The organism is Algibacter pectinivorans (assembly GCF_900112595.1).
Taxonomy (GTDB): domain Bacteria; phylum Bacteroidota; class Bacteroidia; order Flavobacteriales; family Flavobacteriaceae; genus Algibacter_B; species Algibacter_B pectinivorans.
This window is the reverse complement of the sequence record NZ_FOMI01000003.1, coordinates 115,343-173,013: the sequence shown is the minus strand read 5'-3', so window position 1 is coordinate 173,013 and position 57,671 is coordinate 115,343. Positions and strand designations below refer to the sequence as shown.

Sequence of the window (57,671 nt, the reverse complement as noted above, 5' to 3'; positions counted from 1 at the left end):
GCCACGAGTTTAAAAAGGTTTACAATAACATTTTACTTTTGGTTAAAGAAGGTTTTACAGTTAAAGTAAATGCGGTATTAATGAAAGGATTTAACGATAATGAAATTATCGATTTTATTCATTTCACCAAAAATCTACCAATTTCTGTGCGTTTTATTGAATTTATGCCTTTTGATGGTAATAAATGGGATATGAGTAAAATGGTATCTTATGCCCAAGTAATGGCTTATGTTAATAACGCTTTCGCGGAAGGCAGCGTAGAACGCTTACAAGATGCTGCTAACGACACATCCAAAAACTACAAAATAAAAGACTATAAAGGTAGTTTTGCCATTATAAGCTCGGTAACCAACCCGTTTTGCGATTCGTGTAATAGATTGCGTTTAACAGCTAATGGACAACTAAAAAACTGCTTATTTTCGGCTGGCGAATCGGATTTATTAACCACGTTAAGATCTGGAGGTTCCATAGAACCTGTTATACAAAAAGCCGTTGCCTCTAAATTTAAAGTACGCGGTGGCATGGATACACTTAAAAAATTACAGGAACCTAAACTGCACAACAACAACCGAAGCATGATTACTATTGGCGGGTAAATACTGATGGATTATATTAACAAACCTTCATCGGAGTGATCCTGAAGCTTTAATAGATCGAAACTCAGGATTTTGTTTTTATAATTTACCAATATTTCCTTTTTTAATAATTTTCTAGGTAAAGGAATCCTCATTTTAAAATACGCCGAAGGGTAGCAATACGCATGTTTTTTTTTAGGTTCGTCTCCCGCATTGGTTTGTTTTAAATTACTTTTATCGGTTGTAACCACCAAATTATCTCGACTTATATAAAAATTAAAATCTTCTTTTACATAACCCGGAATTTCCAGTTCGTAATGAAAACTAGAATCGGTTTCTAGCACTTTTAAATTGGGATTTTCGTTTGTTTTAGAAAAATAACGTTTGTAGGTTTTTGATAATCTACGATTTGTTTTAGACAATGGAGACATAATACTTTAGGATTAAATTAAACAGAAATAATAAAGGGTACAGCTATTAGAATAGAGTTTAATAAAAACACCTACAAGACTCTATCTATTTGAAAATCAACTAAATTTAAAACAAAAACTTGAAACAAACAATTAAGGCCTTGTTAAATTTTATGGCGAATTCATTTTTTAACATTTAAATAAAAAATAGGTTGGCTAAACTTTAAAAATAACACCTTTACTGGCTAGTAACTGTTTTTTTTTAGCCCTGATAGTAGTGGCATCCTTTTTTATGTACCGCAATTAGCCTAAATAAGCAATCCTTTGGTATACCCTAAAATTACAGTTAATAAGCCCATAGCTTACCCATAAAAAAGATATAACGGATAGCAGGAAATAGCTCCAAATACACATTGTAATAAACCGAATAATAAGGTAAGGTGGTCATTTAAAGTCCATTATTAAACAATTAATAATTTTTGGTAGGAAAATCTTACGATTTACTTTAGTTTTACTAATAGCTATTAATTAATAATTTAAAATCTCTTTTTTATGAATGTATTTAAAAAATGCCTCATGTTATGTGCTGTTGTTTCACTAAGCTTAATGGGTTGCAGTAGCGACTCCGATGGCGATTCTGGAAATGCCAAAGGCTCAATTACATTATCGGGCGAAGAAACCTCTGTAGTGGGTACTAGCCTAACGGTTGGTAATATTTTAGAAGGCGCTTACCAGACGGGTACCACCAAATCTGTTACTTTAACGCATAAAAGTATTGATATTGAGGATGGGGAAATAAACCCAACCACAGCAAGCTTAGTAAATAGTTTTATAATTGTTACGGCCCAGTTTGATGACGAAGATAATGCGGCTGCTACTAAAGCGATCTCGATGATTATTATAAAAAACGGTGAAGAATACCGTTTTGTTTGTGCCTCTGATTATAACGGTGGGTCTGATGAACTGGATTGTGGCTCTGGCTTTAATGTAGACCAAGAAAACAACCAAGTTACTTTTGACGATACTACCGTTGAAAATACTGAAACCGGTAAAGTATTAACCTTGAATGGAGTTGTTACATGGTAAACAAAAAAACACTCAGGCTTAAACTAAGCCTGAGTGTTTTTAAATTACCTAAAGTGTTAGGTTGATAATTGCACCTTAGATTTATCTAAATACTCGGTTATTGAAAACACAGATTGAAACAGGGTTTGTTTGGGTGGATTGTCTTCTTTAAGTTGTTTACTATATTGAAGAATAAAATCTTGATTTGCCCTTATATGCTTAATTAAACTGCAAAGGCTGTATTGTTTTTTAATTAAAATATTACTGCTTACAAAACCAATATGATTTAAATTAAATTGACTAAACATATACCTTGAGCCGGAGCGAATTGCAGATTGATCGGACTTATACCTTTTAATATCTAAAATTGAAAAATCCTTCTTACTTATTTCTTTAATATCTTTTAATATTTGATATGTATTATCTTTACTGGCATTATTTACAAAGCAAAGCTCTATGTTTTTGGCCTTATTAAAATGCTTTACAAATACATCTACATTTATATGTTTTTCGATATTATGACAGACGATAATTATCCCTATGCGAACCATAAAACTTAAGGTTATATTAATTTTAATTCGTTTACAACTGCAGATTTTACTTTATACCTTTTAGCTCTATATACCCAAGCTATTTGTGCTAATTGTCCAACAATTTTTACGGAATCTTTCATGGAAAGTTTAGAACCATCGGCATGTATCCATCTCTTTAAAGGCTGCTCACATAACATAGATTTTGCCTTTTGTAACCCGAAATAAATGCTCATTCTTTTAAAAATTTCGACATCGAAAATCCATTGGGTTACAAACTTTTCGCCAAAGGCAATGTTAATAACGTCTTTATGGAAAATTTTAGCACCACATTGTGTGTCTTTAAAATCCATTTTTAAAATTTTTCGGATGATATAGTTAATGCTTAAACTAATTATTTTACGAGCAGATTCTTTAGTAATGTTTGCTCCCATTCTAGAAATACGTGAACCACTTACAATTTTAAAGTCTGATGTTTCAATGGTTTTAACTAAATCGTCAAAATCTGCTAAATCGGTAGATAAGTCGGCATCTAAAAACCCTATATAATCTAAATCTTCTTTTCTAGCCATGTGTAGCATCCCTAAACGTACAGCTTCGGCTTTACCGCCATTTTTTTCGCAATCGTAAACGGTAATAAAATCTTCTCGCCCTTTTTGCAAGTCTTTTAAAACCTCTAAGGTTCTATCTGTACTTCCATCGTTTACAAAGCATAAGTGATATCCAGAGTTTTTAACAATATAATTTATAAACTCGTTGCTTAATAAACGTTCTTCCTCGTTATAACAAGGAATCACAACACCAACGCAACGCTCCTGAATCATAACATTGCTATTACTAGCAATATTTTCGCCTTCGGGAGCTCCAATTAATCGCTTAACACGTGCACTAATTTCGTTTAAACTTAATGGTTTTTTCATGTAGTCATTAATACCTAACTCAAAACCAGTAGTGATAATATTATCCTCGGTATTACCAGATAGTACCATAACTGGCGTATCTGCGTTTTTAGAGTTTCTAATATATTTTACTATATCTAAACCAGAAACATTAGGCATATTAATATCTACTATAACTAAATCTGGGTTTTCATGGTTGTAAATGGAAATACCTGCGTAGGCATCTGTTTCTATTATAACTTCGTAACCTAATTCTTGTAACCTTTTTTGTAGTGGTAATAAAACTAATTGTTGATCGTCAATGGCTAATATTTTCATGATTTTGAGGATTTTATTTTTTTAATTAATAAGTTTGAAAAAAGATATTTAAGCGTTTGATTCGTAAACAAATATCATTTAAACAGATTGGTTTTTTAATGTAATCGTTAATTCCTAGTTTGAAGGCTTCTGCCATAACCTCGTCTTTTGTATTACCAGATAAAACGATAATAGGAACAGACGAGTTTTTTTTAATTCTAATATGATTTATAAATTCTATTCCAGTAATTTCTGGCATATTAATATCTACTATTACTAAATTTGGTTTAACACTATCGAACAATAAAATACCATCAATGGCATCTGGCGTGGTGCAAACTTGAAAGCCTAATGCTTCTAACTTTTTTTTAATAGGCATAAGCACTGTTTGTTCATCGTCTATTACTAACACTTTCATTTCGAGGGATTTTTTAATTAACTATGGGTCAAAATTACATGAGAAACCGTCTTTTTATTTTATAATTAGATTAATCCATTTATAAGTGTAGACGAATGGTAAAAAGCTATAGATAAATTAAATTTGTAGCCTAATTAAATTATTTATCTTTACCATGTAGCACAGCCTCCAAGATTATTAATGAAAGAAACCTCTAACAAATATTTAATTTCCGCCCTACTTTTAGGGTTAGCCTTTCATGGTAGTGCTATATTTTTCACTTTAGAAACCACTTATGACGCTTTAATACATTTGTTCTTTGCAGATCATTATGCAAATAGTTGGTTTGAGCCATGGAATTACGAATGGTACACAGGATTTACAGTGCAGAGTTATCCGCCTTTAGTGCATCAATCTATAGGCTTACTATCTTTAATAGGAGGTTTAAAATTTGGTATGTTTAGCGTAGCCCTAATTGCCATTGTGCTATTTATAACAGGAACGTATCGCTTTTCGTTATTAATGACCTCCAATAAAACTGTAGCAGGTTATGCCACAGTTTTAGCGGTGTTTTCGTCATCATTTGTGGAAACGCTTCATATTTTTGGTCAGTTGCCTAGTATTGTTGGAGTTTCTGTTTTAATGCATGCCTTACCAGAAATATATTTATGGCTAAAAACAGGTAAAAAATGGTATTTAGCCACTTCCTTATCGTTAATAGCCGTAACCGTAACTTCGCATCATGTTACTCCTATTTTTGGGATGGTATTCTTTATTTTCCCACTAATTGGAATGGTGTTAATGGATGTTTCTAGAGAACAAGTAAACACCATGAAAGAGGTAACATTTAAAGTGTTTTTAAATAGCTTTTTTAAGTTGTTTAAGCGCATTGTGAGTTTTGGCATGTTATCCTTAGTGCTTATTATAGGCTGTATTTTTCCGTATTGGTTAAACTCTAAAGCCAACCCAATTACACAAGTACCCATACCTCATGGCTCTAGAGATAACTTTTTAGAAATTACCTCGTCTGGTTTGGTTTTCTTTTTAATTCCTTGGGGTGTTTTACTGGTAGTTTTACCATACATTTTTTATAGATATTACAGTAAACGTTATTTGTTTTTTGGGTTATCCATAACCATTTGTACCATTTTAGGAACCGGTGGTACAACACCAGTTCCCTTAAAAATGCTAGGCGAAACGGCCTTTAACATTTTAACCTTAGACCGTTTTACACTTTGGGCTTCTATTATGTCTATTCCATTATTAGGGGAGTTTGCGTATCGTTTGGTTGAAGGCGATTTAAAAACCTTAATACAAACTAAATTTGGCGCTATTTACCATCGCATTATTGGTGGTATACTTGCTGGTTTATTTGTATCTATGGTTATTTTTACAATGAGTTTGGGCTATTTTAGACCATCGCAACCACAAAAAATTAAAATGCTTCCTATTGTGAATTTCCTAAACCAGGACGATCATGATAAGTGGCGCTTTTTAACTTTAGGTTTTGGCGACCAAATGGCATGGTTAAGTGCGCAAACTAATGCAATGACTGTTGATGGTAATTATCATTCGGCAAGACGGTTACCTGAATTAACCACACGCCCCATAGAACGTTTAGAAAACTCGAAATTTAAAGGCGTTGCAGGTATTGGATCGCTTCAACAGTTTTTAACAACACCAGAAAAATATAACCTAAAGTACATTTTTTCTAACGATAAGTTTTACGACCCCATACTCTACTTCTGTGGTTGGCAACGTTTGCGCCAGTTAGAAAATGGTATTATGGTTTGGGAGCGTCTTAACATTCCTCCGGTATCCTCTATACTACCTAAAGAAGATGTTGCCAAATGGCTAAAAATACATTGGGGTATTATGCCGTTTTTAACGGTTTTAGTTGCCTTTATTTTAAACATACAAATGCTTTGGGTTAATATGCTAAAAACCCGTGTTAAACCAATACCCGACTTTTTAAAATACCCGGTAGCTTACACTAAATTCAATAGAAATGTACTGCGCATTACCCATATTTGGTCATTTATTTTGGCTATTATAATGTGCTACGGTATATACTTGTTCTACTTAAAGAACGATACACAGCGCAGTCCTGAAAACGCCATAATGGCTTATTATGATGCTTTAGATTTTAAAGAATTTGAGAAAGCACATAGCTTAATAGATCCAGAAAGTAATTTACCCATTGCACAATACATGTTAGAAATATCTGTAACAGATGGTTTACTTAGTAGTTATGCTAAAATGGACGCCATTGAAACCGAAATTACAACACATAACGATAGTACGGTATCTGCAAAAGTAATTAGCCAATGGATTACGCCTTTGGAGAAAATTGAAAAGGTTGATTACAAATCATTATCGAAACACAACGGTAAATGGTATTTACAACCAGACGATTTAAATAATGATTTACCTCCAGACCAATTATATTCTGATAATACAACTAAATATTTTAATCAAGGTAGACGCCGCATAACAACAGAGCAAACCCACCACGAAGATATTTTAAAACAACCAGTACTAGAAGTGGTTTCGGCTAAATTGGTTAAATATAGTGGTAGTTATGCCATAATTGGCGAGGTACAAAATATAGACAATGTTCCAGCCGATGTGATTCTAAAAGGCACACTTTATAATGATAACAATAAGCAGCTCGCAACTTATAACGCTAAATACCATGTAAAACATAAATTAATGCCTAAAGAGTCGAGTAGCTTCCGTATTAATTTTGAAGGTATAGCCTGGTCTAAAACGCAAGATTCCATTCCGGACACATTTAATCCAGATGAGTTTACCCCTGTAGAATTTGAAGAACAACCTACCAAATTTAATCTTCAAGTTGCAGGTAACGTATCGGGCTCCGATTTATATAAAAATGTTGTACTAAGCGCTGTAAATTTTAACAAAGGAACCATACATGGTAATTTATTTAATAGCGGTTTGCAAGAAATAACCATTCCGCAACTGCTAATTTCGTATTACGATGCTAATAAAGAAATGCTTTGGGTAGATCATTTATTTGTAAAAGCCGGAGTAAGACAACAACGTAAGCAAGATTTTGAATATCAAATTTTAAAAAATGGTACGGTAAAAATTATAAATAGCAATATGGAAAACATTTTTGTAAACGGTTTACCAAATGATGCGATTTCTAGTAAAATTGTGCCTAATAGAATTAAAAAGCATAGTGACGCACAATTACAAAAAATCGAGCATCCTAACTTTAGTTATATAAAAATTGAAATTAACACTTATATAGGTAGTCCTAATTAATGCAGATAAAGAAAACACATATCATTCCATTAATTTTGATTTTATTATCGGGGTTTGCTGTGGCACAACAACACGAACAAGCCTCGACTAATGCATCGGTTACAACGCAAACTAAATATGAAGTTGGTAGCTCTATTGTTTTAAAATTCCCTGCAACTAAAGCCGTTGCTCCACTACTCTACTGCTCCAATAGTTATGGTTCTACTTTAATTTCTGGAGACAGAAAAAACCAAGAATTACACTATAAAATACCAAATAATATTTCTAAAAAAACTGGTGTTATTAATTGGCAATTACTAGATACTAAAACACCCATTTCTGGCAACATATACATTACACCTAAGGCAGAAGTTGCTACCATGGAAACTTATATTGGCCCGCCAAGTATTGAAGCTGGCGGAACAGATTATACTATGCTAGTAGTTATACCCACCGATAGTTTAGATAATCCAGTACCAAACAACACCACTGTAAATGCTAATTTTCAGTTTTTAGATTCGGAAGAAAAAGAAACCATACTTACTAATAATTTAATAGCATTTAAAAATATTAATTCTAAAAAAGAAAGTGGCCGTATGTTAGTGTCTTCTGAAAGTTTAGGTATAAACTCCAAGGAATTTACCATAAATGTATCGGCCGCAATTCCAACAGATTTTAGCATTTCGGCAACACGACCGCATGATTATGCCGATGGCAATCAAATTACCACATTTTCTACGTCAATAATTAAAGACCGTCTTAATAATATAGTTAGCGATGGCACTTTTGTAACTTTTATTATAACTAATGCCGAAAACAATATTTTAAAAACCACAGGCACTACAATTAATGGTGTTGCTACATCTAAAATAATTCATCCAGATTTTAAAGACCAATGGCGCATTTCTGCATTTGTAGATGGAATGGCCGAAAGCAATACCATAACATTGCATTACAAACAGGTTATTGAAGATTTTGAAGTCTCTTTTTTAAACAATAACAGAACTATTCGTGTTGGGCCTTTACAAAGCTTCATGAAGCAAATGATTCCTGATGGCTTGCAAGTTAAACTCAAAGTTTTTAAAGGAGATACACTATTTAAAACGCTAACAAAAACGTCCTTTAATGGTTATGCTAATTTTTCTTTAAAACCTGCTATTTTCGAGAATGAAACTTATAATTTCCAATTGGAAACAGCCGGAAAAACCAAAGTATTTAAATCTAAAAAATTATGGTAGGTTTTAATAAAAATATCATGCGTACCATATTATTGGCTTCCTATATTATTCTTATAGGACTTATTATTACTGGTATTAGCGCACTCTTTAGCTATTTAAATACCGGAGCAGACAGAAGCTCTATGCTGCATACCGAAATACAAAAAGTAGAACAATATCTACCTAAATTAAATTGGGAACCTTTACAAAACGAAGGCAGACCAATGGATAGCGAAAACCTTAATGCTTTACAAAACGATTACTTAGACGCTTGGTATGTAAAGCAAATAGCCTACAAAACCAATAAAATTGCTGGTATTAAAGATTACTATACCGATAGTGCTAGACTAAACTTATATGATTTTATTGCATTAAATAAAGCTAAAAACATAACTATTGAAGCCACCACCTTACAGCACAACCCTACTTTAGAGTTTTTTAGTGAAGATGGCCAATTAGCCGTTATTACCGATAGAAATGTAATAGAGTACAAACGTGTTTATAAAGACGAAACATTAGTACTAGAAACTAATGAATTATCCACCTATAAAATTGTGTTTTTATTAGAAGATGGCTTTTGGAGAATAAGACATTTAGTAAAAGAACATACCGAAATTTATAAACCAGAAAACAAAATGGTAAATACCGATAGCCTGAATATTAAAGGTATTAACTATTACCCACAAGCAACACCTTGGAATATGTATGGTGATGATTTTTCTAAAGACACTATTTCGAAAGATTTTAAAATTATAAAGGATGCAGGTTTAAATGCTGTTAGACTATTTGTACAATATGAAGACTTCGGAAAAGCGAGCGTAGAATATAAAAAATTAGAAAAATTAAAACACACCTTAGATGCTGCAGAAGAACAGCAATTAAAAGTCGTTTTAACCTTGTTCGATTTTTATGGCGATTACTCCGTGTTAAATTGGACTTTAAATCAAAAACATGCCACAACCATAGTAAATAGTGTAAAAAACCATAATGCGTTATTGGCTTGGGATATTAAAAACGAACCTAATTTAGACTTTAAATCTAGAGGAAAAGATTTGGTTATAGCTTGGGTGGATCATATGATAGATTTAGTAAAATCTTTAGATGATAAGCATCCGGTTACCGTTGGTTGGTCTAATACAGAAAGCGCTTCAATATTAAAAGATAAAGTAGATTTTATATCGTTTCATTATTATGAAGATTTAAGTGATTTTGACGAAGCCATAAATAAAATGAAAACAGAAATACCTAATAAACCATTGGTGCTTCAGGAGTTTGGGTTGTCTTCTTATCGTGGCATTTGGAATCCATTTGGTAATTCAGAAAACGACCAAATGGCATATTATAAACTAGCTCAAGAGAAATTTAAAACTCACAATTTACAATTTATGTCTTGGACTTTATACGACTTTACAGAAATACCAAAGGAAGTCGTTGGTCGACTTCCTTGGCGTAAACGAGCTCAAGAGCATTTTGGCTTTATTAACCAAAACGGAGAGACTAAGCCCGCGTTTACTTATATATCAACACTTTAACTTTACGCCATTACTGTTCCTTTATTACTTTTTTTAGCAATAATATTTTTAAAAGTATCTAAATATAGTGTAGCTATTTCAGACATTGGATGTGCTGTCGCTGCTTGGTAATTTACTTTACCTAATTCTATTCTGTAAGCTACGTTAGTTACAATTTTTTCTATTGCCTGTGCTAAACTTTCAACCGAGGTTGCTTCAAAAAACTCACCTCTATAGCCTTCATCTTGCACTAATAAGGCTAAATCTCCAAGATCTGGCATTACTACCGCCTTACCGTAACTTCCTGCCTGGTGTAATACGCCAGAGCTTCCGGTTGTTGATGTATATGGAAATACAACTACGGCACTTTCGTTAAATAATGTTGGCACCTCATATTCTTCAACATACCCTGTAAAACGCACTTGCGGTATATGTTTGTAATCGGCCTGTACTTTAGCTAAGTACCCAGGTACATTTGGGTTATCTGTTCCAGCAATAACAACTTCCAAATCTAAGCCTGTAGATTGTCTTACTTTCTCCACAGCTTCAATCATACCTTCTACTTTTTTATAAGTTCCAAACTTTCCAAAAGTCATAATTTGCATAGGTGATGTTGGCACTTTATAATCTGGTTCTAATGGTATTTCAAAAGTACCATGAGGTATTAATTTTACGTTTTTAGCCTTATATTTTGCTTCTAAAATATCAACATACTTTTGCATAGTAACGGCAACCGTATCGGCTTGAAGTATTAGTCTTGTAAGCGTACTACCAATAAAACCATAAATTTTTTGCATTAATTTATTACTTGTAAAGCCTGCACTTCCTAAATCAACTTCTTCTAGAATATTATGAAGTAAAACAATATTTGGTATTTTTTTAAGCTTACAAACTAAGGGTAACATTAAGCCTAATGCCGCAGCTGCTTTTTTATCGCCAAATTTCATAAATTGTAAATTAAACAATACAGCATCTGGTTTTGTTTGATTAATAGCCTTAGTAACCGAGAGTATGTTACTAAAACTATTAAAAGACCAACACTCCTTAATGGTAATTTTACAACCAGCCTCGGTAAAAGCAACATCCTTTTCTCCTTTAGTAGTATCGGTTAATAATATTAATTCTGTAATATCATCTTTTTGTCTAAAATGCTTAACTAAATGATAAGCGTATTCATTTAAAGTGACTTTACTAGGCGGATAAGCTGTTACGATGGCTAATTTCATGATTTTGGGTTTTTGTGTAATTTTAATTACAGTACAAATTTGAGGTTTTATTAAACTAAATACAGTAATTTTAGATAGACTTTACTTTAGTGTAGACGAGTGGTCTTTTACCTTAGATAAGTGGATTTCGATTTTATTTGTTCATATTTAAAAAAGGCTAATTGAATAGTTAGTAATAATAACATAGCTATAATTTGCATGTGCACCACCTGCTCTAAACTATCATGGTAAAACATAACCAATCCCATTTGCAACATGCCAAATACACCCGAAATAACTACAGGAATATATTTATCTAAAGACAGGTAGTAATAAGCGAAAATATTAGAAATGGCAAACATAGATGTTGCTATGGCATATTTCCATAAAAGCGGAGCCATGGCTATGTAACTATTTCCAAAAAGAAGCGTAATAATAGTTTCTGGAAAACTTAAGCACACCAATATTATTGTTATTGAAATAGCCGCTATATAACCCACATACTTAAAAAGTATAGAGGCCGTTTCTTTGCCATCTTTTTTAAGTTGAACCACAGTTGGTAACAGCAGCATAACAAACATCCAAGCTATAAAATAAACAATACGTCCTATTAAAGCTAAGGAGGCATACAAACCTGCTTCGTAAGATTCGAAGTAATGCTTAACTAAAAGAATATCACTATTATTTATTATAATTTGGGTAAGCTCATAAAAAGCCGTAATGATAAAAAAACTTCTTATATCCTTAGCGTGTGTTTTATTTAAATGTAAGGCTTGCTTTGGAATAAGCGTTGGAAATTTAAAGGGTATTAATCCAAAAATAAAGGATGCAAAAATACCCACGGCAATAACTACCGAAGATCGGATATCGAATATTAAAATAAGCCCTAAAGTAATTATTAATCGGCTTAACATTTCACCTTGATAAGTAATAGACAAAGATTTAAACGCTTTTTTACCTTGAAAAACACCTCTATTAACACTCATTAAAAAGTAAAGTGGTACACCACAACCAAATACCACAAACATATTAGAAGACGAGGTATTAAATAGGCTTTGTAATTGGCTTGCAAAAACAACAATAAGGCCCCCCATAAGTAGACCTACCAAAAGAGCATTTTTATATATTTTAGAAATGAAGCTTTTAAACACCTCATTTTCAAAAAGCACCGAAAATTTAGCGGTAACCAATTGAAAAGTCATGGCTGCAAAACTTAATACTAATAAAAAGGTAATTAATACCGCCGCATCAGCAAATTGAGCAGGTCCTAAAATACGACCTAAAATTAAATTATATAAATAATTACCACCGTTTACAGCAAGAACGCTTAGCATAAATAATTGCTCTGGAGTAATTTTTTTGGATTTTAAAATAGTAAGAATTTGCATGATTTGGGTATAAAAATTAAAAACTACTATTTAAGCTCTAAAAGGAATTTCAACGGTTTGATATATAGTTTTACAACCATAACCAATAACCGAAAACGATTTGTTTTTAGTCTTAGCTATTTGAAAAAGCTCTTGAATAACATGTAAACCATGATTATCGATAGCCGAAACCTTTTCAATATTAATGGTTACTGATTTTGTGTAGGTTAGCAGAAACTCTAAACGGTCTTTAAACTTTTTTGAAGTTGCTGTATTTACAATACCTTCTAACAAAAACACGCCATTATTTTCTTTAATATTTAAGGACATAAGTATATATTTTAAATTAATATGGTTTTAATTTCCGATACAAATATCAATCAAGAATCACTGGAGGGCGCCTAAATTTCGTTCAGTGGCATTTTGCTTTAGACGAATGAATCTGTTCTATTGATGAGATAATAATCCAATTATACTCGTAAAATTGTAATATCGTTAATAGGTTAAATCGTTATTAAAAAACACACCTAAACCTACAAATGATGCACAAAATCGTACAAATATAACTTTTAATCGGTAAAAACAATATGAAAAAGCATACTTTTCTTTCAAAATATATTATATTTACGCCGTGATAATGTTCACAATACGATAAATAACCCCAAATTATCTACCATTATGATTAAAATTCTAGCCATAGACGATCAACAATTAATATTGTTATCTCTAGAAAAACACTTATCCGATTTAGGTTTCGATATTAAATGTGCCAGTTCTGGCGAAGAAGGATTAAAGATTTTTGACACCTTTAAACCAGACATCGTAATTGTAGATATTAATATGGATGGCATGACAGGGCTAGATGTTGTTAAAACCATTAGACTTGAGAAAAAATCGGACACTAAAATTTTAGTGCTTTCTGGAAATACCAACGAAGACACCATTATTGATGGCTTTGATTTAGGTATTGATGATTACATGAAAAAACCGGTTTCTCTAAACGAAGTAACGGTAAGAATAAATAGAATTTTTGGTATAAAAACCAATAAATCACAAAACGAAACTACTAAGGACCAAATGTTACAACAACGCTGTGTAGGTGTTGTAATTCCTTGTTATAATGAAGAAGAAAGACTCTCAAGCAAAGAGTTTCATGATTTTGTAGATAGTAATTTAGGCTATCACCTCTGCTTTGTAAACGATGGTAGTACTGATAAAACCTTAGAAGTTTTAAACACACTAAAAAAAGGTAGAGAAAATAATATTAGTGTATATGATTGTGCCCAAAATGGTGGCAAAGGCGAGGCTGTAAGGCAAGGTGTTTTGCATTTAGCCAAAGACCCTCAGTTAGATTATATTGGGTATTTAGATGCCGATTTATCAACAGATTTTAGAGATTTTGACGATTTAGTAAAAACTATTGAAACTTCAGATTTTAAAATTGTGAGCGGTTCTAGAATGACTAGAATGGGTGCTAATATCGCTAAAGAATCTGCACGTGCTATAATAAGTAAAACCATAAATCTAATTATCCGTACCATATTAGGTATGCCGTTTAACGATACGCAATGTGGTGCAAAAATTATGGACAAAGACATAGCTAATCTGGTATTTAAAGATAAATTTATAACGCGTTGGATTTTCGATGTTGAAATTTTTATACGCATGAGAAAACATTACGGCAAGAAAAAAGCAATCTCTTTCATTTGCGAACAACCGCTTAAGCGCTGGATTCATGCTGATGGCTCTAAACTATCCATGAAAGACTCGGTAAAAATTGTTGGTCAACTAGGTCAAATAGCATTGCATTACAGATAACATTAAATAAAAATAGGTTACAACATTCTATTTAAAACAACCAAAGGTCATTGTGTGTCGTTGAATAACCATTTACTGTAGGTTAATAATGCCATACTATTAATTAACTTGCATTTATATAAACAATACCTAATATGTCCTTGAAAAAGCTATTATTTTTATCCCTTATTTTGGCCTCTTTCTGTGGCTTTTCGCAAAACATGCAAGAAGGTTTTACCTATTTGGAAACAGGAAAATATGCCGACGCAGAAACCTATTTTAAAGGTATATTAAAAGAGTATCCAGATAATAAAACCGCAAGATTATGTTTAGGAAGAGCTATAGGCCTTAACGGAAATCCAGAACAGGCCAACAGCCTTTTTACCAAGTTATTAGCAGATTACCCCACAGATTTTGAGGTAAAACTTAATTACGGAGAATCTCTATTATGGACCAGTAATTTCCCTAAAGCAAAAACGTACTTTAAAGGTTTAATTGAAGAAGATCCTAAAAGCTTTCCTGCTCTATTAAGCTACGCAAATACCCTATCTAACTTAAAAGAATATGAAGATGCTTTAATATATGTAAACAAAGCACTTGATGTTTTACCGGGAAATCCTAACGCCTTAACCTCAAAAAAATATATGTATTTAGGCTATGCCTATCAAAACCAGCAAGCCCAAAATTATACTGAAGCCGAACGCCTTTTAAAAGCAAACTTAACACTTTTTAATAATGATAAAGACACACTATTAAATTTAGTAAACCTCTATTTAATTGCAGGCGAATTTGACAAAGCTGAAACCACATATAACACCATTGGGGAAACCCCAGAAAACAAAACCATAGCTTTAAATGGTTTAGCCTTGGTAAAACATTTAAAAAGTAAAGATAAAGAGGCACTAGAACTTAGTGAACAAGCCTTTTTAGGCTTAGGCGCACAAACCGATGCCGCATTGGTACAACCTACCACCGAACGTTATATACAAGCTCTAATTTGGAATAAGAAATATAAAACAGCCAACACGTTAATTAGTAATTTAATTGAAACCAAACCTAACGAAAACTGGCTATTAGCCCTACGCGCTACTTTAAATATTTATAAAAGTGATTTTAAAAAAAGTGTTGCAGATTATAACCGTATACTAGTAAACGACAGTAGCTCGTTTGATGGTAACCTAGGAAAAGCAAATGCCTTAAAAGCTATTGGAAATTACGATGATGCCTACCAATCGGCAGAAAACACATTAACGTTTTACGACAAACAAAAAGACGCCACCAATTTTATAAAAACATTAAATACTAGTTTTACTCCGTTCTGGGAAACTAAAGCCTCCTACTCTTTTGATAATGGCGATAATAAAGCCTTTGGCGTTACCACAAAAATAGAATTTCCAACATCGACCAAATTTAAATGGTTAGCAAATTACGGGTACAGAACAACTAGCAATAAGATTACCGATTATAATGCCACATCAAACGATTTTTCATTAGGATTAGCATACCAATTATTACCTAATTTAACCTTTAAAGGTACTGCAGGTGTAACCTCGGCTAATGCTAGTACTAACGATTACACACAATTTGTAACCGATTTAGCATTAAATATTAAGCCTTTTAAATTACAAGTTCTAGATGTAGGTTATAAAAGCGAAATACAAAGTTTTAATGCCGAATTATTAAACAGAGAAATTGTAATGCATAATATATATGCCAATTACAGCTTAAGCACCAACTTTAATTTAGGTTGGTTTACCCAGTATTTTCACACCTGGCAAAACGATGGTAATGCTAGAAACTTATTATTTACCTCGTTATATTACAATATTTTAGCAAAGCCCTCGCTTAAAGCAGGTTTAAACTACCAATACATTACCTTTAAAAACCAAGTGCCTACTATTTATTTTAGCCCAGAGCAGTTTAATGCTGGCGAAGTATTTGTTAATATTATTAAGGACGAAGCCATAACCAAACCTAAAGCATGGTTTTATGAGTTAACGGCTGCAACAGGTTTACAATACATTGAGGACGATGCAAGCCAGAGCACGTACCGCATACAAGGTAAATTAGGCTATAAATTTTCTGAAAGAGCGCTACTAAACCTTTACGGAACTCGCAGTAATATTGCCTCTGCTACAGCTGCTGGTTTTACTTTTAATGAAATTGGCCTACGTTTTAAATGGTATTTGTTTGATACTCCAATTTTTAGAAAGTAATTAAAAGCCTCTTATAAAGGTATATATATAAACTTTAGGCCTTATAAAAACAATAAACCATTCGACTACTTAAAGTTTTCTTTAGTTACTGAATTACAAAAAAATAAGGAATTTTATAAAGTCCAGTATTAAAATATACAACAGCTTTGTCTCCAACCTCCTTACTGTTATAAATGTTTTTTGAAACAGAAACTTCATCAATTTCATTTTGTGGTCCCCATTTTTCGAGTTCTAAGTAATACGATGTGGTTTTACCTTTACTAATTCGTTTACTCAAAATACCAACATCGTAAACCAAAGGATCTGCTTCTTCAAATGCTCCGTTTGTTGTGATTATAAGTCCATAGGCATAAGAACTTCCTAGCATAAAAACACCTAGCAGTGTTAAATATGTACTTCCTTTTTTAAAATTATAATGCACATACGCATCATTCATAATTATATATCCAATTACTAGAACTAGTGTTGAAACGGGAACCCAAAGTCCGGAATAATCTAATATTTGAAAATCAGTTAACGCTCGTATTAATAAGGTTAATGAAGGAATAATAAGCGTTGAATGTATATTGGGATAAGGCGAGTTAGGTTTTTCGTCTAAACGAATCAACCCTTTGGAGGATTTAAAAATTATTAGTCCAATTATTGGCAACATACCACAAAGGATAATCTGAATTTGATAATACTTTGGGAAAAACCAAGTGGATAGAGCAACCATCCACGAAATAACATTAATAATTTTTGTCGTTTTTTTTGCTTTAAGTAAATTATCCGCTCTTTCTTTCGGCGTCATACCATATGCTCTGTTCTCCAATATCTTTTGTTCATCGTTTTTAAATTCCTCTACATCTAGATCATCAAAAAACTGTTGAGACCAGGAAAGTAATTCGCCAAAACCGCCAACATACCTACTCACTTTAATCTTTTTCTCATTTTCATTCTTAGAAAAATAAAAAAGATAATTTTTATCTACCTTAAACCCTTTAATGTTTTTTATAAGTAGCGATTTAGTTTTAAAAACTCCTACACTTATAATCCGTTCTTTTTCAATAATTAACTTGTTCTTTTTAGTGTCTATTAATCCAAGAATCAGAAGAAACTCCAAACCCAACGCAAAAGGAGTTAAGATAATGGCTAATGTTACATTCACTTTTTCTTCCAGGTATGGCATAATTCCTAAATAGAGAAATAATATCATCAATAGAGGTAAACATATCCATATAAAAATTTCCCAACCTTTTGCAATCCTGTATTCTTTACGCATATATAAATTATCGAAGCATGCCTTTTTTTTTAATTGCTCCATCAAAAAGAAAACCAATCACTATAAAAACAGTACTATTTAAGAACGAAATATACCAAAAAAAAAGGCAAAAAACTTTCGTCTTTTGCCTTACTACAAAGAATAAAACTGCTATTAATTAATCCATGAGTAGTTTTGTTGTATTATAATTACCTTGGGTACTTTTAATAGTGCAGAAATACATTCCTGAACTTAAGTTTCCGCGTTGCAGAGTCACTTGGTTAGCACCTTGTTTAGCATCTACTTTTAACGTTTTTACTAAACGTCCAACTTGATTATAAACCTGTATTTGTAAGGTTTCGGCGTATTCTGCAGTAAAGTGTATTGTTGTTTGATTTTGCATTGGGTTAGGTATAGCCGTTGTTGCTATGCCAGTCGTTCCCTCTTGCGAAGCGACAGATAATGCGCTACTTGTTGCAAAACGTAATTGATTTAAACTCATTTTTTTGGTGACTTGCTCGCCGTTATCGGCTAACATGGTAAACACTATAGAGGTTATGTCGTTTGCCTCAAAAGGCGTTCCGTTGCTAGATTCAAAATCTGAAAACATTAACGTATAATCTTCTAAATCGTTAGTTAAAGCTATACTTGTTTTATATTGCGTTTGCCAGTTGTTTACGCTCTCTTTTACCAATCGTATTATTAAGGTTCCAGTACCGTTAGCCTGTAACTTAAAGCTGTTATACGCTGTTAAATCTATAGGGTTAAATTTTGGCGTTAATGCTCTGTATGCCGCTATATAATCGCTTGTTGTTGCTTCTAGTTTTATGCTACGTTCTATGGCATACTCATCGTTACTAAACGTGTCTTCAGTTTCGTTAACCGCATAATTTGTAACCGTTGTTGAAGGCGCTGCATCATCGTATCCCCATGGTCCATCGGACATGAATAAATCGTCTGGAGTTGCTACGCCATCGCCAATTCTAAATCCAATATCGAAAAGATTTCCTGCATCAACTTCGATGTTTGAAATATAATCGCCTGTTAAATTAATTGTTGTCGATACATTTTCTACAGTTTCGGTTTCTGTAGCTCGCAATCCGCCATCAAAAGCAACAGCTTCACTCCTATTTGTATTTACAACTTGTAAATTAAGTTTACCATTTTTATACGTTCCGGTTCTAACAAATACTGTTGGTGGTGTGGAGTTGTTGTAGCTTGTTACAGATTGTTGCACATCTAATAAACGAACTACTTCTTCTCCTAGTTTTACTAAATCGTCTAAATTATTAGACCAAATTTGAAAATTATAAAACCCAACGTTACTTTCGTATTTATCAAGATTCCAGTGGCTCTCAATTGCAAAATTAGCGTTGTTGTTAATTGATTTTGCCGAAAGACTTAATACAAACTCTAAGCTACCATCAATATTTCTTATTAAAGATTTTATAAATTGTTGTTCGTTAATTTCTAAAGTCGAAACAGATATTAATTGTGCACCTAACAACCTATCGCAAATGTATTTTGTATGCTCGTAAACGCCTTTATCTGTTTTTAGTAATAAGATAGATGCAATGGCATCGTCATTTTTTATGTAATCTACTGAATACACTTCGGTAGCATTAGTAATTCCTATTAAATCTGATGGCGAAGATTCGATAACACTATCCTCATTAATAACCTCTAAAGGCATAAAATCTGAAAGGTTAAAACCGTTACTTTTAGCGGCACTTGCTTTACCGTAATTTTTAGACTTTTTAAAACGTTTTGCTGTAGCTTTATCAAACTTATAACTCGTTTTTGCCCTGTTAAAATTACGTTTGCTAATTTGTTGAGACAATCTGTTATTACTTTCTAACCCACCTTCGTTTGCACTAGATGCTGTAGACATTTCTAGTACTGGACAACCCGAATAACCTGAACACGATGGATCTTCGCAATCAATTAACCCATCGCCATCATCATCAATACCATTATCGCAAATTTCTTGAGGAACTGGTGCTGTAGGACAACGTGCACCATCGTTTTGAGAGCTTGATGGTCCAAAGGCAAATAGGTTAGATTCTATAACATTTAAGCCATTTAAATCTTGCACACTTTGAATAACGTAAATAGTCCCTGTTTGATTAGCCGACACATAAAAACGTCCCGAAGCATCAAAATAAACCGCGCCATAGGTATAATTTAAACCCGAAAGGATTGGTACAATACCTAAACTTTCAACACTTCCTGTTTCGGCGTCAATTCTATATAAAATATTAGTGTTTTTTTCTAAGGCATATAATTTACCATCTACGGCATTAAAAGCCCAGTCATGAATACTAATGTTTTTAGCTAGCGTTTTTGTTGCTATATATTTTGTGTAATTCTCAGATTCTGGATTTACATCAATAGCGTAATACGTTGTTCCGCCTCCTTTTAGGTAATACACACCGTTACTACTAACATCGCCTACATAGCGGCCATTAGTTGGTAACTCATCAATATAAAAAGTGGTTGTTTTAAAATCTTTACCTATACGTACTATAGATTTTTGAGGCGTACTTAATGATCCCCAAATGTAACCATCGGCAGGATTGTAAGCTGCTGCGTTTATATTACCTTCTGTAACATTGCTTGCTACCTCGTAAGAGTTGCCAGATGCTAAATCGATAGCATAAACATCATTATACTGAAATAGGTAAGCACTATAGTCGCAATTAAAAGGTGCACTTTGGGCGTTGTATACGCTAGTGATAAGTAGTAGTGAAAGAAGTAATAATTTTTTCATGATTTGGGTTATTTATAGTACAAACTTATTCTATTAAAGGGCTTATTTTTAAATTATTCGCTAGATGAAAATTAAGTGTAGGTAAATGGTAGATTTGTGCCGTTAAATGAATTAGCGTTTTACAAAAATGTTTGTAAAATAGCGCCTTCCATTACCATCTTCTGTAGATGAAATTCCTAGATCTGTAAATTCTGGGGTTTCAATATTTTTTCTATGATTTTCACTTTTTAACCAAGCATTAACTACAGATTGTGCTGAAGAATAGCCATAGCCAACATTTTCTGAAACACTTTTAGCATTTACATTTTTCTTTAGGTTTTCTAATCTTTCAAAAAAGTAATCATGACTAGCTTCGCCTTTTTCAACCATATATAAATTATGTAAATAAGCTTCTTTTGAGGCTTCAACAAGAATATTAAGTTTAGACAAACTTCTTGAAGCTCTGTAATTGTTAATAATTTCGGCTATCTCATAATCCATTTGAGAATATTCCAATTGAATATGGGTAGAATTATATGGTTCTAATATTTCGGCATCGTCTTTAACAGAGCAGGATTGAAATGAAATATTTAATACTATGATGACAAATACAAAGGATAATTTTTTCATGAGGACTTGTTTAAATTCATGACAAAATTAACTTGAAAGGTCTTTGTATTTTTTAATTTTCGATTAGCCCATTTTCATGTGTAGACGAATGGTTGTTTTTATTGGTTAAAACACGTTTTAACGTAAAAAAGGCAAAAGATTCCTCTTTTGCCTTTTTACATAATTTTTAAATAATTTATTTACAGCGCTATTTTACAGCAAATTAAGACGCTTCATTAACTCCGGTCGGTTGGAGCGACTTACAGGAATAACGTCCTTTTTAATAAGCACACTATTGTCCTCGATATCTATAATTTTCTGCACATTTATTATATAAGAGCGGTGTACTTTTAAAAATAAATCGTTTGGTAATTTGTCTGCAATCTTTTTTAATGTGGAGTGTACGGTGTAATTTTTATCTTCAGTTTTAACTTGTATATAATCACCTTTAGCCTCCACCAAATAAATACTTGGTATATCTATTTTAATTAGGCGTCTATCTATATTAACATATAAATCGTTTCCTGAGCTCGATTCTTTTTTTTCTACAGTTACTTTTTTAGCCGGTTTTCGCTTTATCCCAAATGCTTCGGCTTTTTGTATAGCTTTCTCAAAACGTGGCAATAACAAAGGTTTTACCAGATAATCTACAATACATTCGTACTCGAAAGCTTCGATTGCAAATTTGGGATCTGAGGTTGTTAATATTATTTTAGGCGGATTTTTTAGGGTTTGAATAAAATCAAAACCAGTAAAATCTGGCATATGAATATCTAAAAATATAAGATCGACCTCATTTTGATTTAAATATTTTATGGCTTGCATTGCATTAGGAAACTCTTCAAGTAGATTTAAACTAGGAATATGAGTACATAGCTGAGTAATAATTGTTCTAGCCATGGCCTCATCGTCAATAATAATACAATTCATAAAATAATATTAAATAGTAGTTAAGTAGTCTGTAATAGCCTGCAAAATGGCGTCGAACTCTGCTTTTCCCGACGTATTTTGCTCTAATAGATTATTTTCATAATCATCGGCTACAGCATAACTTTTTTCAAGTCCTAAAATACTAATTTTATGTTTAAGTTTGTGTACATTTTCGGCAGCTTCTTTATAATTGTTTGCCGATATATTTTTTACATAGATTGCTTTCTCCTCTGGAAACTCGCGTTTAACAACACCTATAAGCTTATCTTTAAAGGCTTTATCATTACCCGATAGTTGATTTATGTATGATAAATTAGGTTGTTCCATAGTTATTTTTTTATGGTAAAAAAGAATGTTGAACCTTCGGTAATTTTAGATTCAACCCAAATTTTACCGTTATAAAGTTCTACAATCTTTTTTACAATTGATAATCCAATACCCGACGATCCAGGTGTATTCTCTAATTTTTCGAAGGTTTTAAATATTTTATCAAAATACGTTTCCTCAATACCTTTTCCGTTATCTTTTATATAAAACTGCCAGTATGTATTACAATCCTCAACACCAATTTCTATAACTCCTTTTGCTTTATCGTTATATTTTATAGCGTTACCTATTAGGTTTTGAAACAGTTGCTGCAACCTGTATTTATCCCCTTTTACAGTTGGTAAGTTGCTTTTTTTAATAGTAATGTGCTCTGGTACTTCAACACTATTTAAAATATCATCAATTATAATATTTAAATCGACGTCGTAAACCTCTAACTGATTTTTACCGATTGTTGAATACTCTAAAATACCACTGATTAAGGTATCCATTTTCTCAACATTGGTTCGTATTAAATTTAATGTTTTTTTTCCGCTATCGTCAAAGGTTTCCTGATAATCTTGAGCTAACCAAGCTGTTAAGGTATCTATACTACGTAATGGCGATTTTAAATCGTGCGAGACCATATGGGCATAATCGCTAAGTTCCTGATTTTGATGTGCAAGCTCGTTAAGGATAGATTGCCTTTGCTTATTCATCGTGATAATAGCTTTAGTTTTATTATCAATAAAATCGACCAAATTGGCCCCCGTTAATTCTATATCTTCAGCCTGTTCCTCTTCTTTTAAATTATAAAATTTTAGCGTATCTATGACACCTTTTAATTTTTCGATAACCTCCTTTTGCTCATCGGCTTCCTTTTGTAATTTTCGGTTTGCAGTAAATAATTCTTCGGAGCTAATGGCCATGGCGCGCTGAATCATTTTAGACTGTTCGTCAAAATTATTGTACGAGGAATCTACAGCACTAAGAAATGTTGTTAATTCACTATTGTTTCTTAATTCTTCAGTTAAATATTTACGAATTTGTCTTTTTAGGAGTGAATTCATTATTCGCTTATTAGCGTTATAGTCATGGTTTGGTTATGCAATTGGCACGCTACTTCACCATGAAAAGGTGCAATTTCTCCGTAGGAATAAAAACCACTAATTACGGCGTCGTTACCTATAACTTCAATAACTTCTTCTATTTCCTCTTCAACACGTTGGTCTAACACTAATTTTCTGCCAATACAACTTACTAATAACGCTAATTCTGGTTTATTTTTTCTGTATTCTAGTGCCTGTGTTGCTGCACGTTCTGATGCGTTTGCAATATTATCTACATTAGTCATCATGAGCTGAACCTTAGAATTTTCTATAATATCGCCAGCTAAAATTACCGCATTTTGCGCTTCATCTATATTTAAAATAGACCTTACAATAGATTGGTTTTCGTCTGTAGATGTTACATTTAATGGGTATAGTAATGCTGCTCCAGGTAAATCTTTAGCCTTTTCGCCTAAGTAACTCTTATATAAATCTAATGCCGGTTGGCCGTCTAACTCATATAAGGTGTTTCCTTCAGACTTTGTTACTACACGTTCTGGTCCAAAAGGGGTCCATCCGCCATGAATAGAAAACGAAATCTCTAGGGTATCGCCATAAAAACCAATAGCGACTAATTCTCCTTCTTTTGGGTTTTCGTTATAGGATGCTAAGGTTTTTTCGAAACGATCATCATCGCCACATAAGCCACCTGTTATTAAAACATTGTCTTTGGTAGAGGCACTTAATCCTTTAGTAAGCTGACTTCCATTAATAAAACTACCTTCTGATATTACTAAAACATACTTTAAATCGTCTTGAGGGAGTTGGTTTACTAGATCGTTTCCTGTTTTATAACTGTCTAAATCTGCATTTAAAACATTACTTGTTTTAATAATAAATTTACTTTTTTCGAACTCGATTGCCGTTATAGTAATACTTTCTTGATTTACTGTATTAGAGGAGATTTCTGCACAAGAAGATGCAAAAACAATATGTCCGTCTGGAAAAAGCTGCTTAATATCATTATAAACATTAGCATCTTCTAGCATATATCTATTACCAAAAACTAAAACTAAAGGTTCGTTTAATTCTTGTTTTGGTTTAACGTATTCCCAATCTTTATTTTTATGTTTTATTAATTGTACTGTTTTCATTACCTATTTTTTTAATGTGAAATAAAAAGTGGTTCCTACGTTTGGCTCGCTATCTAACCAGATTTTACCTTCATGTAAATTGATTATTTTTTTAACTATAGATAGCCCTATTCCCGAGGACTCTTTACTTTTCTTTAAGGAATGGAATATTTTAAATATTTTATCGTGGTATTTTTTTTCAATACCCATGCCGTTATCCTTAATAGAAAATTTATAATGACTTTTTAAATCTTCGACATCTATATCAATAGTTCCAAAATCTTTATCAATAAACTTTATGGAATTACTAATTATATTTTGAAACACCTGTTGCAGCTTGGTTTTATCGCCTTTTACCACAGGTAATATATTTAAAAAACTTATTTTTATATGGTCTGGTTTATACATGATTTTAACCAGATCTGTAATAAGCACATCTAAATCTACATCTACTTTTTCGTTTTCGTTTGTACCAACGCTAGAATAATTTAAAACATCTGTTATTAGTTGTTCCATTTTTTCTAAAGTAACATCAATAAGATGTAAATTCTGCATAGTTACAGCATCTAGTTTACCCTCGTTATCTTGTTTAATCCAAGTTACCAAAGCATTTATACTACGTAATGGCGACTTTAAATCGTGGGAAACAATGTGTGCATACTCTTGTAAATCGTCATTACTTTTAGCTAATTTATCGAGTAAATTTTCCTTTTGAAGTTGTAAATTTTTTAACTCTGTAATATCAAAATTAATACCTATTGAACCAGTAATATTGCCATCTAAATCATAGTTAGGCGCACCACTAACAAGCCAATACCGTACTTCTCCATCCTTCTTTTTAATTCTTAATTCGTAGGATTCGGTTTTACCATGCCTTCTTTCATTTATTTTTTCTTCTAATAAATCTCTATCATCATCTACAGGCAAAAGGTTAACACCATGTTTTCCAACAAGTTCTTCTTCGGTATAACCTGTCATATTCAACAAACTTTGGTTTACCATAATGATGCGGTCATTAAGATCGACCTCCACCAAACCTAAGTTCATGTTAGAAATTATATTGTAGTATTTAAGCTTTTCTGTTTCTAAACTTTTTCGATATTTTCGTTGTAATGTTATGTCTCGAACAATACCTTGGGCGGCAACGGGTATACCATCGTCATAAATAATACTAGCATTAATATGTACTAGTTTTTCCACCTTTTTATCGGTAAGTATGGTAACACTAAAATCTGTAATAGACCCTGTATTTAGTAGCATTTTAAAAGATTGTGCTACACGCTCCATTTCGGTTGGCTTAACCATATTAAGAAGATTAAAATCTTCGTTAGAGTCGTTTAGTCCTAACAAACTTACTGCGGCATCATTAACTTTAAGTATGTTACCGTGTAAATCTATAATAACATAGGCGTCTACAATGTTTTCGAAAACACCTTGTAATTGGGAGTCTGTTTTATTAAGTAAGGTTTCTAACTCGGCATACGATTTTTCAAGCTTTTGCTTAGCCTCATATAATTCGGCAGCCTTATTTTCTAGAATTTTTTCTGCTTGTTTTCTAGCTAGTTTTTCGCGAGCAAGTGCCCGCTGGAGCATGTCAATTTTGTCTTGACTCATTAATTTTTATTAATTAAAAACTTAACCTCTGTTCCGTCTTCTTTTAATTTTTCTAGAACAATGTTAGCCGTTGAATTAAAATGTTCGAATGTTTTGTTCATTAATCCTAAACCAAAATGATGCATTGCTCTGCTAGATCTATAAATTACTATTAACGAGTTTTCCGATTTTTCTACAACTTCAAAAGTTGGAAGTTCGGCATCTGGATAAATTTTTCTTACCTCTACATGTATATGATTTTCAATGGACGAAATCATTTCAATAGGATCTTTGTAAGTTTCTAAAAGCCCAGGATAGCTATCCTTTAGTACACTAAAGAAATGCTCTGCATAAACGAGTAAAAGATCATCAATAGAAATCCCTGTATTAGTACTTAATTGTTGCAGTAATTGTAACATTTCTGAAAAATTATATGTACCAACTGCAGTATATACACCACCAGACTCTAGATTAGATGAACTAATGATATTATCCACCATTTCTAATCCAAATTTATCCTCTACTAATTCTAAAAACTCAGTAAAAACTATACCCTTCATTAAATTTGCTTTAATTCGTTAATACTCCAATATGATAATAACTTTTCCATTTTAGAAACGTAATCTTCATATTTTAAAGGTTTTAATACATAGCCAGCAATACCTATCTTATAACATTCTAGCAAATCTTTTTGATTACTTGAAGTGGTTAAAATAATAGTAGGTATATATTTTAATACATCATCATTTTTAAGGATACCTAAAAATTCAATACCATTGATTTTAGGCATATTCAAATCTAGCAAAATAATGTCAGGTAATTCATCTTTTTTATGTAAAATTTTTAAAGCATCCTCACCATTATTAGCCTCAATAACTTTATGATTAAGTTGAAGTTGCGAAATTGTTCTGTTGAACTTCATAATTTCAATCATGTCGTCCTCGATTAGTAGAATGTTTAATGTCTTGTCCATTTTTGATGCTATATATTTACCGTAAAAGTAATATAAATGTAAAGTAACAAGAATAGAGTTCGTTTATTCCAAATTAAGTGTCGATGAATACCTTTTAAGTGTCGACGAATGGATTTCATATACTTTTACTTAACTAAAACAATTTTCCTAAAATTACTTTTAGGTGCTTCGCAAAGCGAACATTGGTAGGCATTTGGTAAACTATCAAAAGGTGTTTTGGCAGGTATGTTTTGGGTAAGATCGCCATAGGCCTCGTCGTAAATTGTAAAACAATCTGAGCATTGATGTACTTCCTCTTCTGTAGTTTCTTGGATTTCTAAAGTTTGATCCTCTTCCTCTCGCTCTGATCCTAATTGCTCGAAATATAACTGACTTAACTCCATTAGCAAACCCGGTAACTCAACCTTATCTACATCTTGAACATGTGTGATGTATTCGCGTGTGTTCGTGTCGAAATTTTTAGCATACAGCAAATTATAGGTGTCTCTAACTTTAAAATCTTTGATAGTTTGAGGTTGCCTGTTTTTTTCTATAACTATAGATGTAAAGTTGTACGTATCACTATCAAAACTTGTTATTCCAAAGGTTAAACCGTAGGTACTAATGTCGTTTTGATCGAAGTTATTTACCAAATACTTTTTTAAATTTAGAGCACTTTCGTCGTTTACTGGCAAATGCCAATTCATCTCTAACATAGAATGGCGTACATTAATACCAAACTTACCTAGCAATTTTTCCCATTTTAGTTTAGACTGTAGTGGTATTCCTTTAACAATAAAAGATTTCCAGGGGGTAATGGATATTTTACCAATTTTATTTTCGGAACACAAATCGCACATAGCTTTTAAAAACTTAAGGTCGTAACGATTGTTTCTCCAATATAAGCCTAACCAATACCTATCGGACCCAATTCTATTCATGCCCTCGTAATACGGGAATGGGTAAAATGGTACTTCTAGTGGCTTATCCACTGTTCTATTATTGGTATCAACGGCATCACTTACTAAATCGAACACTGTTTCGATAGTTTCGGGTTCTTCAATAAGTATATTTTCAATGGCATATTCAATTTTATCCATATCCCAACTATAAATAAGCGCAGGGTACATTTTGGTTTCTTTCCAACCCGGTAACCTTACAAATAAATACCAATAATCTTCATGACCTGAAGCTATAAAATTCACATTACCTGTAAACAGTGGTACAAGTTTTTGTTTTGGATCTATAACATTAATACGCAGCTTTGGAGGATGTTTAAATTGCTCTAAAACATATAAATACCTATCACTTGTTAACCATGAAGTACTTGGTAAAATTTCGGCAGAAACGTATGATGATGCTATATTCTCTATTCCATCTTGTTTTGGTTTTACAAACTGAATTTTTTTAAATTGGCTAAACTTACTTTCGTCTATTTCTTCTGGAAAAATAATATCTTGTCTAGACCCAAAGGATATAGCATCTAAACCTAAACCTTCTGCAGCCTCACAAATGTATTTTAACTCGCCTGGAGATAAAACTCCTCCGTTTATCATTAATCTATATGGTTCTGTCATTATGCTAAAACTTTAGAATTTTGAAGTATTTCTCTAACTTGGGTTTTACAACTACCGCAGCCTAATCCTGCTCCCGTTTTATTACACAGCTCTGTAAAATCTGTGCATCCAGAAGCTATCGCATCTTGAATGTTACCTGAACCAACCTGACTACACGAACACACTAACTCCCCTATTACCGGTACATCATTTGATGCCCCTCTAAGTAACGTATCGCGTTTATCGGCCATTTCAATTTTACTTTCAATCATGGTTTTAAATTCGGCGAATTCATTTTTATCACCCATTAAAACCGCACCAATTAATAAATCGTCTTTTACAATACACTTTTTGTAATAACGCTTTTTAATATCTGTGAAAATAATTTCTTCGTAGCTATTATCGTTATCTGGCACATTAATATCGCCAATACTGCAAAGGTTTAAGTCGTTAAATTTTAAGATGTTCATTAACACCGACCCGTGATAAGAACAACTAATATCTCCTGCAATAAAGTTAGCCAATATATTGGCTTGTTCTTCTGCCGCCGAAGTTATACCAAATAACTGATTATTATATTCGGCTATTTCACCTATGGCAAAAATATCGGGGTCGGATGACTGTAAATGCTGATTTACAATAACCCCTCTACGGCATGCAATACCATTAGTTCTTGCAATTTCTACATTTGGAATGGTTCCTATGGCATACACAATGGCGTTTGCAGTAATAAACTTTCCACTTTTTAAAGTGATGTTTAATTCCCCTGTATCCTCATCGTCAAAAACCGTACTAACTTCATTATCAAAATAAATTTGAATACCTCGTTCTTGCACATCCAACGCAAGTAATTTACTAGACACCTTATCTAATTGACGCTCCATTAAACGCGAACCACGCTGAATTATGGTAATTTTAGCGTTTTTATGTTTCATGGCAGCAGCGAGCTCTAAGCCTAATAAACCACCACCAACAATAACTACATGCTGTTCCTCTGGCGGTAAACCTGTAGCCTCTAAATGGGCTTTAAAACTATCGGCATCTGTTTTATTTCGCATGGTAAAACGCCCCGGCAAATCAATTTGCACATCTTTAGGTACAAAAGCGCGACTACCTGTAGCTAAGATTAATTTATTATAATCATGCTCGACATTATTACAATCCGTAACCCGCTTTGCTTTTTTATCTATTTGTGTTATAAAAATCTCGGGATGTAGCACAATGTTAAGCTTTTTAAGCTCTTTTTGTTTAATTTTTAATAATTGCTCCCATGATAATTCTTCGGTAACATACTCCGGTAGCAAGACTCTATTGTAGAATAAATTCGGCTCTTTTGAAAACACATGAATTTCATCAATTTCGTTGTACTCTCTATAATTTTGTACAAACCTAAAGGCAGCAGCACCGGCACCAACAACAATAATTTTTTCTGCTGCTTTTTTATATTTAGCAACCGATACACGAGTAAATTTAAAATCTGGTTCTTTTGAAACAGGATCTACATGGGTGTTGGTTAAATTATTGGCTCGGTTTAAATTACTTTGCAACTGCTTACCCCAGTGCATTGGTAAAAACACCACACCTTTTTTTATAGTATCGGTTACCTTTGCGCGTACCCGTACAACACCATTTTCGCTTTTAATTTCGGTAATATCCCTGTTTTTAATTTTATTTAAAAAAGCATCTACCGGATTTATTTCTAAAACAGGCGTTGGATAATGTGTTTTTAAACGCGATACCTTACCTGTTTTGGTCATGGTGTGCCATTGGTCTCGAACACGCCCTGTGGTTAATATTAACGGGAAATCGCTGTTTGGTAATACCGATGTATTTTCGGTTACACTTGGTAAATTAAACTGTGCTTTTTTACTTGGTGTATAGAATATTTTATCTTCAAAAAGTCTTGGAGTGCCTTGATGCCTATGTTCTGGAACTGGCCACTGAAATGTACCTTCACTCTTTAAACGATCGTAATTTAAAAAAGACACATCAATATTTGTGCCTTTGGTCATCGACGCATATTCATCGTAAATTTCGCTAGCATTATTAAAATTGAAACCTCTAAAGCCCATGCGTTGTGCAAAATCACAAAATATTTCGACGTCTGGTCGTGCTTCACCTGGTGCTTCTATTTCTTTTGGTAGATAGGAAATACGACGCTCAGAATTAGTCATAGTACCTTCCTTTTCCAACCAAGCCGCAGCGGGTAAAACTAAATCGGCAAAACCTACGGTATCCGATTTATGAGATATTTCTTGAACCACAACAAACTTAGCGTTTTTCATGGCTTTTTCTACTCTATTTAAGTTAGGAAGACTCACTAAAGGATTCGTACATGCAATCCACACGGCTTTTAATTTTCCGCTTTCCAAGGCATCGAACATTTCGGTAGCCGTTAATCCAGGTTTAGGATTAATTTTATCGACGCCCCAAAACTCGGCAACTTCACGACGGTGTTCTGGATTTAGTAAATCTTTATGAACCGCCAATAAATTAGCCATACCTCCTACCTCGCGTCCGCCCATAGCATTAGGCTGTCCGGTTAACGAAAAAGGTCCGGACCCAGGTTTTCCAATTTGCCCGGTAATTAACGACAAGTTAAGTAATGACACATTTTTATCGGTACCCACCACACTTTGATTAAGTCCCATGGCCCACATACTTATAAAACCTTTGGATAGCCCTATAATATCTGCTGCCTTTCTTATATCTTTTTCTTCAACCCCACATAATTTTGAGGCTTGTTTTAAAGAGGTTTTAAAAATTAATTCCTTGTAAGATTCAAATCCTTGTGTATAATTTTTTATAAAATCTTCATCAATTAAACCACGCTTATACAAACATCTTCCAATGGCATTGTATAAAATAATATCTGTTCCAGGAAGTAATTGTAAATGTAAATCGGCAAAACTAGCCGTATCCGTTTTTCGGGGATCTATTACAATAATTTTAACCTCCGGATTATCCTCTTTACGCTTTTCTATCCTTCTAAATAAAATAGGATGACACCAAGCAGGATTTGCTCCGGTAATTAAAAATGTATCCGCTAATTCTATATCTTCATAAGAAATTGGAACACTATCTTCTCCAAATGTTTTTTTGTAACCAACCACTGCCGAACTCATACATAAACGTGAGTTTGTATCTATGTTATTGGTACCTATAAATCCCTTTGTAAGTTTATTTGCTATATAATATTCTTCTGTTAAACTCTGACCCGAGACATAAAAACCTACGCTATCTGGACCATGCTTTTTTATAATCGATTTAAAAACGTTGGCAGCTCTATCTAACGCATCATCCCAACTTACACGCTCTCTTGGGTGCGAACGACTCCATCGCATTTCGGGATACAAAATTCTATCGGACGTATCATTAGCAACATAATGTAAATTCATCCCTTTAGAACATAACATGCCTTTGTTTACCGGGTGATCTTTATCGCCCTCAACAAACACCTTGTTATTGCTGTCTTTCTTAACAATAATCCCGCAACCAACACCACAATAAGAACACGTTGTTTTTACTTCGCTTTTAATCATAGAGACTTACAATTTTAACTAATTAATGCATTTTAATTTTTGAAAACAAATACACAACTCATTATTCTTAATACCTTAAAAAAGGTAGTTATTATTTAAACTATATCAAATATTATAGTATTAAAATAATTTTTAACGAACAGGAATTAGATCTTTTTCAGCAACCATGGTATCTTTTTGTGCTACTTTTTCATCTTCGGTAGAAAAACGTATGGCTAGCGCAGACATACCTGCTATAACCACCACAATACCAATTATAAAATAACCACTAGATACTGCTGCCGAAGACGCTGCCGATTGGGCCGCTTGTATTGCTGCTTCTCCCAGGCCTTCATTTGCTGCAATAGCTGCTTTTTCGGCCACTGCCGATTGCGATTTTAATAACATAGCCGCTAAAAATGCGCCCACATTTCCTCCAGCTCCTACAATACCAGAAACAGAACCAATAGCCTTTTTGTTTATAAATGGAACTACGGAAAACGTTGCCCCTTCGGCCATTTGAACCGACAAACTAAACAATATTAAAAAACAAATACCTATACCAATACTAGTTGCTGCCGAAAAGGTAATAAGCATAAAACCTTGAAGAGCAAGAATAGCTGATAAAAATATAACACGGCCACGTAATCCTTTTAACTTTCCAAACCTGTCGCCAAAGAAACCACCTAGTGTTCTGGCAAAAATATTCATTAATGCAAAAGATAATACAAGGTTTCCTGCAGTAACTCTTTCTAGTTGAAAGGTGTTTTGCAAATAATCGTCCATAGTACCATAAACAGTAAGTTCAATACCAAAAGATGCGGCATAGATAAAAAACAAAATCCATGTTCTGTAATCCTTCAATACAGTTGCAAACCCTACTTGGTCTTTTTTCTTTTCTATTTTAATACCTGATTCTTTTAAATCTTTAAAATTACCTTGTGGTGTATCTTGTGTGAAAAAGTAATACACAATACCCATTAGGAAACAAACCGCACCTGCAATAACCATAGAATATCTCCATGCCTCGCCTTCTGCAATACCAAAACTAACTACACCAGCAGCAATAATTGGCATACCTAAGCGGTTGGCGCCACCACCAAGATTTCCCCAACCTGCCGACGTTGCATTTGCAGTACCAACTATATTTGGAGCAAACATTAATGAGGTATGCACTTGAGTAATTACAAATGATGCTCCAATAAAACCTATAAATAAACGGCAAATTAAAAACTGCGTAGGTGTTTGGACTAATCCGCATAATATAACGGGAATAGCACCCAACATAAGTAACCATGTATAACATAACCTAGGGCCATATTTATCGCATAATTTACCAATAAGTAAACGAGCAAATACGGTTCCTGAAACCGCAAGGATTATAGAGTTCCATTTTTGATCTGGTGTTAAACCAAGTTCTTTTACCACATCTGGCATAAAAGGCACAATACCAAACCATGCAAAAAAGCATAAGAAAAACGATATAGCCGTTATCCAAAACGTACGGATAGAAACATGTTTTAAGTTAAATAAATTTAATGTGGTTGATTTACTTTGTGATGTAGTATCCATAATTAAGTAATTTATACGTACAAAACTAAGTATATTTACTTAATTTATATTAAACATAAATAAGTATTTAAAAAGAAATACGATATTACTAATTAAAGAATGTCAATTTTGATGAATCCCTAAAATGAAGAAATTAATTTATAAAATATTAAGAATATGAAAATCTAGATTACCCAAAAAGCGTAATTAAAGCGAAGATGTAAAATATAATTATTAATACCCAAAGACCAATATGAGCATTCCAAGAAGCTATATTACTATTTTTAAAACTGATGGAATCCTTCTCCTTTAGCTTATAACGTAATAGTAAACTAGCCAAAGCGAAACTGATAATACCGGAATACAAAGGATAATTTTCTATAAACTGAATACTATAATTTTTAATTGAATCCATCCTTAACAATTACGTAGTTGTAAATAAAGCTGAAAGTACTTAGCGCCCTATATTATTTTTTATTCTCGTCGACAAAGGCATCTTTAAACTCGATTTCATCGTCAATTTTACCCTTAAAAGCTTTAATCCAAGCGTTACTAAAAATATTAATAACAGTAGGCCAAACGCTGCCTTCCACGTTGTTTAAATCGCCCTCTAGAGGAATTTTAGTGGCAATAGTATTCGTGCTTTGATTTTTAAGAATAAATTTAAAAAAGCCCACTAAACCTTCCCATAGCACTTCTAAAAATTTATCATTTTTACCTATAAGTTTACTATTTTCAAGTAGCGGTTTCATATACCCCTTTAAATGACCGTCTGCAATAGCAATCTCGCTAAACAACTCGAAGTTCCCAGATTCAAAGTCTATACCAGCGTAATGATTTGTAAAATCATTAAGCGCTTTTACATTTGCTTTTTCTAAGGCAAACGATACGTCCATATCTGGTATTTGTTTTACTAAATTTATACGACCATCTAATGTCATTTTTCCGCCACCAATAGAAACTCCAGTAGCATGAATTGGAGATGGTAAGGTTCTATTTTTTTCTACAACATTTCGCAAATTGGTTGCTGTAAGCTCTACATCATTAAAATGTAAATCGATATTTGGGTCTGTCCCTAGCTCAACATAAGCAATTTTCCCTTTATGAATGATAAATTTATTAACATCCATAGGTACAATTTCGGTTAAAGCTTTGGTCCAATCATCTACACTAACATCTGCATCAGTAGCGTTTTGATCTTCAACTACATAAATAATTTCTGGATTATGCATGACGATTTCGCTAACTATCTTTCCTTTAAATAGTGAACCCCATTCAATAGAGATATCACTTTTAGGAAAATTTAAAAAAGGCACTTCTGTTTTAGCTTTTAACTTATTTAAATACATACCATCAATAACGTATGCTCCTCGATACAGTGCAATATCCACATCCTTAACTTCGCCGTAATACCCTGGAATATCGGCCAAGGTGTTGTTAATTTGATTTTTAACAAACGTAGGCAGGTAAAACCTAAGTACAACCAAAAGCCCTAACACTACTAGAGGTATAGTGAAACGCTTCTTTTTATAAATTTTTCGGTTTTTTGGGGTTTCCATTCGCAACTAATTTTTAAACAAAGAAACATTTTAAAGCGCTAATTTCGTTGTCCTATCCGTATAAGTATTAACGCAATTGCGAGATATATACCTTAAGCTAAACCAAACTCTTTAGCTTTATTATTAAGTTCCATTAAATTTTTAACCTCTAATTTTTTCATGAGATTAAAACGATGCACCTCGGCAGTTCGCTTACTAATTTTAAGCTCTTCGGCAATATCTTTATTGTTTTTAAGCTGAAGTACTAAATTTAAGATTTGCTTTTCGCGTTTAGTAAGCTTAAAAGGATCTTCCTTTACCTCTTTCTTAGTAGCAACCGCTGCATTTGTGTTACCGTTTACGAAGTTATTCATAATAATAGAAGACACATCGCCAGTAAAATATTTACCGCCAGAGGCTACGCTATTTACCGCTTTTAAAAACTCTTCCTTACTAGCTCCTTTTAACAAATACCCATCGGCCCCAGCTTGAATTGCTTTTACCACGTATTCTTCCGAATCGTGCATAGAAAGCACCAAAGTGCGCACATCGGTATACAATTTATTAATCTCGCCTACAGCCTCTATACCATTCATTTCGGGCATACGAATATCTATAATCAATACTTGCGGTTTATTTTTGGCAACTACTTCTAAAGCTTCTTTTCCATTTGATGCCTCATCAATTACCACAATTCCCGTTTGATCTTCTAAAAGTGCTTTAATACCATCTCTTACTAAAACATGGTCGTCTGCTAAAACTACATTAATTACATCCATAAATTTATATATGATAGTTCAAAAATACGTATATAAACGAAAACTACGTATTTATTTTATAAAACATTAGTTAATTTAACCTAACGTTTAGATTTCCTCCAAAGGAATATTAAGAGTCACTCGAGTGCCTTGTCCTGCGCCCGAGGTTACAAAAATGCGTCCGTTAATATATTTAATGCGCTCCTTCATAAACGTCATTCCCATACCGCCATCCCCCATTTTTACATGCCTAACATTGTCTGGATCGAAACCTTTACCGTTATCGTCAATAACAATACTTAACATGCTATCGCTATGCGATAAAGACACCAAAATATGTGTAGATTCGGCATATTTTATAGCGTTATTAATAGCTTCTTGCGTAATTCTATAAATATTTATTTCGGTAAGCGAATCTAATCGCTTATTAAAATCTGTTTTATTAAAAAGAATAATATCCTTACCCGTTAATCTTGTTAACTCTTGCGTTAACTTAGTAATTGCTGGCACAATACCATGGTCTGATAATTCTGGAGGCGTTAAATTAAAAGTTGCTGTTCTAACCCCTTTTATAATGTTAGTTGTTAATTCTTTTAAATATTCAATTTTAACGGTTGCTTTTTCAACATCATTAGTATCAATACTTTCTAGGTTATATTTTAAACCGGTAAGCATTTGGCCTATACCATCGTGTACATCTTTTGCAATGCGGCTTTGCTCCTTTTCTTGGTTTTCAATAATCTTACTAGAAATTATTTTTTGCTGACTCATACGTTCTTCAAAACGTTGCGTATTAAGTCTACTTATTTCTAATTGAGCTAATTTACGCTCTGTAATTTCTGAAGCTATAATTAATATTTCAGATTTTTCATTTGTAGGATTGTATGGAATAATAGCCATTTCTAACCAAATAACATCTTTAGTTTTTGTGGTAGCTTTTACTTCGCCTTGCCAACCCGTTTTTTTGTACTTATTAATTAGATCTTCTATTATAACTTGTTCATTTTCTTCGGTAGACAATACCTTCCAGAACATGGTAGAATTATTAAATTTTGAAAATTTAAATAATCTAGAAAACTTATTTCCTAAATGAACAATACTTCCATTGGGTAAAATACGAGCAAACAAAAGGGTGTCTTCCATAACACGACTTAAGGCTCGCAATTCTTTAATAGATTTTTCTTTGGCAAGACTGAGCTCATCGGCATCGAACGCCATTTTTTTAGCACGTTTTTCGGCAAGTAATAAATCGGCTAAAACAGATTTTACAGATTTTGCTGCCGGCCAAAATATAAATAAAAACTCAGCTAAAAGTATTAATAAGGTTAATGCTGTTAACCAAAATTCTAGTTGCCTTAACCGGTCTACTTTAGCGTTAGCCTCAAGATCATATTGATTTACAATATCATCCATAATACTTAAAAAAGTAGCTTCGTACGCTTTAACTTTTTCTACATCCTGTTTATAATTCTCATTGGAAAAGTCTGGAAATAGTTCAATTATATTAATAATAGATTGCGAAGCCGTACTTATAGAGTCGAAAATAGGATTTAACCGCTTAAACTTCTCATTAATGTTTTCGCTATTGTTATTTGGTAACCCTAAACTATCATTACCTTTTTGAAGGGCATGATGAGATAAAGACCAAAGATGAAGTGTCTCTTTGATTTTTTCCTTTAGAAGAATACGATTATTTGCATTAGTTTCTACTGATATTGAAAGGACATCTTTAGTGAGTTTCTGACTTAACATACGCTGACGACCAGCAACATTTATTACGGTAGAATCGCTTTCCTGATCGCTTAAATGTGTACGTATTAAAACCTGACTTAAAACCACCGATATAGCGATTGTAAATAAGGCAATAATGTATAAACGGCGTAATTTATCAAACGTGCTTTGGTCTAATGAATTACTTGATTTAATCATACGTATGGTTTAAGAAATAGCCTGTTTTACTAAGGCTAAACTTTTTTCAGAAAAAGGTAAACCTAAAGCAGCTTCATGACCTTTATCGGACATTTTTACCCAGGTTTTTTTAAGAATATCAATTATTTTTTCGTCGCTATGCTTAGCAGCAAATTCCTCAAAATAATAATCTAGAAACACCAAACAAATAGTATCCTCTAAGGTTTGAGATTCTTCGTTTTTCTTAATTAATTTTTTAAGAATTATAGCCTTAACTCTATCGGAAAATTGATCATCAAAACCCACTTGTTTTAAAATATTTACCGTTAAATCGGCATGCATTTTCTTTAAGGTTTCACGCCATTTTAAATAGCCTACACGATCCATTGGATATTCGTCTCTACCAATTTTCCAACGGCAAATATGTTGCGCCCGTGCCGCGATTTGTAATGCTTTTGATGCATTAGGTTCAAACTGCAATAACTTCCTTGTCATACGTTGCGAATACAACAGTTCCTTTGGGTAACTCATACCTGCAACTTCGTAGGTATTAACATCTTCGGAGTTTGCTTTATCTATTAAAGCAATGGCAGTTTCAAATCTGGTAGGCTTCATATTTTGTGTGTTTTGGTCTATCAACTATTCTGAAAAGCCAATATACACATTTTCTTCTTCAATTTTAACAGGATAAATTGCAATAGGCTCTAATTCGCCATTTAAATTTTCTCCTGTTTCCAAAGAAAATGTTTTTTTATGCAATGGGCAGGCCACCATTGGAATACCTTTATGATCGCCTATCATTCCTCTACTTAATACCATTTCTTCTTTCTCTGGCGATAGGTTTTGGCAAGCAAACCAGCTATTTAGCCTTTTAAAGTTAAACACGGCAATTTGTAAATCTTTGTATTTAACACATGCCCCTCCATCTTCGGGAAAATCGTTAACATGGGCCGCTTTAAACCAAACTTTTACATCGTCGATTTTAACGGTTTTATATTTTTCAGCAATTGCATTCATTTTATATCAAATTTTATAAGATTATTAGTTCCAAGGTTCTGGCATTTTTTGCTCTCTCATAGGCACAAACACTAAATTATCATCTTCCTCCTCACTATTAACAAAATGATTAAAACGTTTCATCATTTCTGGATTATTAACGGCTTGAGTCCATTCGCACTCAAACTTATTAACTAGGGTTTGCATTTCGTTTTCTAAATCTTCAACAATACCCAATTTATCGTCAATAATTACCTCTTTTAAGTAATCTAAACCACCTTCTAGTCGCTCTTGCCATGCGGCAGTACGTTGCAATGGTTTTGCCGTACGCATATAAAACATTAAATAACGGTCTAAGTATTTAATTACGGTTTCATTATCAATTTGTTCGGCAAATAATTCGGCATGTCGTGGTGTAGCGCCACCGTTTCCACCTAGATATAGGTTCCAACCACCTTCAACGGCAATTAAACCAAAGTCTTTTCCTCTAGCCTCGGCACACTCTCGAATACAACCAGAAACGCCGCCTTTAATTTTATGTGGCGCACGAATACCGCGGTATCGATTTTCTAGCTCGATACCAAAGCTTACACTTTCTGCCATACCGTAACGACACCATGTTGAACCCACACAAGTTTTTACGGTACGTAACGATTTTCCGTAGGCATGTCCACTTTCAAAGCCATGACTAATTAAATCTTTCCAGATAAGTGGTAATTGTTTTAAGGTTGCACCAAACAAATCGATACGCACACCACCAGTAACTTTGGTGTATAAATCGTATTTTTTAGCAATTTCTCCAAGTGCAATTAATTTATCGGGGGTAATTTCGCCACCTGGAACACGAGGCACAACAGAATACGTTCCATTACGCTGTATATTTGCTAAAAACCTATCGTTAGAATCTTGAATAGCATATTCCTTATTGGCAGTATCTGCATTAATAGAGGCCATTAACGACGCTATAAGCGGTTTACATAATTCGCAACCATGTCCACCTGTTCCGTGGTTATCTAAAACCTCGTTAAACTTGGTATAGCCTTTTACTTGTATAATTTTATATAAATCTTGTCTGCTTAGTTCGAAATGTTCGCAAACACCTTCTTTAACTTCAATACCAAGCGCTTTAAGTGTAGCGTTAGTTAAATCGGCAACCATAGGCTTACAGCCACCACAACCCGTTCCTGCTTTAGTACAACTTACCACACCTGCCACATCTGTAGCCTCACCATTTTCGATAGCCGAACAAATTTGTCCTTTAGTGACGCTCTCGCAAGAACATACTTGAGCCTCGTCTGGCAAATCGGTTACATCGCCAAAAGAAGACGCACCATCGCTTGCCGGTAATATCAATTGAGATGGATCTTCGGGAATTGCCATACCATTTAAGTATATTTGATGCAACATGTTGTAAGTAGAAGCATCGCCTACAAGAATACCACCCAATAACTTTTTACCATCATGACTTACATTAATACGCTTATACAGATGTTGGGTTTTATTTTCGAAAATTATAGAATGACCTTTAGATGCCGGCATAAACGGCTCTCCAAAACTAGCCACATCTACCCCAATTAATTTTAGTTTAGTAGACATATCGATATCCGCTGGCATCACAACTTCTGTGCTACCAATAATTTGTTCTACTGCTACTCCTGCCATATCATATCCTGGAGCCACCAAACCATAAATCATTTGATTATATAGCGCAATTTCACCAATGGCATAAATGTGTTCATCAGAAGTCTGCATTTTATCATTAACCACAATACCACCACGAACACCAACTTCGAGACCGCTATTCTTTCCTAATTCATCTCTAGGACGAATACCTGCCGAAATTATTAGCATATCTACATCCAACACATCATCTTCGCCAAACTCCAAACCAACAACAGAACCATTACCTAAAATTTGATTGGTTGCTTTACTTAAATGAATATTTAATCCAATAGATTCTAGTTTTAGTTGCAAAACTTGGCTACTTCTTAAATCTAGTTGTCGTGGCATTAATTTAGATGCAAACTCTACAATATGAGGCTCCAAACCCATATCCATAACTGCCTTACCAGCCTCTAAACCTAACAAACCACCGCCAAGAACAGCCGCTTTTGCGTTTGGCTTTTCGGCCTTTAGCTTTGCTGCATAGGCTAACATGCCCTCTAAATCTTCAATGGTTCTGTATACAAAAACACCTTCCTTTTCAACACCTTTAATTGGTGGTACAAAAGGCGAAGACCCTGTAGCTAACACTAAATAATCATAAGAAAACTCACGATCTTTAGCTGTTTTTATAGTTTTATCCTGTCTTGAAATATCTGAAACACGCTCGCCTGTAATTAGGTCAATATTATTATCGGCGTACCATTCTGCTGGGGCCATTTCTAGAGCTTTAGCATCTTGGTTTTCAAAAAATTCACTTAAATGAACTCTATCGTAGGCAGGTCTTGGCTCCTCACCAAAAACTGTTATTTTAAAATTTTTAAACTCCGATTTTTGAACAAATTTTTCGCAAAACTTGTAACCAACCATTCCGTTTCCAACAACAATAATATGTTTCATAATTACGTATTTTAAACAAAACTAAGTATTTTTACTTAATTTATGTAGTTAAAACATAACAAATACTTAAAAAACACGTAATATTATCAATTTCTCAAATTGAAATGCTAATTTTTACTTTTTAGAAATATTATGATTGTTGTATTGCTGAAATCTTAAACTTTTGAGATTCTAACCCTTACACTCTTAGATGCCGGTGTTTTAGCGGTATGCGCGAAACTATCTAAGGGTACTAACACATTTGTTTCTGGAAAATACGTAGCACAACAGTTTTTAGGAATATCATAACCCACCACTTTAAATTGATTAGCCTCTCGAATAACACCATTATATTCCGAGGCAATATTTACAACTTCCTGCTCTGTAAAACTACGTAGTTTCATATCGTCTCGATTCATAAAAACAATTCGTCTTTCGTTAAAAACACCCCTGTAGCGATCGTTTAACCCATAAATAGTGGTATTAAATTGATCGTGACTACGTATCGTCATCATTATTAACTCCCCATCCTTTAATTTCCAATTCGGAAGTTTATTTGATGTAAAATTGGCTTTTCCTGTTTTAGTTTTAAAGGATCTTACTCGTGCGCCATTAGGTAAATAAAAACCAGAAGGCTGTTTTAGTTTTTTATTATAATCTTCGAAACCAGAAACGACCTCAGCAATATCATCGCGAACCAAATTATAATCATCCTTATAGGCCAACCAATTAATTTTAGAGCGGCCCTTTAAGGTTGCATGAGCAATACCACAAACTACGGCGACTTCACTTAATAAATCATCAGAACAAGGCTCTAAAATACCTTTTGTTGAAGATACAATACCCATAGAGTTTTCGACACTTTGCGTTTGCACGCCAGATTTTTGATAATCCTTTTCGGCACGACCTAAACATGGAAATATTAAGGCTTCTTGCCCCGTAACTAAATGCGAACGATTTAGTTTTGTACTCACATGAACCGTTAAATTGCAATTGGCTAAAGCCTGTGCAGAATACTTAGTATCTGGTACCGCAGAAATAAAATTTCCGCCCATACCAAAAAACACTTTTACTTTGCCCTCGTACATAGCTTTTATAGATTCTATAACACTATAACCATGCTTAACTGAAGGTTTAAATCCATATTTAGCCTCAATTTTATCCAAAAAGGCTTGTGGTGCAGCTTCCCAAATACCAACGGTTCTATCACCTTGTACATTAGAGTGTCCACGAACGGGACACGTGCCTGCGCCTTCCTTACCAATACTACCTTTAAGCAATAATAAATTAACAAGCTCTCGAATATTATCGACTGCATTTTCATGCTGTGTTAAGCCCATGGCCCAACAAATAATAATTTTATCGTTATTAAGGATTAAATCAAAAGCCTCATTAAAAGTTTCAAGAGTAACTCCTGAAGCCTCCAAACAAGTTTCAAAATTATAGGTTTTTAAATCTGAAATAAAAGCATCATAACCACTAGTATATTCATTAATAAAAGCTTTATCAAAAACACCGCCTTGAGCCTCCTCTTTTTCTAGTAATTTTAACAACAAGGCTTTAAAGAATGCCACATCGCCATTAATGGTTATTGGCACAAACACATCTGAAAGTTTAGTACCTCCAGTAAGTAATTTTATTGGGTTTTGCGGGTCTGTAAATTTTATTAAACCGGCTTCAGGCAAAGGGTTTACCGCTATAATTTTACCGCCATTTTTTTTTGTTTTTTCGAGAGCAGATAACATTCTTGGGTGGTTGGTTGCAGGGTTTTGCCCAATAACCATAACGACTTCGGCTTTATATAAATCATCTAAAGTAACGGAGCCTTTACCAATACCTAAAGTTTCGGAGAGTGCACTACCACTTGCCTCGTGACACATATTGGAACAATCGGGCAAATTAGAAGTCCCGTATTCCCTAACAAATAATTGATATAAAAAAGCGGCTTCGTTGGTGGTTCTGCCAGAAGTATAAAACGTGGCTTCATCTGGATTATCAAGTGCATTTAAATGCTCTGCTACTTTTTTAAAGGCATCATCCCAAGAAATAGGTTGATAATGAGATGCTCCTTTGGGCAGATACATGGGTTCTGCCAAACGGCCTGATTTTCCTATTTCAAAATCTGATAAACGCGCTAAATCATCAACTGAATTCTGCGCAAAAAACTCACGGTTAATAAGTTTATTCTGCATTTCTTCAGCCATAGCTTTCAAGCCATTTTCGCAATATTCGCCAATTGCAGAACGCTCATCATCTGGATCTGGCCACGCACAACCTGGGCAATCAAAACCACCTTTTTGATTCATTTTTAACGATACCTTTATAGCATCTAAAGGTTTCATGTATTTGTTAGCATGACCCAAAGAAGCTTTCAATGCTCCAAAACCCACACTATTAGTTGGAGGCGTTTTAGTTTTTAAATTCTCGAATTTTTCGGGTGTTAAAGCTTTTTCTATTGGTGATTTACTCATTAAATTTCAATTATTTGAATGGAAAGTCTTTTAAATCAAATTTACAATATTATCGTCGTTTAGGATATAATCCTTGAATAGTAAATGGTCTTTTTTGTAACAGTTATGATTAAAAACTAAAACTTTTAATTATCTAAACTTGCCTTTTGTTTACAAAAACAATCTTCCATCATTTTATAAAGCTCGGGATGCTTTCGTTTGAATAACTTAGGTCGTTCAAAAAAATACTCGGAGGCTACAGCAAAAAATTCTTCTTGATTTGTACCGCCATAATTTCTAATATCCGATGTGTTATTATTTATGGCTTCCATTTTATCATGCATAAGCTTTAACCAAGGTATAGCGTAGGTATTAGATAACAAAAGTTTAGGTACACCATCTACATCGCCATCCATTTTATCTATAAGATGTACAAACTCATGGATTGCCGTATTTCCTTTATCGGTTTTATTATTAAACCCTAATCGCAATGCTTTTCTAGATAATATCATCTGGTTTTTAAAACGCCCTGTACCAACTAAGCCCGCTATATTTCTGTTTTCGCCTTCAAAATTATAATCTGCATTAAAATGATCTGGATAAATAAGCACCGTTGTTAAATTTGTGTAGTTCCAATTATCGAAACAAAAAACGGGAATAACAGCACTTGCAGCCACCAAAACCACATCCAATTCTTCTAATTGAAACTTAACGGCTTCTACATGCGTTTCCGATAAAAAACTTGCTATTTTGGCTCTAAAAAGCGCTTGTTCTTTGCTTGATTCTAGATTTTTATAAAACAACACATGATTTAACAAAAGGTTATGCCAGGTATCTGGAATTTTATAAATTTTCTTGGGATTACTGTTTTTGTAAAGATAGATTCCATACAACAGCAAAGTACATACTACTAAACCTAATATCATAAATTAACCAACAACCGAATTTTCAACATTCATATTACTCATGTAAGGCTGTTTTGTTAAACGTTTGCCAGTGGCCTTATAAATAGCATTTGCAACAGCTGCCCCAATTGGTGGCAACGTTGGTTCGCCTAAACCTGTTGGATCTATATTGTTTTCTATAAAATGAACATCGACTTTAGGTGTTTGCCCCATGCGAATTAATTGATACGTATTAAAATTATTAGATTGTGGCACACCGTTATTAAAACCAAAATCTGAATATAAGGCGTGCCCAATACCATCAATAACACCGCCTTTAGCTTGGTTCATTGCACCCAACGGATTAACTACAATACCACAATCTACGGCACAAGTAACGCGCTTTACATTAGGAATTCCATTTTCCATAGTAATGTCGGCCACCTCAGCGACATGCGAATTATGACAATAGTACACCGAAAGCCCTTGATACACGCCTTCTTCAGTATTGCCCCAATTCGATTTTTCGACTGCCAATTTTAAAACAGCCTGTAAACGGTCTGGACTATACTCGATGTTAGCCTCCGGATTCTGCTTAACATTATCTAATAAATCCATGTGCAACTGCACTCTATCCATACCTAATGCTTCAGCTAATTCATCAAAAAAGCTTTGCTCTGCACTGGCTAAAAAATTGGTGTATGGCGCTCTCCACGCTCCCGTAGTAATATTACTTTTATAACTTACCGTATCTACTTGATAATTGGCAATGGCTCCGGCAGGAAAGAAATTAGGAATTAAACCATACATATTTCCATTTACACAAGCTTCTTTTAAATGATAACCTGTAAGCTTACCATCTTTAATTGAAGCAGCTATTTTATATTTTGTAGACGGACGATATACGCCAGTAGTCATATCATCTTCTCTAGAAGATACCATTTTAATAGGCTTTTTAATAGTATTTGAAATTTCGACAGCCTCATAGACAAAATCGTCGTACAAGCGTCTACCAAAACCACCACCCATTCGGGTCATTTCTACCTGAATATCTTTAATATCGCGTCCTAATAAATCGGCTACCACATTTGCAGCAGCTTCTGGAGTTTGAGTTGGACCCACCAAATGCACCTTTTCGGGTGTTACATTAGCGAAGAAATTCATGGGTTCCATTGTGTTATGTGGTAAAAAAGGCGCCTCGTAAACCCGTTCGATTATTTTATCGGCGTTAGCAAAAGCGTTTTTAACATTACCATCTTTACGTCTCGTATTAAACGTATTTCCGTTTAATAAATCTAATAAAGCCTGATTATGAGTTTCGGTACTTTCCAGAGGTGTTTCGGTTTTCCAAGAAGCCTTTATAGCCTTTTTACCTTTCATGGCATCCCAAGTTGTTTTTCCAATAACAACCACCTTATCTGTATCGCTCATGGCCATAGTCCAATTGCTTTTTCCTTGGGCGCGATAGTCTCTTATTTTTTGACCAATAGTAATCACATCTACCACACCTGGTAATGCTTTGGCTGCTTCTGCATCAAAAGACTCTAAAACCTGTCCAAATGCAGGCGGTCTTAAAACACAGGCATACAGCATGCCTTCTTCTTTATAATCTAAACCAAAAAGCGGTTTTCCAGTAATTATTTTATCAATATCAACATTACCTTTTCCTTTTCCTATAATTTTAAAGTCTTTAGGGTCTTTTAAAGTTACCTCTTCTGGTACTTCAAGAATCGCTGCTTCCGCTACTACATCGCCATAGCCTAAAGTTTCACCATTTGCATTCGTAATTACACCTTCTGACACCGAACATTCTGAGGCATCAACACCCCACCTTGCAGCAGCAGCATTTACCAACATTTGTTTTGCTGTTGCTCCCGTTTGGCGCAAAGGCTCCCAACTATACCTAATGGACTGACTTCCACCAGCCACTTGTCTTTTATAATTTTCGGTGTCTAGTTTACCTTGTTGCACATACACATCTTCCCAGGCTACATCCAACTCTTCTGCAATAAGCATAGGCATTGATGTTTTTACGCCCTGACCAATTTCTGGATTAGGAGAAAAAATAGTTACTTTACCTTCTTCTGAAATTTTAATAAACGCATTAAAATCGTTGTAATTTAGTTGACTTAAATCTACCGGAGGTTTTACATCTGCCTTACAAGCGTTAAATAAATTAAAACCTATAATCATACCACCACTAGCTAAAGCCGATGATTTTAAAAACGATCTTCTACTGAATGTCATTGGTTTTGAAGCTGCCATTTGTTTATTTATATAGGATTAACTTATTTTTTTGATGCTAATTTTACAGCTTCTTGTATACTATTATAGGCCGCACATCTGCAAATATTACCATGCATAGCATCTCGTATTTCGGAGTCTGAAGGACTCGAATTTGTATTTAAAAATGCTGAAGCCGTCATAATTTGTCCGGCTTGACAGTAGCCACATTGGGGTACATCTACCTCTTTCCATGCTTGCTGCACAGGATGATCGCCATGTTCTGAAAGCCCTTCAATAGTAGTAATATTCATGCCCTCTGCTTGCGATACTTGTAACAAACAACTTCTTGTAGCATTGCCATTTACATGCACCGTACAAGCGCCACATTGCCCTATTCCACAGCCAAATTTTGTACCTACTAAATTAATTTTATCGCGTAAAACCCATAGTAATGGCATATCGCTATCTGCTTCAATAGCATAAGATGTATTATTGATTTTTAAGTTGAATTTTGGCATGGTTTAATTTTTTTATTAAGATATTAAAAATTAAAATGAATACTAAGCTAACTTAATTTATTTAACATTCGATTAACTAGTTTCAACTACTCTATTCGCCTTTTTTTATTTGCATTTTAACAACTTAATTGTTTCAACATAATTATTTTCCGCGTTATAAGATTAGTAAGCCTACCAAGTATATAGACTTTTATATCTACGTTTTTTTAAGGTACTTGGCAAATTTTAAAAGTTATATTTATACTAATTACAAATGTTTACAATAGTTTTGTCTAAAGATAAAACGGCTACACATTTTAATTAAAAATTTCTGTATTCACTTTTATGCTTTAATATTAACATATAAAATAATATGCTAAAAATAACGTAAGAATTAAAATACTCATAGCTTAAACCCAAATTGGCTATTAACACTACATAGAAGCATTTCTATATTTTATGTTAAACAATTTGATAAAACGTAATACTTGTTTTTACAAAAGGACTATTTTATTCAATTATTTCACAATGTGTTACCTTTTACAAACTCTAAAGCACGCTTTTCATTATAATACACATTCTTTTTATCAATAAAACCAGCATGCCCACCATAATTAGGCATTTCCAAAAACAAATTTTCATTGTTTTTAGCTTCCTTCACAGGATAACATTCTGGAGATAAAAACGAATCGTTTAAAGCATTAATAATTAAAGTAGGCACTTTTATTTTAGGTAAAAATTGTAAACTACTACTACGCACATAATAATCTAGAGCATCTTCAAAATCGTGCGCTTTTGCGGTATATACGTTATCAAAATCTGTTAACGTTTTAATAGATTGTAGTGTTTTATCGTTTAACTTATCCGGAAACCTTTTTTGTTTTACCTTTAATCTGTTTAATAAATGTTTTAAAAACCTATCGTGATATAATTTGTTTTTAAACGTATGTAATTGCAATGCCGAACCTGCCAAGTAACAAGGAACCGATACCGCTATAGCTGCCTTAACCTCTTCTGGAATACTATTGGGTTCCCCTAGATATTTAAGAATAATGTTAGCGCCTAAACTTATCCCTTTTAAGTAAATTTCAGAATACGCTTTGGTACTATTAATATGTTGTAATACACTATTTAAATCTTCGGTATCACCAGAATGATAACTTCTGTACTTTAAATTGTCTTCGCCACTACAACCTCTAAAATTTACGCAAACAGCATCAATATTATTCTCATTAAATAATTTAGCGGTTCCTGTCATGTAAGGACGCTGCCCATTGCCTTCTAAACCGTGCAGCAAGACCACAAGTTTGTTGGTTTTTTGTTTGGAATAACTCCAATCTAAATCTAAAAAATCGCCATCATGTAATGTTATACGCTCGCGTTCTTGTTTTATAGATACGCGACGCACCAATCCAGAATATACTGTGGATACAAATCCTTTTTTAAAGAATAATGGTGGTTTGTATGTTGACTCTACTATTGGCATATAATTATTTTAGTTTAAGGTCTACAAATTTAAAAGTATTTCCGTTAAATAATCCTTTATCGCTTAATTTTAACGAAGGTATAACTAACAGGGCCATAAAAGATAACGTCATATAAGGTGCGTGTAATTTACTTCCTAAAGATTTCGCCATTTTATCCAATTCGGCATACTGCTTTCCTATGGTTATTCCATCTTTATCGCTCATAATTCCTGCTACTGGAAGCGATACTATTTTTTCTTCGGAATTGGAAACCGCACAAATACCACCTTTATTTTTTATGATAACATTTACAGCTTTACAGATGGCTTCGTCTGAAACACCTACGGCAATAATGTTATGAGAATCATGACCTACAGATGATGCAATAGCACCTTCCAATAAACCAAAATTCTTTATAAATGCTACAGATGGTTTTTGGTTTTCATAACGATTTACAACCGTCATTTTTAAAATATCGTTTTTAACATTAGACACTAAATTACCATCTACCTCTTTTGCTTTTTCAATTAATGCATTGGTTACCAATTGGCCTTCTAAGGCTTCGATAACACGAATTTCTTTTGCGGAAGACTCCACTCTAAAATCGGTAACATCTTTTTCGTTACAGTTAAAATTATTGAGGTTGTTAAACGCAATATTTTGTATTAACGATTTTCCATCACTAAAAACAAGTTCTCCTTTTATATAGGTTTGAAGCGTTTTAAAAGTTCTTAAATCTTGCACCACAATAAAATCGGCATCATCGCCTTTTTGCAGTAAACCAACATCTAAATTGTAATGTTTTACCGGATTAACGCAAGCGGCTTGCAAGACTTTAAACACATCAATTCCTTTTGCTACCGCACGCTCGCATAGTTGATTAATATGCCCTAAAATTAAATCGTCTGGGTGTTTATCGTCGCTACAAAACATCATGTTTTCAAAATGTTCTGGTAACAAATCAATTAAAGCATCGAAATTTTTAGCAGCACTTCCTTCTCTAATTAAAATTTTCATGCCTTTTTGAAGCTTCTCTAAAGCCTCATCGAAGGTAAAACACTCATGATCGGTTGTAATTCCGGCACGAATATACTTAGATACATCTTTACCTCTTAGTCCTGGTGCATGCCCATCAATAGGTTTATTAAAATATTTTGCCCAAGCTATTTTTTTCATGACTTCATCGTCATTAAAAAGAACGCCAGGGTAATTCATCATTTCTGCTAAATACTTAATATCGGGGTTTTCAAGAAGTACTTTAATATCATCGGAATCTATAATGGCACCTGCCGATTCAAAATCTGTAGCAGGAACACAAGACGGTGCCCCAAAGTTGAATTTAAAAGGGACTTGCTTTCCGTTTTCAATCATAAACTCCACACCTTTAACCCCTAATACATTAGCTATTTCATGCGGATCGGAAACGGTTGACACTGTACCATGAGTTACTGCTAGTTTAGCAAACTCACTAGGCACTAACATAGAACTTTCTATATGAATATGCGCATCTACAAAACCCGGAATTATATATTGGTTAACCTGATGCTCCTTTTCTTGAATAGAAACAATTTTACCGTTTACAAAGGTAATTTCTCCTTTATAAATGCGTTTATTTTGTATGTCTACGATGTTGCCTTGTAATATCAATATGGATGATTTTTTAAGTTTTATATTTTTTTAAGTGCCCTTATATTTATATACGCAGAAAATAGACTTTACAGCTATTTGCTATTTCAACTCTATTTTTAAAATTTCCTGGGTACTGTCTGTTACTCTAAACCGGTTATCGGCGCGCCTGTTAATTACCCAAACAATGTCTTTGCCCGAATATAGAAGCCATGTATGCTCTTTATCTAAAAGTGATAATTTTTCGTCTTTAAAATACTTGCTTACTTTTTTCTTTCCAGTCATTCCTAACGGATAAAACACATCGCCTTCTTCATATTTCTTAATGGTTAAAGGAAACTGTAGCTTGCTTTTATCGACATAGATAACATTGGTTCGTTTTCCAAAAATAGCGTCGGCTTCATCGAAAAATAAGATACCAAAAGGTGTTTTTACTTGCCTATCGTTTTTTAAAACTGAAATAGATTTATGATGCTCTACATCTATTTTACTTAGCAATAAATGCGCTCTATTTTTTATTAATCGGTAGGTGTTAGAAAATACTTGCTTACCGGTTTCGCCATCCAATAAACTAACAATATCGTCCCATTGTGTAAAACCAAATTCCTTTAATGCCTCATAAAGGTATGGCTTAGGGTTGTTAAGTTTTTTAAATTCGGCAATTTTAAACCGTACTTCGTTACCCTCAATATTTTCGATAGCTTTACTTAAAAAAGCATCGACACTATCTTCTACAATATGATTTGTTTCCTTTAAATTATTGAGTGTATTTTGAAAGCTTTGTAACAGACTAGGGTTTATTTCCTTTAAAATAGGAATAACTTGGTGCCTTAATTTATTTCGTAAATATTTTACCGATTTATTACTACTATCGTCGCGCCAAAATATGTTATTTTGGGCGGCATAGTTTTCGATATCTTGAGATGAAAATGGTAATAATGGGCGCACAAACTTACCATTAACTTCGGGTATTCCTGTGAGACCTTCTAACCCTGTTCCTCTTGTAAAATTGATTAAAAATGTTTCTAGATTATCGTCGGCATGATGTGCGGTTAATATGTAATCAAATTTTAATTGATTGGCTAAATCGTTAAACCAATTGTAACGCAACTCGCGTGCCGCCATTTGAATGGACAACTTAGCATCTGTAGCAAAAGTTTGCGTATCGAAACGTTCTACAAAGACTTCTACGTTTAATTTATCGGCAAGTTGAACTACCGATGCTTCGTCGGCATCACTTTCGGCACCTCTTAAATTAAAATTGCAATGTGCTAAAGTTATATCTAGTTTTAATTGGTGACATAAATGAGTTAGTACCACGCTGTCTATTCCGCCAGAAATAGCGATTAGTATTTTACCGTCGTTTAAAAACGATAGGTTTTTATTGATATGAGTTTGTAATGTATTGTGCACGCTCAAAGTTAAGTTTTATTTTATTCTCGCAAAAGTTGCGAAGGCCCAAAATTTTTAAAATATGCCATAGATTCCTGTTTTAAAACCTGTGTTGGCAGATGCGTACGCAAGGGATTGAAACGGCATCCTTTCTTTGCTGCCATAAATGGCAAAAAAAGACCTGCCGGCAGGCAGGCAGGCGCCATAAACCTTTTAATTTTCTAAAACATCGCGCATGGCCTTGGCTTTAATAAGGCATTCCTCGTACTCTTTTAAGGGGTCGCTTTTGGCTGTTATGGCGCCACCAACGGAATACGAGACATTTTTTTTGGTTTTATTATAGAGAATGCTTCGTATTACAACGTTAAAATCGAAATCGCCCGTGGGCGTAAAATACCCGATGGCACCAGAATAGATTCCGCGCTTGCTATCCTCGAGGGTTTCTATAATTTTCATGGCCGATAATTTTGGCGCTCCCGTCATGCTACCCATTGGGAATGTGCTTTTTATAATATCGACCGGATGGGTGCTTGGATCTACCTGAGACGTGATTGTAGAAATCATGTGATGCACTTGCTGGAAGGTGTAAATTTTACATAACTCCTCCACTTTTACGCTGCCTTTTAATGCGGTTTTTGATAAATCGTTACGCACTAAATCGACTATCATAATGTTTTCGCTACGTTCCTTTTTATCTTTATGCAAATTGGTTTTTAGCAAATTATCGTCGGCGGTATTCATTGCTCGTTTTGCCGTCCCTTTTATGGGTTGCGAAATTACGGTAGTGCCTGCCTTTTTTAAGTAACGCTCTGGCGAAGCACTAAGTACATACTTATCTTCCAACCTTATAAACGCTGCAAAGGGCGGTTTGGAAATACTGTTGAGTTTTTGGTAGGTTTCCAGAGGGTTAATTTCCTTGTTTTCGGCATAAAACTCTTGGCAAAAATTGGCCTCGTAAATGTCGCCGCGGTAAATATGCTCTAGCATGGTGTTTACCTTCTCGAAATAAGCATCTTTATGGGTACGTAGCTTAATTTTAATATCGGAATAGGCTTGTCCGCGAGCGACTTGGGTTCGTATTTTTATGGCTAGTAGGTCGTCGTCAATTTCGTCGTCAACAAAATTTAAATATTGAATTTCAACTTGGTTACCACTAATTAAAAACACCTTTTTTGGCTGAAAGAAACACAAATCTGAAAAGCCTAAGCCATCAAAATTACTAGACTTTAAAGCTTCGGTATCGTTTTTTAAATCGTAGGTTAGGTAACCAAAAATCCAATCGTTTGTATAGCCTTGGTACTCTTTAAGTTTCTCGAAACCTTGATGGTAATCTGTTTTAATACTCGTAAAAGCTTCTACCGCTAAAATAGCATCGTAACTATAATGCTTTTGCCCGTTTTTGTTGGTCTTTGGGTTAGAGTCTAGCCATACAACTTCATCAAATTGTTGTGCCCAATTAAGCAGCTGGGTCTTAAATTTTTCGATATCCTCGAAAGTATGAATTCGTTTTGTCCTCAATTAAATAAATTATTAAGAATTCATTTTAACTTTAAGTCGAAATAAATTCTAAGCAAAGTTAATTAGAATACATAAAGCCTGTCTAAAATTTTATCAATTATTTTCAGCAAAACCCAGAAGTTTTATTATTGCTTCTAATAAAATTGATATTCTATTACCATCAATAATCAGTAATCCGCTTTTTAAAATTGAAGATTTTTGTACCTTGTTTTAAATTTGAAAAATTCATGTACAGCTTAGAAAATAATATACTTAAAATAGACATTAAAAAAACAGGTGCAGAGTTATGTGGCATAACAGGTTTAAAAAACAACACCGCTTTTATGTGGCATGCAGACCCCGATATTTGGGGCAGTTACGCACCTAACCTATTCCCTATAATTGGCGCGCTAAAAGATGATACCTATATTTTTGAAGGAAAACCTTATACGTTACCTAAACACGGTTTTATAAGAAATAATGAAGATATCACCCTACTTGAACAAACTAAAAACAGTATTACTTTTAAACTTATTAGTAATAACGATTTAATAAAAAAATACCCTTTTAAATTTGAGTTTTTAATTACGTACACATTAACGGAAAACACTATTGAAGTAAAGCATAGCATAAAAAACTTAGATGATACTACCATGTATTTTTCGGTTGGTGGCCACCCCGCTTTTAAATGCCCTGTTTACCAAAATGAAAACTACGAAGATTACACTTTAGAGTTTGAACACCCCGAAAACTCTAAAACCCATTTAATAAATATGGCTAATGGTTTAATATCCTCTAATACCGAACACGTATTTTTTAATTCTAACAGCATTATCCTAAACCGCGATATATTTAAAAGAGACGCGCTTGTTTTTAAAGATTTAAAATCTAAAAAAGTGACCTTAAAAAGCGCCAACCACGGCCCTATTTTAACGGTTAGCTACCATGATTTCGACTATTTAGGCCTATGGGCAAAACCAAACGGCAACTATGTATGTATTGAGCCATGGCTAGGTATTGCAGATAACGAAGACACTAACCAAAACCTAACAGAAAAAGAAGGAATTATTAGTTTAGCCCCAAATAAAAGCTACCAAGCCACCTATAGTATTGAAATACATAAAAGCCATTTAGTCTAACAGAATAAATAAGCTTAACTTTGCGCCCTAAATAACACTATGTTGTAATTTAAACTTAGTTAGAGCTTTATTTATAAAGACCTAAGTACAATTGCAAAACAAACAACAGTAGTATTACAAAAACTTATGGCACATTTTGAAGATTTAAATTTAAACACACCTTTACTTAACGCACTTAGCGACTTAGGTTTTACAACCCCTACGCCTATACAAGAGCAAGCGTTTAATATTGTGGCATCTGGTAAAGACGTGGTTGGTATAGCACAAACAGGTACCGGTAAAACTTATGCCTATATGCTGCCTATACTTAAAAACTTAAAATTTTCGAAGCAAGATAACCCAAGAGTTTTAGTTTTAGTACCTACAAGAGAACTAGTTGTACAGGTTGTAGACGAAATAGAAAAACTATCAAAATACATAAACAATCGTGTTTTAGGGGTTTACGGGGGCACCAATATAAACACCCAAAAACAAGCCATTGCCGAAGGTATCGATATTTTAGTAGCCACACCTGGTCGCCTTTACGATTTAGCCTTAACACGAGTTTTACAACTTAAATCTATACAAAAATTAGTAATTGACGAGGTGGATGTTATGCTCGATTTAGGGTTTAGACACCAATTAATAAACATTTTCGACATCCTACCAGAAAAGCGCCAAAACATAATGTTTTCAGCAACCATGACCCAAGATGTCGATTTACTAATAAACGATTTCTTTAAAACTCCAGAGCGCGTATCTATTGCCGTTTCTGGAACACCGCTAGATAATATATCGCAACAGCGCTACATAGTGCCTAACTTTTACACCAAGGTTAATTTATTAACCCATTTATTAAAAGATAAAGAACACTTTAATAAAGTATTAATTTTTGTGGCCTATAAACGTATGGCAGACCGTTTGTTCGATAACTTGGATGAGCGTTTTCACGACGAGTTATGCGTAATCCACTCCAATAAAACACAAAATTACAGGCTACGTAGTATCGAGCAATTTCGAAATGGCGAAAACCGTATTTTAGTGGCAACCGATGTTATGGCACGTGGTTTAGATATCGATAACGTATCGCATGTTATTAACTTCGATACACCAGATTTCCCCGAAAACTACATGCACCGTATAGGTAGAACAGGTCGTGCGGAACGAGAAGGTGAAGCTCTTGTTTTTACTACCAAAAACGAGCAAGAAGCTATCGAAAATATCGAGTTGTTAATGAAAATGACCATTCCGGTTCTAGAAATTCCAGAAACCGTAACCATCTCTACCGATCTTATTGAAGAGGAACGTCCGCAAATAAAAGAACGTAACAACCCTAACAAACGTAGAGACGACGATGTTCCCGGACCAGCATTTCATGAAAAATCCGAGAAAAACTCCAAAGAAAACTTAGGTGGCTCCTATAAATTTAAAATTGCTGCCAAGTACAAAAAGCCAAAAACTCGAGGCGATAAAAATTATAACAGGCGAAATAAGAGGAAATAAGTCGCAGTTTTCAGCGGTAGTTTTTAGTGGTTTACGTTCTCAGAATTTAGCTTTTAAGGTTCTTTTTAATAGTTGTTTTTGGGCGTTACCCCTAAAGGGTCGGGCTTTCACTACTCGCTCCCTTCTACGTCGGGGAGCTCAAACATGCCGTTCAATCCCTAACGCACCTATCTGCCAAGTATAATTATTACTCGTTTTTTATTAGTCGCTTTGTTTTTTTTATTTTCAAAGCTAGCGCAAGCAAGGATTTATTAAAACATGGAAAACCTCCCTTTCAACCTAATGAAAAAGAGATTTTAAATAATTTGATTAATTGATTGATGAAGAACCGCTATTGCTACTAACCTTTCTGTAAGCCTCTTAAAATAATAATGCCAATTCGTGGTAAAATAAATGTAATACAGCCAAATACGGTAGTTAAAAAGGCTACTTTAAGTCCTGCGGCCATCATACCTTGACTAATACCGCCAATGGACTCTATAGCATCAAAGGCTGTAATCATGCCAATTGTAGAACCCAAAAACCCAAATACTAAACCTAATATACTAACATCGGATGCTAGTTTGGTCATTTTTTTAGATTTCAATACATCCTTTTTCAAATTAACAAAGCCCATAACGAGAAACGCTATAGCCAACAACAGACAAATTAATATTAAGGACATAAATAGTGGTCCGCCTTCCATAAATCTATCTACAAAAACATTCAAGAAAACAACTGATAACATAAACATAATTAATTGGTTTTAATTAAACATGGTACAAACATATAGCCTTAATGTGTACTAAAAATTAAAATGCGACGGATAACGAATTTAGCAATTAAAACAGCAATATGCTAAAACGGTAATTAAATCGGTTATTCGTCTACAAAATATTTAAGCCCTTAAAATTTATAGTATTATTGTATTGTAAACCGAAATGTGTTTTTACTTTATTTAGCTAAGCACAGTTTCCGCTGGAATAATACATTTTAAAACGGAATATTATATACTCGAAACAAATTTCACTCCTAAAAATGAGTAAAAACACACTCGAATTGACAAAATTCCTAAAACATTTGTAATGCTAACAAAGCAATTCATTTTAAAAAAAATAGGACGGGTAATACTTCACTTTGCCTTTTGGTGCGGGGTCTTGCTGTTTTACACCTATTTTTTTGGTGTAGATAGTAGCGATTTTAGTTATGTATTATCCTTCTCGTTGTTTTTAATGCCTATTACTATTGCAACAACCTATGTTTTTATTTATAAAATAAAAACATTGTAACCAGAGAAACTATTAGCGCTATAGAAGCCAAACTACCTAATGCTCAATTTTTAAGAAT

At 33.7% G+C, this 57,671-nt stretch carries 45 protein-coding genes (2 of these 45 running past the window's edge); 10 read left to right on the top strand and 35 right to left on the bottom strand.

Annotated features, from left to right (window positions below; genetic code table 11):
* Window positions 1-596, top strand: the 3' portion of a protein-coding gene (gene moaA / locus BMY96_RS05815) for a GTP 3',8-cyclase MoaA (protein ID WP_092850267.1). Its footprint begins 412 nt before the window's first position; only the last 596 of its 1,008 coding nucleotides appear in the window; its start codon lies off the left edge, out of view; it ends in the stop codon at window positions 594-596.
* Between the two features lie 11 nt (window positions 597-607).
* Here the strand turns inward: moaA and BMY96_RS05810 are convergent, their stop codons facing one another.
* Complete coding sequence (locus BMY96_RS05810; protein ID WP_092850265.1) at window positions 608-1,006, bottom strand: Hsp20/alpha crystallin family protein; 399 nt, start codon at window positions 1,004-1,006, stop codon at window positions 608-610.
* 531 nt (window positions 1,007-1,537) lie between these two features.
* On the opposite strand from BMY96_RS05810, the gene BMY96_RS05805 reads away from it, so the two are divergent.
* The gene (locus tag BMY96_RS05805; protein ID WP_139205220.1) at window positions 1,538-2,071 is read left to right on the top strand and encodes a hypothetical protein; all 534 of its coding nucleotides are present in this window, start codon (window positions 1,538-1,540) and stop codon (window positions 2,069-2,071) included.
* A 56-nt stretch (window positions 2,072-2,127) separates the two neighbouring features.
* Here the strand turns inward: BMY96_RS05805 and BMY96_RS05800 are convergent, their stop codons facing one another.
* From BMY96_RS05800 to BMY96_RS05790, 3 genes are read right to left on the bottom strand one after another with little or no spacing between them, the layout of a single operon-like run.
* Window positions 2,128-2,601 carry a glycosyltransferase gene (locus BMY96_RS05800; protein ID WP_092850260.1) on the bottom strand — a complete coding sequence of 158 codons (474 nt, stop codon included), beginning with the start codon at window positions 2,599-2,601 and terminating at the stop codon, window positions 2,128-2,130.
* Window positions 2,602-2,612: 11 nt separating this feature from the next.
* Entirely contained in the window at window positions 2,613-3,797 is a 1,185-nt protein-coding gene (locus tag BMY96_RS05795; RefSeq protein ID WP_092850258.1) for a response regulator, read from the bottom strand.
* A gap of 25 nt (window positions 3,798-3,822) precedes the next feature.
* Window positions 3,823-4,194 (bottom strand): response regulator, encoded by a 372-nt coding sequence (locus tag BMY96_RS05790; RefSeq protein WP_092850257.1) that lies wholly within the window; start codon window positions 4,192-4,194, stop codon window positions 3,823-3,825.
* Window positions 4,195-4,374: 180 nt separating this feature from the next.
* On the opposite strand from BMY96_RS05790, the gene BMY96_RS05785 reads away from it, so the two are divergent.
* From BMY96_RS05785 to BMY96_RS05775, 3 genes are read left to right on the top strand one after another with little or no spacing between them, the layout of a single operon-like run.
* Entirely contained in the window at window positions 4,375-7,464 is a 3,090-nt protein-coding gene (locus tag BMY96_RS05785) for a hypothetical protein (protein ID WP_092850255.1), read from the top strand.
* Window positions 7,464-8,681: a hypothetical protein gene (locus tag BMY96_RS05780; protein WP_092850252.1), complete on the top strand. Its 1,218-nt coding sequence runs from the start codon at window positions 7,464-7,466 to the stop codon at window positions 8,679-8,681. The genes BMY96_RS05785 and BMY96_RS05780 overlap by 1 nt, the downstream gene beginning before the upstream one ends.
* Window positions 8,675-10,192, top strand: a complete 1,518-nt coding sequence (locus BMY96_RS05775) for a cellulase family glycosylhydrolase (protein ID WP_092850247.1) — start codon at window positions 8,675-8,677, stop codon at window positions 10,190-10,192. The genes BMY96_RS05780 and BMY96_RS05775 overlap by 7 nt, the downstream gene beginning before the upstream one ends.
* Before the next feature lie 2 nt (window positions 10,193-10,194).
* On the opposite strand, the gene BMY96_RS05770 is transcribed toward BMY96_RS05775, so the two are convergent.
* From BMY96_RS05770 to BMY96_RS05760, 3 genes are all read right to left on the bottom strand, one after another.
* Window positions 10,195-11,397 (bottom strand): glycosyltransferase, encoded by a 1,203-nt coding sequence (locus BMY96_RS05770; RefSeq protein WP_092850244.1) that lies wholly within the window; start codon window positions 11,395-11,397, stop codon window positions 10,195-10,197.
* A 107-nt stretch (window positions 11,398-11,504) separates the two neighbouring features.
* Window positions 11,505-12,764, bottom strand: a complete 1,260-nt coding sequence (locus BMY96_RS05765; protein ID WP_092850240.1) for an oligosaccharide flippase family protein — start codon at window positions 12,762-12,764, stop codon at window positions 11,505-11,507.
* Window positions 12,765-12,794: 30 nt separating this feature from the next.
* Window positions 12,795-13,073 carry an STAS domain-containing protein gene (locus tag BMY96_RS05760; protein WP_092850238.1) on the bottom strand — a complete coding sequence of 93 codons (279 nt, stop codon included), beginning with the start codon at window positions 13,071-13,073 and terminating at the stop codon, window positions 12,795-12,797.
* Window positions 13,074-13,424: 351 nt separating this feature from the next.
* Between BMY96_RS05760 and BMY96_RS05755 the strand changes: the two genes are divergently transcribed.
* Window positions 13,425-14,561 (top strand): response regulator, encoded by a 1,137-nt coding sequence (locus BMY96_RS05755; RefSeq protein ID WP_092850916.1) that lies wholly within the window; start codon window positions 13,425-13,427, stop codon window positions 14,559-14,561.
* 134 nt (window positions 14,562-14,695) lie between these two features.
* The gene (locus BMY96_RS05750; protein ID WP_092850235.1) at window positions 14,696-16,756 is read left to right on the top strand and encodes a tetratricopeptide repeat protein; all 2,061 of its coding nucleotides are present in this window, start codon (window positions 14,696-14,698) and stop codon (window positions 16,754-16,756) included.
* Between the two features lie 85 nt (window positions 16,757-16,841).
* Here BMY96_RS05750 and BMY96_RS05745 read toward each other — a convergent pair whose 3' ends face one another.
* The 27 genes from BMY96_RS05745 to pabB form a co-directional block, all read right to left on the bottom strand.
* On the bottom strand, window positions 16,842-17,951 hold the full coding sequence (locus BMY96_RS05745; protein WP_139205219.1) for a hypothetical protein: 1,110 nt from the start codon (window positions 17,949-17,951) through the stop codon (window positions 16,842-16,844).
* A gap of 223 nt (window positions 17,952-18,174) precedes the next feature.
* Window positions 18,175-20,766, bottom strand: coding sequence for a DUF6923 family protein (locus BMY96_RS05740; protein ID WP_092850230.1), 2,592 nt, complete (start codon window positions 20,764-20,766; stop codon window positions 18,175-18,177).
* A 111-nt stretch (window positions 20,767-20,877) separates the two neighbouring features.
* Window positions 20,878-21,375, bottom strand: a complete 498-nt coding sequence (locus BMY96_RS05735; RefSeq protein ID WP_092850228.1) for a CAP domain-containing protein — start codon at window positions 21,373-21,375, stop codon at window positions 20,878-20,880.
* A 192-nt stretch (window positions 21,376-21,567) separates the two neighbouring features.
* Window positions 21,568-22,284, bottom strand: coding sequence for a LytR/AlgR family response regulator transcription factor (locus tag BMY96_RS05730; RefSeq protein WP_092850226.1), 717 nt, complete (start codon window positions 22,282-22,284; stop codon window positions 21,568-21,570).
* A gap of 9 nt (window positions 22,285-22,293) precedes the next feature.
* Window positions 22,294-22,611, bottom strand: coding sequence for a histidine kinase (locus BMY96_RS05725; RefSeq protein WP_092850223.1), 318 nt, complete (start codon window positions 22,609-22,611; stop codon window positions 22,294-22,296).
* Window positions 22,612-22,613: 2 nt separating this feature from the next.
* Window positions 22,614-23,660 carry a sensor histidine kinase gene (locus tag BMY96_RS05720; RefSeq protein ID WP_092850221.1) on the bottom strand — a complete coding sequence of 349 codons (1,047 nt, stop codon included), beginning with the start codon at window positions 23,658-23,660 and terminating at the stop codon, window positions 22,614-22,616.
* Window positions 23,660-24,793 (bottom strand): FIST signal transduction protein, encoded by a 1,134-nt coding sequence (locus BMY96_RS05715; RefSeq protein ID WP_092850219.1) that lies wholly within the window; start codon window positions 24,791-24,793, stop codon window positions 23,660-23,662. Before BMY96_RS05715 ends, BMY96_RS05720 begins: the two co-directional genes overlap by 1 nt.
* 3 nt (window positions 24,794-24,796) lie before the next feature.
* Window positions 24,797-26,386: a PAS domain-containing sensor histidine kinase gene (locus tag BMY96_RS05710; protein ID WP_092850217.1), complete on the bottom strand. Its 1,590-nt coding sequence runs from the start codon at window positions 26,384-26,386 to the stop codon at window positions 24,797-24,799.
* A complete protein-coding gene (locus BMY96_RS05705) occupies window positions 26,386-26,925 on the bottom strand; it encodes a heme NO-binding domain-containing protein (protein WP_092850214.1) in 540 nt (179 codons plus the stop codon). Before BMY96_RS05705 ends, BMY96_RS05710 begins: the two co-directional genes overlap by 1 nt.
* On the bottom strand, window positions 26,925-27,338 hold the full coding sequence (locus BMY96_RS05700) for a response regulator (protein ID WP_092850212.1): 414 nt from the start codon (window positions 27,336-27,338) through the stop codon (window positions 26,925-26,927). Before BMY96_RS05700 ends, BMY96_RS05705 begins: the two co-directional genes overlap by 1 nt.
* A gap of 125 nt (window positions 27,339-27,463) precedes the next feature.
* Window positions 27,464-28,894: a rubredoxin gene (locus tag BMY96_RS05695; protein WP_092850210.1), complete on the bottom strand. Its 1,431-nt coding sequence runs from the start codon at window positions 28,892-28,894 to the stop codon at window positions 27,464-27,466.
* Window positions 28,894-32,415: a nitrate reductase gene (locus BMY96_RS05690; RefSeq protein ID WP_092850208.1), complete on the bottom strand. Its 3,522-nt coding sequence runs from the start codon at window positions 32,413-32,415 to the stop codon at window positions 28,894-28,896. Before BMY96_RS05690 ends, BMY96_RS05695 begins: the two co-directional genes overlap by 1 nt.
* 132 nt (window positions 32,416-32,547) lie before the next feature.
* Window positions 32,548-33,966, bottom strand: a complete 1,419-nt coding sequence (locus tag BMY96_RS05685) for an MFS transporter (RefSeq protein WP_092850205.1) — start codon at window positions 33,964-33,966, stop codon at window positions 32,548-32,550.
* Window positions 33,967-34,412: 446 nt separating this feature from the next.
* Complete coding sequence (locus BMY96_RS05675; RefSeq protein ID WP_092850199.1) at window positions 34,413-35,504, bottom strand: DUF748 domain-containing protein; 1,092 nt, start codon at window positions 35,502-35,504, stop codon at window positions 34,413-34,415.
* A 92-nt stretch (window positions 35,505-35,596) separates the two neighbouring features.
* A complete protein-coding gene (locus tag BMY96_RS05670; RefSeq protein ID WP_092850197.1) occupies window positions 35,597-36,262 on the bottom strand; it encodes a response regulator transcription factor in 666 nt (221 codons plus the stop codon).
* Window positions 36,263-36,349: 87 nt separating this feature from the next.
* Window positions 36,350-38,170, bottom strand: coding sequence for a sensor histidine kinase (locus BMY96_RS05665; protein WP_175473520.1), 1,821 nt, complete (start codon window positions 38,168-38,170; stop codon window positions 36,350-36,352).
* Between the two features lie 9 nt (window positions 38,171-38,179).
* Window positions 38,180-38,764 carry a DUF4202 domain-containing protein gene (locus BMY96_RS05660; protein WP_092850194.1) on the bottom strand — a complete coding sequence of 195 codons (585 nt, stop codon included), beginning with the start codon at window positions 38,762-38,764 and terminating at the stop codon, window positions 38,180-38,182.
* 24 nt (window positions 38,765-38,788) lie between these two features.
* On the bottom strand, window positions 38,789-39,166 hold the full coding sequence (gene nirD / locus BMY96_RS05655; RefSeq protein ID WP_092850191.1) for a nitrite reductase small subunit NirD: 378 nt from the start codon (window positions 39,164-39,166) through the stop codon (window positions 38,789-38,791).
* A gap of 24 nt (window positions 39,167-39,190) precedes the next feature.
* Window positions 39,191-41,707, bottom strand: coding sequence for a nitrite reductase large subunit NirB (nirB, locus tag BMY96_RS05650; protein ID WP_092850188.1), 2,517 nt, complete (start codon window positions 41,705-41,707; stop codon window positions 39,191-39,193).
* Between the two features lie 155 nt (window positions 41,708-41,862).
* Window positions 41,863-44,157, bottom strand: a complete 2,295-nt coding sequence (locus BMY96_RS05645) for an FdhF/YdeP family oxidoreductase (RefSeq protein ID WP_092850186.1) — start codon at window positions 44,155-44,157, stop codon at window positions 41,863-41,865.
* Between the two features lie 125 nt (window positions 44,158-44,282).
* Complete coding sequence (locus tag BMY96_RS05640; RefSeq protein ID WP_092850183.1) at window positions 44,283-45,062, bottom strand: M90 family metallopeptidase; 780 nt, start codon at window positions 45,060-45,062, stop codon at window positions 44,283-44,285.
* Window positions 45,063-45,065: 3 nt separating this feature from the next.
* Window positions 45,066-47,285 (bottom strand): xanthine dehydrogenase family protein molybdopterin-binding subunit, encoded by a 2,220-nt coding sequence (locus tag BMY96_RS05635; RefSeq protein ID WP_092850180.1) that lies wholly within the window; start codon window positions 47,283-47,285, stop codon window positions 45,066-45,068.
* A gap of 23 nt (window positions 47,286-47,308) precedes the next feature.
* Window positions 47,309-47,764, bottom strand: coding sequence for a (2Fe-2S)-binding protein (locus BMY96_RS05630; protein WP_092850177.1), 456 nt, complete (start codon window positions 47,762-47,764; stop codon window positions 47,309-47,311).
* A gap of 502 nt (window positions 47,765-48,266) precedes the next feature.
* Window positions 48,267-49,229, bottom strand: coding sequence for a YheT family hydrolase (locus tag BMY96_RS05625; protein ID WP_092850175.1), 963 nt, complete (start codon window positions 49,227-49,229; stop codon window positions 48,267-48,269).
* A gap of 4 nt (window positions 49,230-49,233) precedes the next feature.
* Window positions 49,234-50,856: an adenine deaminase gene (ade, locus tag BMY96_RS05620; protein WP_092850173.1), complete on the bottom strand. Its 1,623-nt coding sequence runs from the start codon at window positions 50,854-50,856 to the stop codon at window positions 49,234-49,236.
* Window positions 50,857-50,937: 81 nt separating this feature from the next.
* A complete protein-coding gene (gene tilS, locus BMY96_RS05615) occupies window positions 50,938-52,248 on the bottom strand; it encodes a tRNA lysidine(34) synthetase TilS (protein WP_092850912.1) in 1,311 nt (436 codons plus the stop codon).
* A gap of 192 nt (window positions 52,249-52,440) precedes the next feature.
* Window positions 52,441-53,745, bottom strand: a complete 1,305-nt coding sequence (gene pabB, locus BMY96_RS05610; protein ID WP_092850171.1) for an aminodeoxychorismate synthase component I — start codon at window positions 53,743-53,745, stop codon at window positions 52,441-52,443.
* A gap of 227 nt (window positions 53,746-53,972) precedes the next feature.
* On the opposite strand from pabB, the gene BMY96_RS05605 reads away from it, so the two are divergent.
* Together BMY96_RS05605 and BMY96_RS05600 are read left to right on the top strand one after the other, a co-directional pair.
* Complete coding sequence (locus BMY96_RS05605; RefSeq protein ID WP_092850169.1) at window positions 53,973-54,863, top strand: aldose 1-epimerase family protein; 891 nt, start codon at window positions 53,973-53,975, stop codon at window positions 54,861-54,863.
* A 126-nt stretch (window positions 54,864-54,989) separates the two neighbouring features.
* Window positions 54,990-56,345 (top strand): DEAD/DEAH box helicase, encoded by a 1,356-nt coding sequence (locus tag BMY96_RS05600; RefSeq protein ID WP_092850166.1) that lies wholly within the window; start codon window positions 54,990-54,992, stop codon window positions 56,343-56,345.
* 340 nt (window positions 56,346-56,685) lie between these two features.
* Here the strand turns inward: BMY96_RS05600 and BMY96_RS05595 are convergent, their stop codons facing one another.
* A complete protein-coding gene (locus tag BMY96_RS05595; RefSeq protein ID WP_092850163.1) occupies window positions 56,686-57,078 on the bottom strand; it encodes a MotA/TolQ/ExbB proton channel family protein in 393 nt (130 codons plus the stop codon).
* A gap of 528 nt (window positions 57,079-57,606) precedes the next feature.
* On the opposite strand from BMY96_RS05595, the gene BMY96_RS05585 reads away from it, so the two are divergent.
* A protein-coding gene (locus tag BMY96_RS05585) for a LytTR family transcriptional regulator DNA-binding domain-containing protein (RefSeq protein ID WP_092850910.1) crosses the window boundary here: on the top strand, window positions 57,607-57,671 show its start. Its footprint extends 133 nt past the window's final position; only the first 65 of its 198 coding nucleotides appear in the window; its start codon is at window positions 57,607-57,609; the stop codon falls past the right edge of the window.

Bases quoted from the DNA above. Each gene is read 5' to 3' on its own strand.
- BMY96_RS05810 (WP_092850265.1), bottom strand. From the start codon at position 1,006: ATGTCTCCATTGTCTAAAACAAATCGTAGATTATCAAAAACCTACAAA.
- BMY96_RS05805 (WP_139205220.1), top strand. From the start codon at position 1,538: ATGAATGTATTTAAAAAATGCCTCATGTTATGTGCTGTTGTTTCACTA.
- BMY96_RS05800 (WP_092850260.1), bottom strand. From the start codon at position 2,601: ATGGTTCGCATAGGGATAATTATCGTCTGTCATAATATCGAAAAACAT.
- BMY96_RS05795 (WP_092850258.1), bottom strand. From the start codon at position 3,797: ATGAAAATATTAGCCATTGACGATCAACAATTAGTTTTATTACCACTA.
- BMY96_RS05790 (WP_092850257.1), bottom strand. From the start codon at position 4,194: ATGAAAGTGTTAGTAATAGACGATGAACAAACAGTGCTTATGCCTATT.
- BMY96_RS05785 (WP_092850255.1), top strand. From the start codon at position 4,375: ATGAAAGAAACCTCTAACAAATATTTAATTTCCGCCCTACTTTTAGGG.
- BMY96_RS05780 (WP_092850252.1), top strand. From the start codon at position 7,464: ATGCAGATAAAGAAAACACATATCATTCCATTAATTTTGATTTTATTA.
- BMY96_RS05775 (WP_092850247.1), top strand. From the start codon at position 8,675: ATGGTAGGTTTTAATAAAAATATCATGCGTACCATATTATTGGCTTCC.
- BMY96_RS05770 (WP_092850244.1), bottom strand. From the start codon at position 11,397: ATGAAATTAGCCATCGTAACAGCTTATCCGCCTAGTAAAGTCACTTTA.
- BMY96_RS05765 (WP_092850240.1), bottom strand. From the start codon at position 12,764: ATGCAAATTCTTACTATTTTAAAATCCAAAAAAATTACTCCAGAGCAA.
- BMY96_RS05760 (WP_092850238.1), bottom strand. From the start codon at position 13,073: ATGTCCTTAAATATTAAAGAAAATAATGGCGTGTTTTTGTTAGAAGGT.
- BMY96_RS05750 (WP_092850235.1), top strand. From the start codon at position 14,696: ATGTCCTTGAAAAAGCTATTATTTTTATCCCTTATTTTGGCCTCTTTC.
- BMY96_RS05745 (WP_139205219.1), bottom strand. From the start codon at position 17,951: ATGATATTATTTCTCTATTTAGGAATTATGCCATACCTGGAAGAAAAA.
- BMY96_RS05740 (WP_092850230.1), bottom strand. From the start codon at position 20,766: ATGAAAAAATTATTACTTCTTTCACTACTACTTATCACTAGCGTATAC.
- BMY96_RS05735 (WP_092850228.1), bottom strand. From the start codon at position 21,375: ATGAAAAAATTATCCTTTGTATTTGTCATCATAGTATTAAATATTTCA.
- BMY96_RS05730 (WP_092850226.1), bottom strand. From the start codon at position 22,284: ATGAATTGTATTATTATTGACGATGAGGCCATGGCTAGAACAATTATT.
- BMY96_RS05725 (WP_092850223.1), bottom strand. From the start codon at position 22,611: ATGGAACAACCTAATTTATCATACATAAATCAACTATCGGGTAATGAT.
- BMY96_RS05720 (WP_092850221.1), bottom strand. From the start codon at position 23,660: ATGAATTCACTCCTAAAAAGACAAATTCGTAAATATTTAACTGAAGAA.
- BMY96_RS05715 (WP_092850219.1), bottom strand. From the start codon at position 24,793: ATGAAAACAGTACAATTAATAAAACATAAAAATAAAGATTGGGAATAC.
- BMY96_RS05710 (WP_092850217.1), bottom strand. From the start codon at position 26,386: ATGAGTCAAGACAAAATTGACATGCTCCAGCGGGCACTTGCTCGCGAA.
- BMY96_RS05705 (WP_092850214.1), bottom strand. From the start codon at position 26,925: ATGAAGGGTATAGTTTTTACTGAGTTTTTAGAATTAGTAGAGGATAAA.
- BMY96_RS05700 (WP_092850212.1), bottom strand. From the start codon at position 27,338: ATGGACAAGACATTAAACATTCTACTAATCGAGGACGACATGATTGAA.
- BMY96_RS05695 (WP_092850210.1), bottom strand. From the start codon at position 28,894: ATGACAGAACCATATAGATTAATGATAAACGGAGGAGTTTTATCTCCA.
- BMY96_RS05690 (WP_092850208.1), bottom strand. From the start codon at position 32,415: ATGATTAAAAGCGAAGTAAAAACAACGTGTTCTTATTGTGGTGTTGGT.
- BMY96_RS05685 (WP_092850205.1), bottom strand. From the start codon at position 33,966: ATGGATACTACATCACAAAGTAAATCAACCACATTAAATTTATTTAAC.
- BMY96_RS05675 (WP_092850199.1), bottom strand. From the start codon at position 35,504: ATGGAAACCCCAAAAAACCGAAAAATTTATAAAAAGAAGCGTTTCACT.
- BMY96_RS05670 (WP_092850197.1), bottom strand. From the start codon at position 36,262: ATGGATGTAATTAATGTAGTTTTAGCAGACGACCATGTTTTAGTAAGA.
- BMY96_RS05665 (WP_175473520.1), bottom strand. From the start codon at position 38,170: ATGATTAAATCAAGTAATTCATTAGACCAAAGCACGTTTGATAAATTA.
- BMY96_RS05660 (WP_092850194.1), bottom strand. From the start codon at position 38,764: ATGAAGCCTACCAGATTTGAAACTGCCATTGCTTTAATAGATAAAGCA.
- nirD (WP_092850191.1), bottom strand. From the start codon at position 39,166: ATGAATGCAATTGCTGAAAAATATAAAACCGTTAAAATCGACGATGTA.
- nirB (WP_092850188.1), bottom strand. From the start codon at position 41,707: ATGAAACATATTATTGTTGTTGGAAACGGAATGGTTGGTTACAAGTTT.
- BMY96_RS05645 (WP_092850186.1), bottom strand. From the start codon at position 44,157: ATGAGTAAATCACCAATAGAAAAAGCTTTAACACCCGAAAAATTCGAG.
- BMY96_RS05640 (WP_092850183.1), bottom strand. From the start codon at position 45,062: ATGATATTAGGTTTAGTAGTATGTACTTTGCTGTTGTATGGAATCTAT.
- BMY96_RS05635 (WP_092850180.1), bottom strand. From the start codon at position 47,285: ATGGCAGCTTCAAAACCAATGACATTCAGTAGAAGATCGTTTTTAAAA.
- BMY96_RS05630 (WP_092850177.1), bottom strand. From the start codon at position 47,764: ATGCCAAAATTCAACTTAAAAATCAATAATACATCTTATGCTATTGAA.
- BMY96_RS05625 (WP_092850175.1), bottom strand. From the start codon at position 49,229: ATGCCAATAGTAGAGTCAACATACAAACCACCATTATTCTTTAAAAAA.
- BMY96_RS05605 (WP_092850169.1), top strand. From the start codon at position 53,973: ATGTACAGCTTAGAAAATAATATACTTAAAATAGACATTAAAAAAACA.
- BMY96_RS05600 (WP_092850166.1), top strand. From the start codon at position 54,990: ATGGCACATTTTGAAGATTTAAATTTAAACACACCTTTACTTAACGCA.
- BMY96_RS05595 (WP_092850163.1), bottom strand. From the start codon at position 57,078: ATGTTTATGTTATCAGTTGTTTTCTTGAATGTTTTTGTAGATAGATTT.